The organism is Halopseudomonas sp. L-58 (assembly GCF_056859475.1).
In genome coordinates, this window is record NZ_JBSXON010000033.1 from 1 (window position 1) to 57,003 (window position 57,003).

53 protein-coding genes and 1 pseudogene (1 of these 54 only partly in view) are annotated in these 57,003 nt (G+C 59.3%); 25 read left to right on the forward strand and 29 right to left on the reverse strand.

What is annotated here, in order from left to right; translation table 11 throughout:
* Together AC13EY_RS02450 and AC13EY_RS02455 are read left to right on the forward strand one after the other, a co-directional pair.
* Positions 1–138, forward strand: a pseudogene (locus AC13EY_RS02450) (IS110 family transposase); the annotation flags it as partial.
* A gap of 40 nt (positions 139–178) precedes the next feature.
* Positions 179–1,273 carry a GTP-binding protein gene (locus tag AC13EY_RS02455; protein ID WP_482876171.1) on the forward strand — a complete coding sequence of 365 codons (1,095 nt, stop codon included), beginning with the start codon at positions 179–181 and terminating at the stop codon, positions 1,271–1,273.
* Here AC13EY_RS02455 and AC13EY_RS02460 read toward each other — a convergent pair.
* The gene (locus AC13EY_RS02460) at positions 1,241–1,702 is read right to left on the reverse strand and encodes a multidrug/biocide efflux PACE transporter (RefSeq protein WP_482876173.1); all 462 of its coding nucleotides are present in this window, start codon (positions 1,700–1,702) and stop codon (positions 1,241–1,243) included. The two genes, AC13EY_RS02455 and AC13EY_RS02460, sit on opposite strands and share 33 nt — an antisense overlap.
* Positions 1,703–1,784: 82 nt before the next feature.
* Between AC13EY_RS02460 and AC13EY_RS02465 the strand changes: the two genes are divergently transcribed.
* Both AC13EY_RS02465 and AC13EY_RS02470 read left to right on the forward strand, forming a co-directional pair.
* Positions 1,785–2,663, forward strand: coding sequence for a LysR family transcriptional regulator (locus AC13EY_RS02465; RefSeq protein WP_228244891.1), 879 nt, complete (start codon positions 1,785–1,787; stop codon positions 2,661–2,663).
* Between the two features lie 58 nt (positions 2,664–2,721).
* Entirely contained in the window at positions 2,722–3,480 is a 759-nt protein-coding gene (locus tag AC13EY_RS02470; protein WP_482876150.1) for a hypothetical protein, read from the forward strand.
* A gap of 167 nt (positions 3,481–3,647) precedes the next feature.
* On the opposite strand, the gene AC13EY_RS02475 is transcribed toward AC13EY_RS02470, so the two are convergent.
* A complete protein-coding gene (locus AC13EY_RS02475) occupies positions 3,648–5,552 on the reverse strand; it encodes a putative bifunctional diguanylate cyclase/phosphodiesterase (RefSeq protein WP_228244893.1) in 1,905 nt (634 codons plus the stop codon).
* Between the two features lie 307 nt (positions 5,553–5,859).
* Here AC13EY_RS02475 and AC13EY_RS02480 point away from each other — a divergent pair, with 307 nt between their 5' ends.
* The 6 genes from AC13EY_RS02480 to AC13EY_RS02505 all read left to right on the forward strand — a co-directional run bounded on the left by AC13EY_RS02480 (position 5,860) and on the right by AC13EY_RS02505 (position 10,689).
* A complete protein-coding gene (locus tag AC13EY_RS02480) occupies positions 5,860–8,430 on the forward strand; it encodes a hybrid sensor histidine kinase/response regulator (RefSeq protein WP_228244894.1) in 2,571 nt (856 codons plus the stop codon).
* A gap of 136 nt (positions 8,431–8,566) precedes the next feature.
* Positions 8,567–9,232 carry a Bax inhibitor-1/YccA family protein gene (locus tag AC13EY_RS02485; RefSeq protein WP_228245055.1) on the forward strand — a complete coding sequence of 222 codons (666 nt, stop codon included), beginning with the start codon at positions 8,567–8,569 and terminating at the stop codon, positions 9,230–9,232.
* 69 nt (positions 9,233–9,301) lie between these two features.
* Positions 9,302–9,691: a sulfurtransferase complex subunit TusD gene (gene tusD, locus AC13EY_RS02490; protein WP_228244895.1), complete on the forward strand. Its 390-nt coding sequence runs from the start codon at positions 9,302–9,304 to the stop codon at positions 9,689–9,691.
* On the forward strand, positions 9,681–10,046 hold the full coding sequence (gene tusC / locus AC13EY_RS02495) for a sulfurtransferase complex subunit TusC (protein ID WP_228244896.1): 366 nt from the start codon (positions 9,681–9,683) through the stop codon (positions 10,044–10,046). Before tusD ends, tusC begins: the two co-directional genes overlap by 11 nt.
* Positions 10,043–10,354, forward strand: a complete 312-nt coding sequence (gene tusB / locus AC13EY_RS02500; protein WP_228244897.1) for a sulfurtransferase complex subunit TusB — start codon at positions 10,043–10,045, stop codon at positions 10,352–10,354. Before tusC ends, tusB begins: the two co-directional genes overlap by 4 nt.
* Positions 10,351–10,689, forward strand: a complete 339-nt coding sequence (locus AC13EY_RS02505) for a TusE/DsrC/DsvC family sulfur relay protein (protein WP_228244898.1) — start codon at positions 10,351–10,353, stop codon at positions 10,687–10,689. The genes tusB and AC13EY_RS02505 overlap by 4 nt, the downstream gene beginning before the upstream one ends.
* Before the next feature lie 11 nt (positions 10,690–10,700).
* Here AC13EY_RS02505 and AC13EY_RS02510 read toward each other — a convergent pair whose 3' ends face one another.
* Entirely contained in the window at positions 10,701–12,674 is a 1,974-nt protein-coding gene (locus AC13EY_RS02510) for a CASTOR/POLLUX-related putative ion channel (RefSeq protein ID WP_482876154.1), read from the reverse strand.
* 97 nt (positions 12,675–12,771) lie between these two features.
* Here AC13EY_RS02510 and cls point away from each other — a divergent pair, with 97 nt between their 5' ends.
* Both cls and AC13EY_RS02520 read left to right on the forward strand, forming a co-directional pair.
* Positions 12,772–14,214 carry a cardiolipin synthase gene (gene cls / locus AC13EY_RS02515; RefSeq protein ID WP_228244900.1) on the forward strand — a complete coding sequence of 481 codons (1,443 nt, stop codon included), beginning with the start codon at positions 12,772–12,774 and terminating at the stop codon, positions 14,212–14,214.
* An 87-nt stretch (positions 14,215–14,301) separates the two neighbouring features.
* Positions 14,302–14,664: a DUF6746 family protein gene (locus tag AC13EY_RS02520; RefSeq protein ID WP_228244901.1), complete on the forward strand. Its 363-nt coding sequence runs from the start codon at positions 14,302–14,304 to the stop codon at positions 14,662–14,664.
* A gap of 5 nt (positions 14,665–14,669) precedes the next feature.
* Here the strand turns inward: AC13EY_RS02520 and AC13EY_RS02525 are convergent, their stop codons facing one another.
* From AC13EY_RS02525 to AC13EY_RS02570, 10 genes are all read right to left on the reverse strand, one after another.
* Entirely contained in the window at positions 14,670–16,196 is a 1,527-nt protein-coding gene (locus tag AC13EY_RS02525) for a phospholipase D family protein (protein ID WP_228244902.1), read from the reverse strand.
* A 48-nt stretch (positions 16,197–16,244) separates the two neighbouring features.
* Positions 16,245–18,860 (reverse strand): ankyrin repeat domain-containing protein, encoded by a 2,616-nt coding sequence (locus tag AC13EY_RS02530; protein WP_482876156.1) that lies wholly within the window; start codon positions 18,858–18,860, stop codon positions 16,245–16,247.
* A gap of 15 nt (positions 18,861–18,875) precedes the next feature.
* Positions 18,876–19,598 carry a TonB C-terminal domain-containing protein gene (locus AC13EY_RS02535; RefSeq protein WP_228244904.1) on the reverse strand — a complete coding sequence of 241 codons (723 nt, stop codon included), beginning with the start codon at positions 19,596–19,598 and terminating at the stop codon, positions 18,876–18,878.
* Positions 19,598–20,032, reverse strand: a complete 435-nt coding sequence (exbD, locus tag AC13EY_RS02540; protein WP_088274240.1) for a TonB system transport protein ExbD — start codon at positions 20,030–20,032, stop codon at positions 19,598–19,600. Before exbD ends, AC13EY_RS02535 begins: the two co-directional genes overlap by 1 nt.
* A gap of 1 nt (position 20,033) precedes the next feature.
* Positions 20,034–20,936, reverse strand: a complete 903-nt coding sequence (locus AC13EY_RS02545) for a MotA/TolQ/ExbB proton channel family protein (protein WP_228244905.1) — start codon at positions 20,934–20,936, stop codon at positions 20,034–20,036.
* 49 nt (positions 20,937–20,985) lie between these two features.
* Complete coding sequence (locus AC13EY_RS02550) at positions 20,986–21,291, reverse strand: winged helix-turn-helix domain-containing protein (RefSeq protein WP_088274242.1); 306 nt, start codon at positions 21,289–21,291, stop codon at positions 20,986–20,988.
* The gene (locus tag AC13EY_RS02555; protein ID WP_088274243.1) at positions 21,291–21,839 is read right to left on the reverse strand and encodes a hypothetical protein; all 549 of its coding nucleotides are present in this window, start codon (positions 21,837–21,839) and stop codon (positions 21,291–21,293) included. The genes AC13EY_RS02550 and AC13EY_RS02555 overlap by 1 nt, the downstream gene beginning before the upstream one ends.
* 119 nt (positions 21,840–21,958) lie before the next feature.
* Complete coding sequence (locus AC13EY_RS02560) at positions 21,959–23,176, reverse strand: GGDEF domain-containing protein (RefSeq protein ID WP_140418566.1); 1,218 nt, start codon at positions 23,174–23,176, stop codon at positions 21,959–21,961.
* Between the two features lie 92 nt (positions 23,177–23,268).
* Positions 23,269–23,808, reverse strand: coding sequence for a lipocalin family protein (locus AC13EY_RS02565; RefSeq protein ID WP_228244906.1), 540 nt, complete (start codon positions 23,806–23,808; stop codon positions 23,269–23,271).
* The gene (locus AC13EY_RS02570) at positions 23,805–24,491 is read right to left on the reverse strand and encodes a type 1 glutamine amidotransferase (protein WP_228244907.1); all 687 of its coding nucleotides are present in this window, start codon (positions 24,489–24,491) and stop codon (positions 23,805–23,807) included. Before AC13EY_RS02570 ends, AC13EY_RS02565 begins: the two co-directional genes overlap by 4 nt.
* Positions 24,492–24,698: 207 nt before the next feature.
* Between AC13EY_RS02570 and AC13EY_RS02575 the strand changes: the two genes are divergently transcribed.
* A complete protein-coding gene (locus AC13EY_RS02575) occupies positions 24,699–26,495 on the forward strand; it encodes an arylsulfatase (protein WP_228244908.1) in 1,797 nt (598 codons plus the stop codon).
* Positions 26,496–26,604: 109 nt separating this feature from the next.
* On the forward strand, positions 26,605–27,291 hold the full coding sequence (locus AC13EY_RS02580) for a VOC family protein (RefSeq protein WP_228244909.1): 687 nt from the start codon (positions 26,605–26,607) through the stop codon (positions 27,289–27,291).
* 15 nt (positions 27,292–27,306) lie between these two features.
* On the opposite strand, the gene AC13EY_RS02585 is transcribed toward AC13EY_RS02580, so the two are convergent.
* The 7 genes from AC13EY_RS02585 to AC13EY_RS02615 form a co-directional block, all read right to left on the reverse strand.
* Positions 27,307–27,807: a thioesterase family protein gene (locus AC13EY_RS02585; RefSeq protein WP_228244910.1), complete on the reverse strand. Its 501-nt coding sequence runs from the start codon at positions 27,805–27,807 to the stop codon at positions 27,307–27,309.
* Positions 27,808–27,895: 88 nt separating this feature from the next.
* Positions 27,896–29,323: a siroheme synthase CysG gene (cysG, locus tag AC13EY_RS02590; protein ID WP_228244911.1), complete on the reverse strand. Its 1,428-nt coding sequence runs from the start codon at positions 29,321–29,323 to the stop codon at positions 27,896–27,898.
* Between the two features lie 81 nt (positions 29,324–29,404).
* Positions 29,405–30,688, reverse strand: coding sequence for a serine--tRNA ligase (gene serS, locus AC13EY_RS02595; RefSeq protein ID WP_228244912.1), 1,284 nt, complete (start codon positions 30,686–30,688; stop codon positions 29,405–29,407).
* A 36-nt stretch (positions 30,689–30,724) separates the two neighbouring features.
* Complete coding sequence (crcB, locus tag AC13EY_RS02600; RefSeq protein WP_088274249.1) at positions 30,725–31,096, reverse strand: fluoride efflux transporter CrcB; 372 nt, start codon at positions 31,094–31,096, stop codon at positions 30,725–30,727.
* Positions 31,089–32,372 (reverse strand): replication-associated recombination protein A, encoded by a 1,284-nt coding sequence (locus AC13EY_RS02605; RefSeq protein WP_088274344.1) that lies wholly within the window; start codon positions 32,370–32,372, stop codon positions 31,089–31,091. The genes crcB and AC13EY_RS02605 overlap by 8 nt, the downstream gene beginning before the upstream one ends.
* 49 nt (positions 32,373–32,421) lie before the next feature.
* On the reverse strand, positions 32,422–33,063 hold the full coding sequence (lolA, locus tag AC13EY_RS02610; protein WP_088274250.1) for an outer membrane lipoprotein periplasmic chaperone LolA: 642 nt from the start codon (positions 33,061–33,063) through the stop codon (positions 32,422–32,424).
* A gap of 18 nt (positions 33,064–33,081) precedes the next feature.
* A complete protein-coding gene (locus AC13EY_RS02615) occupies positions 33,082–35,484 on the reverse strand; it encodes a DNA translocase FtsK (protein ID WP_373315066.1) in 2,403 nt (800 codons plus the stop codon).
* A 204-nt stretch (positions 35,485–35,688) separates the two neighbouring features.
* On the opposite strand from AC13EY_RS02615, the gene aat reads away from it, so the two are divergent.
* The 3 genes from aat (at position 35,689) to infA (ending at position 37,496) form a co-directional block, all read left to right on the forward strand.
* The gene (gene aat, locus AC13EY_RS02620; protein ID WP_228244913.1) at positions 35,689–36,384 is read left to right on the forward strand and encodes a leucyl/phenylalanyl-tRNA--protein transferase; all 696 of its coding nucleotides are present in this window, start codon (positions 35,689–35,691) and stop codon (positions 36,382–36,384) included.
* A gap of 52 nt (positions 36,385–36,436) precedes the next feature.
* Positions 36,437–37,147, forward strand: coding sequence for an arginyltransferase (locus AC13EY_RS02625; protein ID WP_228244914.1), 711 nt, complete (start codon positions 36,437–36,439; stop codon positions 37,145–37,147).
* A 130-nt stretch (positions 37,148–37,277) separates the two neighbouring features.
* Complete coding sequence (gene infA / locus AC13EY_RS02630; protein ID WP_080050557.1) at positions 37,278–37,496, forward strand: translation initiation factor IF-1; 219 nt, start codon at positions 37,278–37,280, stop codon at positions 37,494–37,496.
* Between the two features lie 230 nt (positions 37,497–37,726).
* Here infA and AC13EY_RS02635 read toward each other — a convergent pair whose 3' ends face one another.
* Entirely contained in the window at positions 37,727–38,935 is a 1,209-nt protein-coding gene (locus AC13EY_RS02635; protein WP_088274254.1) for an acyl-CoA dehydrogenase, read from the reverse strand.
* Positions 38,936–39,104: 169 nt separating this feature from the next.
* Between AC13EY_RS02635 and AC13EY_RS02640 the strand changes: the two genes are divergently transcribed.
* Entirely contained in the window at positions 39,105–40,055 is a 951-nt protein-coding gene (locus AC13EY_RS02640) for a LysR family transcriptional regulator (RefSeq protein WP_228244915.1), read from the forward strand.
* Between the two features lie 70 nt (positions 40,056–40,125).
* Here the strand turns inward: AC13EY_RS02640 and AC13EY_RS02645 are convergent, their stop codons facing one another.
* The 3 genes from AC13EY_RS02645 to AC13EY_RS02655 all read right to left on the reverse strand — a co-directional run bounded on the left by AC13EY_RS02645 (position 40,126) and on the right by AC13EY_RS02655 (position 43,245).
* The gene (locus tag AC13EY_RS02645; protein ID WP_228244916.1) at positions 40,126–41,589 is read right to left on the reverse strand and encodes an aminotransferase-like domain-containing protein; all 1,464 of its coding nucleotides are present in this window, start codon (positions 41,587–41,589) and stop codon (positions 40,126–40,128) included.
* A gap of 135 nt (positions 41,590–41,724) precedes the next feature.
* Positions 41,725–42,576 (reverse strand): substrate-binding periplasmic protein, encoded by an 852-nt coding sequence (locus AC13EY_RS02650; RefSeq protein WP_228244917.1) that lies wholly within the window; start codon positions 42,574–42,576, stop codon positions 41,725–41,727.
* A 69-nt stretch (positions 42,577–42,645) separates the two neighbouring features.
* Complete coding sequence (locus AC13EY_RS02655) at positions 42,646–43,245, reverse strand: MiaE family protein (RefSeq protein WP_088274345.1); 600 nt, start codon at positions 43,243–43,245, stop codon at positions 42,646–42,648.
* A 160-nt stretch (positions 43,246–43,405) separates the two neighbouring features.
* On the opposite strand from AC13EY_RS02655, the gene AC13EY_RS02660 reads away from it, so the two are divergent.
* The gene (locus tag AC13EY_RS02660) at positions 43,406–44,266 is read left to right on the forward strand and encodes a universal stress protein (protein WP_088274258.1); all 861 of its coding nucleotides are present in this window, start codon (positions 43,406–43,408) and stop codon (positions 44,264–44,266) included.
* A 7-nt stretch (positions 44,267–44,273) separates the two neighbouring features.
* On the opposite strand, the gene AC13EY_RS02665 is transcribed toward AC13EY_RS02660, so the two are convergent.
* A complete protein-coding gene (locus tag AC13EY_RS02665; RefSeq protein ID WP_228244918.1) occupies positions 44,274–44,726 on the reverse strand; it encodes a DUF1289 domain-containing protein in 453 nt (150 codons plus the stop codon).
* Positions 44,727–45,090: 364 nt separating this feature from the next.
* On the opposite strand from AC13EY_RS02665, the gene acnB reads away from it, so the two are divergent.
* Positions 45,091–47,685, forward strand: coding sequence for a bifunctional aconitate hydratase 2/2-methylisocitrate dehydratase (acnB, locus tag AC13EY_RS02670; protein WP_228245057.1), 2,595 nt, complete (start codon positions 45,091–45,093; stop codon positions 47,683–47,685).
* A gap of 329 nt (positions 47,686–48,014) precedes the next feature.
* Here acnB and AC13EY_RS02675 read toward each other — a convergent pair whose 3' ends face one another.
* Complete coding sequence (locus AC13EY_RS02675; protein ID WP_228244919.1) at positions 48,015–48,623, reverse strand: TetR/AcrR family transcriptional regulator; 609 nt, start codon at positions 48,621–48,623, stop codon at positions 48,015–48,017.
* 83 nt (positions 48,624–48,706) lie between these two features.
* On the opposite strand from AC13EY_RS02675, the gene AC13EY_RS02680 reads away from it, so the two are divergent.
* The 5 genes from AC13EY_RS02680 to rimO all read left to right on the forward strand — a co-directional run bounded on the left by AC13EY_RS02680 (position 48,707) and on the right by rimO (position 53,995).
* Positions 48,707–50,179 carry a flavin-containing monooxygenase gene (locus AC13EY_RS02680; RefSeq protein ID WP_228244920.1) on the forward strand — a complete coding sequence of 491 codons (1,473 nt, stop codon included), beginning with the start codon at positions 48,707–48,709 and terminating at the stop codon, positions 50,177–50,179.
* A gap of 17 nt (positions 50,180–50,196) precedes the next feature.
* Positions 50,197–51,012: an SDR family NAD(P)-dependent oxidoreductase gene (locus AC13EY_RS02685; RefSeq protein WP_228244921.1), complete on the forward strand. Its 816-nt coding sequence runs from the start codon at positions 50,197–50,199 to the stop codon at positions 51,010–51,012.
* Positions 51,013–51,034: 22 nt separating this feature from the next.
* Positions 51,035–51,988: an alpha/beta fold hydrolase gene (locus tag AC13EY_RS02690; protein WP_228244922.1), complete on the forward strand. Its 954-nt coding sequence runs from the start codon at positions 51,035–51,037 to the stop codon at positions 51,986–51,988.
* A gap of 122 nt (positions 51,989–52,110) precedes the next feature.
* Positions 52,111–52,329, forward strand: coding sequence for a YgdI/YgdR family lipoprotein (locus tag AC13EY_RS02695; RefSeq protein WP_088274265.1), 219 nt, complete (start codon positions 52,111–52,113; stop codon positions 52,327–52,329).
* Between the two features lie 334 nt (positions 52,330–52,663).
* The gene (rimO, locus tag AC13EY_RS02700) at positions 52,664–53,995 is read left to right on the forward strand and encodes a 30S ribosomal protein S12 methylthiotransferase RimO (protein WP_228244923.1); all 1,332 of its coding nucleotides are present in this window, start codon (positions 52,664–52,666) and stop codon (positions 53,993–53,995) included.
* A 59-nt stretch (positions 53,996–54,054) separates the two neighbouring features.
* Here the strand turns inward: rimO and AC13EY_RS02705 are convergent, their stop codons facing one another.
* The 3 genes in view from AC13EY_RS02705 to merR are tightly spaced (at most 59 nt apart) and all read right to left on the reverse strand, a layout consistent with a single transcriptional unit that may run on beyond the window.
* Positions 54,055–55,143, reverse strand: coding sequence for an ATP-binding protein (locus AC13EY_RS02705; RefSeq protein ID WP_200818413.1), 1,089 nt, complete (start codon positions 55,141–55,143; stop codon positions 54,055–54,057).
* A gap of 11 nt (positions 55,144–55,154) precedes the next feature.
* Positions 55,155–56,759 carry a GspE/PulE family protein gene (locus tag AC13EY_RS02710; RefSeq protein ID WP_482876164.1) on the reverse strand — a complete coding sequence of 535 codons (1,605 nt, stop codon included), beginning with the start codon at positions 56,757–56,759 and terminating at the stop codon, positions 55,155–55,157.
* 59 nt (positions 56,760–56,818) lie between these two features.
* Positions 56,819–57,003: the end of an Hg(II)-responsive transcriptional regulator gene (merR, locus tag AC13EY_RS02715; RefSeq protein WP_003089120.1), read on the reverse strand. Its footprint extends 214 nt past the window's final position; 185 of the gene's 399 nt are visible here — the last part of the coding sequence; its start codon lies beyond the right edge, outside the window; its stop codon occupies positions 56,819–56,821.

Here is a 57,003-nt window from a genome sequence, read left to right on the forward strand (position 1 = left end):
ATGCGCTTCGGCATGGACTACAAGGATCCTGGCGCTGATCACTATGAACAAAAATATCGGGAGCGCGTGGTGAAAGGGCTGCATCGACGTGCAGCAGAGTTTGGATTCACATTGCAGGCTGTCGAAGGTGTTTCTTAGGAACCGTGACGGCCTGCGCGTTGCGGTGATCGTCAACGACATGAGTGAAATCAATATCGATGCCAGCGAGGTCCAGCGGGATGTCACCCTGAATCGGGCGGAGGAACGGCTGGTTGAGATGAGCAACGGCTGTATCTGCTGCACCCTGCGTGAGGACCTGCTGGAGGAAGTCGGCCGGCTGGCGAAAGAGGGGCGATATGACTACCTGCTGATCGAGTCCACCGGCATATCCGAGCCGCTGCCGGTCGCAGAGACCTTTACCTTCAGGGATGGGGAGGGCACCGCTCTGGCTGATATGGCCCGACTCGATACGATGGTTACGGTCGTCGACGGGGTCAACTTCCTGAACGACTATGAACAGTCCGCCAGTCTCGCCAGCCGCGGCGAAACCCTGGGTGAGGACGACGAGCGTTCGATTACCGACCTGCTGGTCGAGCAGGTCGAGTTCGCTGATGTCATCCTGATCAGCAAGAGTGATCTGATCAGCCGAGACGCGCTCGCGGAGCTGACGTCTATCCTGCGTAACCTCAACCGACACGCGAACATCCTGCCAATGGTGATGGGTAACGTCCCGTTGCGCGAGGTACTCAATACCGGCCTGTTCAATTTCGAGCGGGCTGCCGAAGCGCCGGGTTGGCTGCAGGAACTGCGCGGCGAGCACATTCCGGAAACGGAGGAATACGGTATTGGCTCTACCGTGTACCGAGCGAACCGCCCGTTTCATCCGCAACGTTTTTACAGCTTCATAAGCAGTCCGTGGCGCAACGGCAGGCTGCTGCGCTCCAAGGGGCTGTTCTGGCTGGCCAGCAAGTGGACTCTGGCGGGCAGCTGGTCCCAGGCGGGCAGCTTGATGCGGCATGGGCTAGCGGGACGCTGGTGGCGGTTTGTTGATCGCGAGCATTGGCCGACCGATCCAGACTTGCTCAAGGAGATCATGCAGCAATGGCGGCCAGAAAGCGGCGACTGCCGACAGGAGTTGGTGTTCATTGGTCAAGGCCTGGACGCCGACCAGTTGCGGCAGGATCTGGACAGTTGCCTGTTGTCCGATGCTGAAATGCAGCTAGAGCCGGCATATTGGGCGGCCCTTGGCGACCCATTTGGTTCATGGGTTGCTGAGGCGCCCGAGCCGGCCTGACAAAACCCGCGCTCTGGCCCGGTCGTACAGCCAGTTGAACACCAGGGTGTATGGCAGAAATAGCAGAATGAGGCCAATATCCAGCAGCAACGCCTCCATCAGCCTGACCTGCATCCAAAGTGCGATGACCGGGACCATCATCACTACCAGGCCGCATTCAAACAGGCTAGCATGAAGGAGCCGAACCCTCAGGGTTCGGCGCCAGCCGCGCTGGCGCTCGATGTGTTGAAACGCGGCGGTAAATACCATATTCCACAACATCGCGATGCATGAAAGCGTCAGCGTCAACGCGCCGGCCTGGTGCAGCGGCTTGCCCGTTACCCAGGTTATCAGCGGTGCAAACACCATGACTGCAATCAGCTCAAAGAGTCCTGCGTGGAGCATGCGCTCGCGCAGAGACATTCCACCATCGGCAACATTCGCGGTCATGAAAACTCTCCGGTTATTCGACAGATGCATTCTCATAGGTTTAACCTGATGGACGAAGTTAGAATCCATCGGTGAATCCGATATGAAGTTGTCTCCTGAATCACTCGAAGCCTTCGCCCATGCTGCCAGCCTTGGCAGTTTCAGTGCCGCCGCGCGCCAATTGGGCAAAAGCCAGTCAACTGTCAGCGAAGCGATTTCACGGCTGGAGATTGATCTGGGGCTGACCCTGTTTGACAGAACCGGAAAGTCGCCCGTCCTGTCCGCTGCAGGGCAGGCTTTACTGGGCAGGGTAGAGGAGGTGCTGTCGGCGTCTGACCGACTGCAGCGCACTGCCAGTGCGCTGGCCGGCGGGCTGGAGTCACGGCTGACGCTGGTACTGTCCGATGCCTATCAGTCGGAGCATTTCAAGAGTCGGATCATGCAACTGGCCGAACGCTTTCCAGAGCTGGAGTTTGAATGCATATTTGCCGAAAATGCCGACATTATCAGCCTCATAAGCAGTGGCCGTGCCACGTTGGGACTGTTGCCGGTTGAGGGTCAGCTCCTGCCGGAAATAGGCCGCGCGCCGGTCGCCGAACGGGCCGAGTTCGCCGTTTATGCAAGCCCCGGGCACCCGCTGGTGCAGCAGGGGGACATTGAATCGAGCCAGCTCGCGCAGTGGCGACACCTTGGATTGAATACCTTGAGCGGATCTGCCCAGGGGCCGGAGTGGCAGCCAGTCAGCCAGATTCGCAGCTGGTCTGCCCCCAACTATCTTATTTTGCTGGATCTTGCGGTTATGGGTTTTGGCTGGGCGGTACTGCCACGGTGGCTCGTTGATGCCTATGCCGCCGACAAGCTGGTCGAGTTGACGCTGCCAAACTGGCCAAGATTCCAGGCGCTGGAGGTTGTCTGGTCTCGCAAGCGACCCTTGGGTCCTGCCGGGAACTGGTTGCGAGACGCGTTGGCCAGCCATCCTTGATATCGCATCTGCTGCTATGCTGCAGATATTGGTAAGCGGCTGATATTGGAGCTATCGCTTGAACCTGCGCACCTGGCTTTATATTCCGCTGATTCTGGCAGTCACGGCCTCATCACCGGTGCTCGCCGCAGGTGAGCGGGCGGCGGTGCAACGCGCGCTTAAAATCACCGCACTTGATTGGGAGCCTTATACCGGGTCCTCTATGGTCCATGGCGGTAATGCCATCCAGCATCTGCGAACCATTCTCGGCCAGTGCAACATTGACCTGCAGGTCGAGTTTTATCCCTGGCGGCGCGCCCAGCAGATCGCGCACCAGCCCGGCTATCTCGGGTTTTTTCCTGCCTGGCCGATAGAAGTGAGAGAAGGCTTCGTTTCCTCAGGCGAGGTGACGCCATCTCAGCTGGCGCTGATGGCGATGGCCGATAGCGATGTCCAGGTTGCCGAGATTGACGAGGCTTTTGCCAGCCACAGTATCGGTATTGTTAAAAGCTACATCTATCCGGAGCGATTTCAATCATTGCTGCAGCGTTTTCCTGACAGCATTGACCGTGGAGCCAGCAGTGAGCTGTCATTGCTGAAGATGTTGAGCATGGGGCGATTCCATCTGGCTGTGTCGGACCCGACAGTGATGGAGTATCTGGCTATCAGACATGGAATAGACGATGTGCGGGTTGCCAGGATGCTATTCGAAGAGCCGCTGGTCATTGCGATGCGCGATGAGCCCGACAATCAGGAGAATATCGTGCTAGTCAGGAGGCTGCTGCAAGCTCAAACTGCAACGCCGCCAGAGGGCGATCTGTGTTTGGTTGCTCGGTAAGTCGGTCGCGGAACGAGTCGAGCACGGTGGTGCGGGTGGGGGCATTCTGACCAGAGCTTTCATTACGCATTAATCGCAATACGCTATTTAACATAATACATATTATGCGAAGTTATGGGTGCGAGCGCTACCAGTGCTGCCGGCGTCGAATCCTCCAGGCGTCCAACCTAGGCAATGCTGCTGTGAGCCTTGGCAAATTCGAGAAACCGGTCTGCTTCCACGGGTCTTGAAAACAGATAGCCCTGCGCATGATCACAACCCAGCGACGTGAGGATGCGTTGCACCAGTTGATGCTCAATCCCCTCGGCAGTTACTTCCAGCTTGAGGCTGTGCGCCATCTGGATCACTGCTGTAACGATGGCGCGGTTTTGTTCGTTGCTACCAATATGACTGACAAAGGATTTGTCGATCTTGAGCCGGTCGACCTGAAAGCGCTGCAGATACGACAGATTCGAATATCCGGTGCCAAAGTCGTCAATGGCGAGCTTTACGCCCATCTGCTTGAGGCTGCGCAGCAGCTGCAGGAATTGATCCGACTTCTCCAGCAGCATGGATTCAGTCAGCTCCAGTTCCAGCATTGCTGCGCCCAGACCGGTGCTGGCCAGCGCGTCGGCCACAACCGACTCAAGGTTGTTCCGCCGCAGCTGTACCGCCGACAGATTGACTGATACGCCCAGACCTTTAAGCCCCTCGGTCTGCCAGCGTACCGCTTCTCGACAGGCTTGGCCGAGTACCCACTCGCCGATCTCGACAATCAGCCCTGACTGTTCCGCAACGTCCATAAAACGGTCTGGCCCAAGCAGTCCATATTCAGGGTGGCGCCAGCGCAATAATGCCTCTGCACCAATCAGCCGGTCTCCGCGCAAGGCAATGATCGGCTGATAGAAAAGTTCGAGCTCATCCCGAGCGATGGCATGCCGCAGCGCTTGCTCGATATCCAGTCGGTCGTGATTGTCCGACGCCATATCTGCCTGATGCACGATGTGGGTGTTGCGCCCTGCTTTCTTGGCCTGAAACATTGCAACCTCGGACTTCCGTACCAGAGTGTCGACGTCCGTGCCGTCATCAGGAAATACCGCAATACCGACCGACAGCGAGGTAAACAGTTGCTTGGCGTTGACCTCGAAAGGCTGCGATATGACCGTCTGCATGCGCTGAGCTACACGGATTGCCGTTTGCAGGTCTTCGACATCTGCCAGGGCCATGACAAACTCGTCTGCGCCGTGCCGGCTGAGGGCATCGGCATCCCGCACTACCTGCCGGAGGCGCGAGGCTATTGCCTGTATCAGCTCGTCCCCCGCTGAGTGGCCAAGTGAGTCGTTGATGGTCTTGAAGTTGTCGATGTCCAGATAAAGCACCGCAATGCAGCCTTTACGCTGGCCGGCCATTTCGATCATCCGTGCAACGTGACTGTTGAACGATGCCCGGTTGCTCAGTCCGGTCAGGGCGTCGTGGCCTGCCAGATGGGTAAGCTTGGCCTGGGAGCAGCGCAGCCGCTTTACTTCCGATTCCAGCGAGCGCTGCATACAGCGCATCTCTCTCATCAGCCAGACTATGGTGCCGGCGGACAGCAGCAGAATGCTGCTCACCACCATCCAGCGCTGGAGCCCCATCGGCAAGGGGTGAAAAGAGTGATAACCGAGGGCTGCAGCTATGCTGATCCCCGCCACGGTGATCAGCATTAGCGTCAGCAGGCCCCAGAACAGACGTTCTGATGTAATCAGGCCGGCAATGACAAGGATGGTCGGAAAGGCGATGAGCGCGCCGCTGTAGAGGCCCTGGTTGGACCACATCGAGTATCCCAGCAGCGCGGTAAGCGATACCAGTGCGAAGGCTGCAGCGTAATCCGGGCCGGGTTTTGCGTTGAGTCTGAGAGTCAGCAGGATACTGCTCAAGATGATCGCTACCAGGGCTGCTGCGACGTATTCGCCAGTCAACAGCGCGCGAGTTTCGACTGCAAGCAAGATCAGGATGACCAGATGTGATACCAGACGCAGTCGCCGGTGTTGGCGTTCACGCATGCGCAGAGAGAATGCCTCCACTTCACCTTTTTCTATAGCTGCCGTTTCCATGGTCAATGTTTCCCGATCTGCAGCTCCAGGCTGCTGGTTAGCGGGGGCGCGTGAATGCACCCGCGAGCCGATTTTGCGCACATGCCGTCACGCTGAACGCTCTGATGAGGTTCAGGTGATAACCTACTCTTGGAAGTTGTGTGGCGCCAATAAAAAGGCGCCGATTTATCACGCTTTGTGGCGACTATGTTGCCGAAAGGTTTGTCTCAGGCGGTTTGGCTGACCTGACGCTATGCAGGCAGGAATCTAACCCATTATGCTTTGCACAGCCAAATTGGGCGAGTCCCACTCTTCACCGGATACATGGATGACTGAACTCAAGCAACAACAAGCCCGTGTTGGCGTCTCAAATGCTGCTTTCAGCCGTCAAAATGCGCTGTCGTGGCTAGTTCTCGGGATTGGTGTACTTGCGACCCTGTTTATCTGGTCCTATCTGGTCGACCGTGAGGAGCGTGCGGCGCATCGTGAGTTTGTCCTGATTACCGACGACATCACCTCGGCGATACACAAACGCATGATTGACCACGAGCAGATTCTGCTCGGCGGTGCAGGTTTGTTTGATGCTGCCATTGAGGTTGATCGATACAAGTGGCGCATACTGGTCGAGCGCCTCCAGTTGGCGGACAACTATCCCGGCATTCTTGGGGTCGGCTTTGCTCAGGTCATACGTCCCGGCTTTCTTGAGTCATTTGAACAGCAAGTTCGTGCCGAAGGCTTTCCCGACTTCCGCGTTCACCCTCAGGGTGAGCGCTCTCTCTATACCTCTATCGTCTACCTCGAGCCATTTGAAGGCCGGAATCTCGCCGCGTTCGGTTTCGACATGTATTCCGAACCCACCCGCCAGGCTGCCATGCAGGCTGCGGCCGAATCGGGGAAGTCCTGGGTAACTGGGCCGGTCAAACTGTTGCAGGAGACCCACGGCGTTGTTCAGGCCGGGATTCTGATGTACGTGCCGGTCTATTATGGCGGTTTGCCGGTCTCGACTACCGAGGAGCGGCTTGCAGCATTGAGAGGGTTCGTTTACAGCCCGTATCGTATGGGGGATCTGCTTGCCGGTATTCTCGGGTCGTTGACCCCGGGAGTGGGCTACCGGCTGGTCGACACCGCCCCGGGGCTAGACAACCCGACCCTGTTTTCCGACATCGACAATACGGTCACTTCTCCCGCTCTGACGCGTACCGTGCAGCTGAGCCTCTACGGGCGCGACTGGCAATTGGAGTTTGAGAGTACGCCCGAGTTTGATGATCGCTACAACAACAGTGGCTGGGTACCTTTTGCCGGGCTGGGTATCAGTCTGTTGCTGTTTCTGATGGCTACCCTCCTCGTCCTGCGTCGTGATCAGGCAGAACTGTTGGCTCACGCAATGACCCAGCAACTGCGCAGCAGTAATGCCGCGCTGCGTCAAAGCGAGGAGCGCCAGCGCCTTGTGCTCAAGGGTAGTAATGATGGCTGGTGGGATATCTATCTGAATGACATGCGCTTCATTGCGTCGCAGCGTGCCTGGGAAATGCTCGGCTACCCTCCTACCTCCGATTTTCAGTCGCTGCATCGCTGGCAGGCTCTGGTGGCGCCGGAAGAGCGGCACAAACTGATAAAGCTGCTGCGTGAGGCATTGCAGTCGGACCAATCGGCGTTCTCGATTGAAACTTCACTGAGTCATCAGGCTGGTCATCGAGTTCCGGTCCTGCTCCGTGGCGCGATCCAGAGAGATGAAAGCGGCTTGGCTGTACGCGCAAGTGGAACAATGCTGGACATGACCGAGCAGAAGCGGGTCGAGCAGATGAAAAGCCAGTTCGTTTCCACCGTCAGTCACGAACTGCGTACCCCGCTTACCTCCATTTCTGGTGCGCTGGCGATCGTCAACAGCGGCTCGCTCGGTGAGGTGCCTGCGCCCATGCGTAAAATGCTGGAAATTGCAGAGAGCAATAGCCAGCGCCTGAACCACCTGATCAACGACCTGCTGGATATGGAGAAGCTCGCTGCAGGCAAAATGAAGTTCGAGCTTCGCACTTGCAGTTTGAAAGAACTGATAGACGAGGCTCTTGCAGCCAATCAGGCCTATGCCCAAAACCGTGGAGTAAATCTGGTGTCCCATGGCTGCCATGACATTCTGGTTCGGGTCGACAGCATGAGATTGCACCAGGTGCTGAACAACTATCTGTCCAACGCCATCAAGTTCTCTCCGCAGGGTTCGCAGGTCGTGATCGATGTAGTAACCGATCAGGATACCGTGCGGGTAAGCGTTACCGATCAGGGTGAAGGCATTCCTGCCGAGTTCCGGGATCAGGTGTTTGCAAAGTTCGCCCAGGCTGATGGTTCAGACAAGCGCAAACAAGAAGGTACTGGCCTGGGGCTCGCCATCTCGCGAGAGTTGATGGCGCAAATGGATGGCTGCGTCGGTTTTGACTCTGAGCCACCGAACGGCGCCACGTTCTGGTTGAGCTTGCCGATTGAGGCGCAGGCTGAGGCGCAGGCCGAGGCGACTGCGCAGGTGCAGACACCCAGCGTTCTGGTGGTTGATGATGACCCGATGATCGCAGACTTCATTGCACTGGTACTGCGAAAGGCCGGCTATCTGCCAACAACCAGTGTTACGTTGAAAGGCGCTCAACAGCAACTGCAGGAAACGCACTACGACGCAATGGTGACGGATTTACGCTTGCAGGACGGACATGGCCTCAACCTGATTCGTGAGGTTCGGGCGCAGGCAGCGCTGGCACACATGCCGATTCTGGTTGTTTCCGCCTACTGCGACGAGGGACAACGACTGATGCACGGTCAGGTTGACGAGTTCCTGGCCTGGCTCGACAAGCCGGTTGATGAAAAGAAACTGCTGAGCATGCTGGACGCCGTCATGAACCGCGCCCGGGCAAAGTGAGGGATACCGTTTGTGGCGATTTTCACATGAATGGTAATAGTTGGACGCTTTCGGCGGCTTGATTTGCTGTGATCAAGCCGTATGATCAGGGTCTACCAACGGATTTTCGATTCCGATACAGGAGCTGTACATGAACATGCAGGAACACAATACGACCCTTCAACATGCTGGCGTCAGCGAAGCGGAAGTCAGCAAGCTGTTCCGCAACACTTATTCGCTGCTGGCCATGACGCTGGCGTTCAGCGCCGTGGTGGCCTTCGTGTCCATGAGCCTCAATTTGCCGTACCCCGGCATCATTGTGACTCTGGTCGGCTTCTACGGCCTGCTCTTTCTGACTACCAAACTGCGTAACTCCGGCTGGGGACTGGTCAGCACCTTTGCCTTTACCGGTTTTCTTGGCTACACGCTTGGTCCGATTCTGAACGCCTATCTGTCGTTGCCGAATGGCGGCCAGCTGGTATCCATGGCACTGGGCATGACTGCGGTGGTCTTCTTTGGCCTGTCCGCCTACGCGATCCTCAGCCGCAAGGACTTCAGTTTCCTGTCAGGCTTCATCATGGCGGGCTGTATCGTTCTGATGTGCGCAGTGGTTGCCAGTTTCTTTATCCAGATCAGCGGTCTGCAACTGGCGATTTCCGCCGGGTTCGTCCTGTTCTCTTCGGCGGTCATCCTGTATCAGACCAGCTCCATCATTCATGGTGGTGAAGATAATTACATCATGGCGACCATTACCCTGTTCGTCTCGATTTACAACCTGTTCCTCAGTCTGCTGCAGTTGCTGGGTATCTTCAGCGACGACTGAACAAACCCGCTGCGTTATACTCAATGGCCCGCCTTCAAGGCGGGCCATTTTGTTTATGAGCGTGAAACCATGAAGTTTGCGATTGCCTTGCTGGCTGGTCCGCAGGATCCTGCTGCACGCAGTGCTCTGATGTTTGCCGAGGCTGTATTGGCCGGCGGCCACCAGATCAGTCGACTGTTTTTTTACCGTGACGCGGTACACCTTGCTTCCACGCTAGGTGTGCAACCGCAGGACGAGTGCGATCTGGCGCGGCGCTGGAAGGCCTTTATCAACGAGAATGGGCTCGATGCAGTCGTCTGCATCGCCGCCGCCCTGCGTCGAGGGATACTGGATGCCGCCGAAGCAGATCGCTGGGAGCGGCCAACGGCGAATACCGGAGAACCCTGGGTTCTTTCCGGGTTGGGGCAATGGGTCGATGCGCTGCAGACGGCAGACCGGGCGGTGACCTTTGGAACCTGATCTGAAAAGCCTGCTGGTCATCAGTCGCCAGCCGCCGACATCGATCGCCGCCCGGGAAGCATTGGACCTGGCACTTGCTGCTGCGGCTTTCGGCGTGCCGGTGAGCATGTTGTTCATGGACGCCGGCGTTCTGCAGTTGCTGCCGGGGCAAGAGTCCACACTGATTGAGCAAAAGCCGGTTGCATCCAACCTTCAGGCCTTACCGATGTTTGGTGTGGAAGACCTGTTCGTGTGCCAGCATTCGCTTGCCGAGCGCGGCCTGCAGCCGGGGCGATTCATCATCAACTGCAAGGCCGTTGACAGTGCCGAGATCGCGACCTTGCTGGAGCATCACGACCAGGTGGTAGCCTTATGAGGTCAACACTTCTGCACCTGCTGCGCCATGCCCCCCAGGATGACACCCATTTTGCCACCAGCCTGCGGGTTATCGGGCCGGAGCAAGGGTTGCTGCTGATCGAGGATGCTGTCTATGCGCTGCTGCCTCGCACCAGCGCGGTTAACGCCATGCAATTGTTACCGGCCAGCATCAGGTTGTTTGCTCTGGAGTCCGACGTTCTGGCCCGCGGCCTGGCGATAGATGACCTGCCGCAGCGAGTGAGTCTGATCGACTATCCGGGTATGGTCGAGCTATGCACCCGGTATGACAAGGTACTGAGCTGGTGACACAGACTATCCATGCAGATGGCCGCGACATTGCGATCGACAAGGAAGGCTTCCTGGTATCGCTTGGCGATTGGTCCGAAGCCGTCGCACATGAACTGGCCCTGCGCGAAGGTATTGAGCTGACCCCCGCGCATATGGAAGTCATCCTTCTGCTGCGCCGCTTTTACCAGACCTTTCAGCTCTCACCGGCGATGCGTCCGCTGGTCAAGTTTGTTGGCCAGGAACTGGGTAAGGACAAGGGCAACAGTATGTATTTGCTGACGCTGTTTCCAGGCAGCCCGGCAAAGTTGGGCAGCAAGATCGCCGGACTGCCCAAACCGGAAAACTGCCTCTAGCCGTCAGGTGTTCAGCGGCCTGCCAGGTCGCCTGGGGGCAAGGTGGTCAAAACTACCAGCTGGTCGCCTTCGGCCAGCCGCAGAGGCTTGTCACGCTGCGGATTCAGCTGCAGCCGTCTGCCCTGCTCATCGGCCTTGAGGCGAAACACGCCCAGCGCAGTATCCCCGTGCAGTGCGACGATCGCTTCAAGGTCAGCGAAGGTGGTAACACTCTGCATCGGATAATGCCGCGGATCGAGGAACACCAGCTCCGGGCCACCGGTGGTCAGCAACTCCTCGAACATCAGCCCGAGCTCGCGGCGCTGTGCTATCTGTGCCATCAGGTGACTCAGAATCATGGGGCTGACGATAGTCTCGCCGCGCTTGCGCACAACCAGGCTTTCGTTGGCCGGGTCGCTCAACTCGAGCAGAATCTGCGGGCGGATGGCACGCTGGCGCAGCAGCTCGTCGACAATCAGATAGCCGACCATGGCGCGGGCATCCGCTTCCTCTCCACTGTCCAGGCGATCGGACGATACCAGGATGATGCTGTCGAAACGCTGCGTCATCAACTGATCCAGCGCCCCTTCGACCATGTAATCCGCCTCTGTAAACTGGCAGTCGACACGGGCTGTTGCCGGGCTGTAGCTGTTGATCATGGCGGCCCGCTCGTCTGCGTTGACCACGGCAACATTGTGCACATCGAAGTGATACTCCCGATACCCTGCAAGCTCGTGGATCAACGCCGGGACACGTCGGTTCCAGCCGAGCACCAGCAGTCTGCGCATGCCGCCCGTGCTGACTGGGCGTGACGGACCGGATGCCGGACGTTGCAACGGGCGCATGCTGACTTCGACCTGTTCCCCCTGTGGCGCAGCATGCTCGTAGGCGCGAGCCAGCATCACCAGCTTGTCTCCGCTCCTGATCGTTTCTCCGGTCGGTGCGTTCAGCCAGGTTCGCCAGCGATCGCCATCCAGGCGCATGAGGCCGCACACGATGGCATCAGGTGTACGGCTGCCTATGTCGGCCAGGGTCTGTCCGACGCAGTTATCGGTAGACCGGATATAAAACTCGTTACCCTCATGCACCGTCATCACTTCGCCAAACACCTCCGGCAGCCCGGGATGAATGATCGATTGAGCAAACAGGCGACTGACCAGAGCCTCGCTGGCGAGCACCTCCAGCGGGCCGGAGTAGGCGCGCTGCATGACCGCCATCTTGCGACTGTCATCAACCTCGGCAACGACGTAGGGTGGCGTTACTCCGCGCTGGTGGGCCTGCGCCTGCAAGGTAAGCAGTGCCTTGATAGCCTCCACATCGCTGCCGACCAGTGAGCCGGCGGTCTGATTGCGTCCGGGAATAAGGACGACCGCCGCTTGCAGGCAGGCGGCGCGATCCAGGTCTTCAGGCTGCAGGGCGGTGCCCGAGCGCAGAATGATGTTCCCCATGTGCTTGCGAATCAGCGGGACTGCGCGCAGCTCATGGACATACTCTGCCGTAACGTCCTCAGCCAAAATGACCAGACGAAGGCGTTTGGTCAGGCGCGCCTTGAGCAGGCGCTGAATCCCACCATTAACGTCCAGGATCTCCTGTACGAGCGGGATGGTGCGGTTGGTCCAACCGAGGATGACAATATGGCCGCTGACGGTGACAGGCGTGAGTCCCTGTTCAAGCTTCACCATCATCGCAATCAGCCAGCGCGTCATGATCGCCACCAGCGCGCCGAGAAAGACAACATAGCCGCTGAGCGTCAGCACCGTGGAAACGATGCGCCGCCAGGTGCCTTCGTCATCGCCGAGATAACCCGGATCCGTCAGCCGCAGAAATGCCCACCAGACCGAATCAGCGAGACTGGCCTCCCCGCCGGTTGGCCAGACCAGCCAGCCGCCAATCAGGGAGATAAGGGCAATGAAGGCAGCGACCACCAGCAACTGATAGTGCGCGCCCTTGATGAACTGACGTTCGACCAGATAACGCAGGCGGTCAACAAAGGAAAATGGCAACATGCGGTGAAGATCTCGCGGCGGCTTGTTCTTAACGGTGCGGGTAAATCCTGCTAGATTGCTGCATTGGACGTCTGGACAGGTACTCTGTTCAATCCGCATGAGCTACATCGAACATATCATCGGCATCGCCCTGGCGGTACTCTACTGGCTTTTTACCGCCGTGGTCACCTTCCGGGTCATTGGCCGCCGCAATCCGGTCAGCGTGACGCTATCCTGGCTGCTGGTTATCTATATCCTGCCGTTTGTGGGCGCCCTGCTCTATCTGATGCTGGGTGAACTCAACCTTGGCCGTCAACGTGCGCGTCGGGCCGAGGCGATGCTGGAACCCTTTCTCGCCAGCATTGCAGAGGATTTCAAAACCCAAAAGGCCCCCTTGCCCGGCGGGCAGCTGGTGCAGGGGATTCGCCAGCTGATCGAGACTCGCCTCGGCATTGGCGCGCTGGGCTACCAGCAAATGGACCTGCTGGAGACGCCCGAGCAGATCTTCGATCGCCTGTGTCAGGATGTGCGAGAGGCCAAAAGCAGTATTCACCTGGAAACCTATATCTGGTTTCCCGGAGGGCGCATCGACACCTTGAGCGAAGCGCTGATCGACGCCGCCGGACGCGGTGTTCAGGTTTCCCTGCTGATCGATCACGCCGGCAGTCGTCCATTCTTTCGCTCGCGCTGGCGCAAGCGTTTCATCGATGCCGGAATCGAAGTGGTGCCGGCCCTGCCGGTGCGACTCTGGCGGGCACTGGCGCAGCGCGTCGACCTGCGTCTGCACCGCAAGCTGGTTGTCATCGACGGGCATATTGCCTATACCGGCTCGATGAATATGGCTGACCCATCGCACTTTAAGAAGGAGGCCAACGTAGGACAGTGGGTCGATATCATGTTGCGGCTGGATGGCCCTGCAGCACGAGGTCTGGACAAGGTATTTGCCTGGGACTGGGAGGTCGAGACCGGTATCCGTCGTCTGGCCCCTGCGCCGCCCAGCCCGCCAACCTGCTATAAATGGCTGTCCATTCTGCCGTCAGGTCCGGGCATGGGCGAAGATCTGATCACCCAGGCGGTACTGTCCAGCATCTATCGCGCCAATGAAAGTATCACCATCAGTACGCCCTACTTCGTACCATCAGAGGCGATATTTGACGCGCTCTGCCAGGCTGCGCGGCGTGGTGTGCGGGTCAAGGTGCTGGTACCCGAGCGCAATGACTCGCATCTGGTTGGCTGGGCCAGCCGCGCTTACTATGAGCGTTTTCTCGAAGCAGGTGGATCAATTTATCTGTTTCGCGGCGGGCTGCTTCACACCAAGGCAATGCTGATGGATGGCCAGCTTGCGCTGGTTGGCAGCGTGAATCTGGACATCCGCAGCCTCCAACTCAACTTTGAACTCACAGTCCCGCTTTTTTCGCCAGAAGGTTGCGCTGTCATCAAACGCCTGCTGGACGGCTATATATCGGATAGCGTTGAGCTTGAATTGGCGCAATGGCGGCAGCGTTCGCGTGGGGCGCGTGTGCTGGAACGCCTTATGTTCTTCCTCAGCCCCTTGCTCTAAATCAAGGAAACTGCTGCAGCGCTATTGCTTTCATGGCAATTCCGGCTAGAATCCAAATGAGATTGACTATCATTTACGGGATTTGCCATGAAAATGTATCTGGTTCCAGTAAGTCTGACGGTCAGCATGATGGCGCCCGGAGCTCTGGCCGGCGCCGGTGCGATCTCCGGCGCGAGCGGTCACCCTGCTGTCTTGCAGCTCCAGGCGCACACCCTGTCACTACAGCAATTGCTGGAGCAGCCGCTGGACCAGAGCGCGCTCAGCCTCCTGGAGGACCTGAGTTATCAGCTGGAGAGCGATCTGTTGCAACTTGGTTCTCCAGCTGCGCCGGTTGCCGACCCGCTGGAATCCCTGCATCGGGCGGTAGAGCACTGTGATGCCAGCGAGGTAAAGCGCTGTGCAGGTCTGTACCTTGCTGCTGCCCGGCGCTGGCTGTCAGGTCTCGCATGACTTGCTTATAGCTGTCCGGACAAGGGCAGCCAGCCCAGGCTCCAGCTCATGAATCGACGGAATCGGCTGGCATCAGGTTCGGCTTCCCAGGTTCGTCCCTCGGCCCTCCAGCGCAGATCACCCCGGCGATCCAGTTCGACCCTGAAGGCGTAGTCGTCCGAGGTCCAGCGCTCGAACAGCTCGACCATCTCCTGCGCCAACTCGGGATTCTCGATGTAGACGCCTGCCTCGGTATTGATTTTGATGGATCGCGGATCCAGGTTCACCGAGCCAATAAAAGTTGCCTGGCGGTCAAACACAAAGGTTTTCGCGTGCAGGCTGGCAAGTGATTCACCCAGGAATGGGCTGGCCCTTTCCTGCTGTCCGGCAATCGGTCTCAGCTCCCAGAGCCTGACGCCACCTTCGAGCAGCGGACGACGCGATTTGACGTAACCACTGTGTACCGCCAGTACATCTGTGGTTGCCAGCGAGTTGGTCAGTATCGAGACATCAACGCCACGCTCAACCAGCCCCAGAAGCAGCCGTTCTCCGCCTGTGCGTGGCACAAAATAGGCTGACGTCAGCAGCAGCTCCTCTTCGGTTTGCCTGATCGGCTCGATCAGGCTGCGGCCAAGGTAGGCAATCTCCTTGCCGTCGCCGCGGGGATCTGACTTGGACGGGTCATCGTAAAGCCAGCTCGCTTGGCCCCAATGCCATGAGAGGGCGTTGCCACCGAGATCACTGAGGAAACGCGACTCTGCAACCGCCCTTATGTAGGGATTGCGCGCAGCCTGGCGCGTCGCTGATCCGAGCTTTGCGCGCATTCCGGCAAGTTCCTCTGCCGTGCGCTCGCCAGTCATCATTGTGATCGGTATGGCGATACCGCTGTTCCAGTAGTTGTCAAAACTGTCAGCTGCGCTTTCGGCGATCGGGCCGATGGCGATGACATCGACGTCCTGAAAGTCGATATCGGTCAGAGAAAAGTACTCATCACCGATATTGCGCCCGCCGGTGATCAGCGCTGTGCTATCGGCAACCATCAGCTTGTTGTGCATGCGGTAGTTGATGCGGCCGAACTCGATTACCTTGCCCAGCAGCTTCATCCAGTTGCTGCGCAGGCTGACCGGGTTGTACAGGCGCACGTCGATATTGGGATGCAGGCCCACGGTAGCAATACCGACATCATCGACGTTGGCACCGACGTCATCTATCAGCAGACGTACTCGTACACCGCGATCAGCCGCGGCCATCAGCCGCTCAGTGATCAGCCCTCCGGTAATATCGGTGTTATAGATGTAGTACTGGATATCCAGGCTGTGCTCGGCCATGTCAATCAGCCGAATCCGCGCAGCGAGTGCATCTGCACCGTCATGCAGGATGATGAATCCAGACTGCGTCGGGTCCGTAGAGCGTTGCTTTGCCAGATAGCGACCCAGCTTGGTTGATGTGTCCGCGGGCAGATAATAGGTCGGCAGCTCGCTGTGAGACATGCCGGCAGTCGCACAGCCTGTCATCAGACAGGCTGTGATCATCAGGCAGAACAGTCGTAACATGAAGGTATCCCGTTCAATGTAGCCGCCCTGCCCTGTACCGGCCCACGGCTAGGGGTTTTGCTCCTCGTACTGATCGCTTACAACCAGTTGGTAACTGACGCGGCGCACGCCTCGGTTATCGATCACGACATAGCCGGTTTTGGCCGGATTCAGACCCTGAGTATAGGCCGCGCTGTAGAGCGCCCGCCATGCAGCCGCGACCTGATGACGCTGCGGGTCGAAATCCAGGCTCAATACCTGCTGCTCCGGTTGTTGCGAGACACGATATCCCGCTTGAGGTACCGGCGAGCCGCTGACAGGGAAACTGACCTGGAAGCGCAGCAGATCAGGCGAATTGCCGCCAAGATCGTCGAACAGCAGATTCAGGGGTCCAGTCACCCGGACCTTCGCACGCCGGGTTGCAGTCGTGGCAACGTTGATCGCCATAGGGCCGATGTCTTTGGTCAGATCCGCCGGCGGCATTTCAGTCGGTCTACCGAACAATGTCATTGCAGGTCGACGAATCAGCTGGATCGGATAACTCTGACCGTCTTCACGGATAATCAGTTCATCGCCGGCGCGTATATCAATCGGCTTCTGGGCACTGACAGGCAGGGGTGCGTAAGTCGAGGCGCACAGTTCGGAAGCCTTGAAGCTATCGCGCTGATCGGTTGTCAGCGATTCGTTGGTTGATACTGCCCGGCAGATGGCCTGGTCGTAACCACGCCAGGCCTGACGCATGGCACCGGCATCCATCAGCGCTCTGATGGTCGCCTCGTCGCCGCTGGCTGCGGCGAGTAGCAATGCGGTCTGTCGACCGGTGGCCGCTTCTTGTCGATCCGGACCACCAACACCGGCATCTTCTACAGCGCGTGTTTCGGCATACAGGTCGGCCCCGGCTGCCAGCAATCTGCGTACCGATTCACTCTGCCCGTTCTGGGCTGCAGCCATCAGCGCGGTTCGCCCCCACTGGTTGCGTGCATTAACGTCAAATCCGCGCTGCAGCAACAGCGATACAGCATCCGGGGTCGCAACGGCAGCCATCAGTGCGGTGTCACCATCAGGACCGATCCCCCGATTTTCGCCCAGCACCTCGGTTTCATAGGCAATAAAATCGGACACCACATTCAGCGGCGCACCATTGAGTACGACGCTGTGCAGCGTGGCAAACTGCCTGCCTTGCTCAAGCGCGCCGGGTTGAGGGGCGATCGCATAACGCGCCTGATAGCGTGCAAAAGGTTCCGCTGGCAGCGCAGGCACCTGCTCCGGCAGTTCCAGATTCTCCATGCTGCGGGCAAAGGTCTCGTGGAACAGCAGGTCGGCGGCGATGCCGGCCTCTGCTGCCGTCAGTCCCTGACCGACAAACATCGCCTGCAGCTCCTGATGCGCCGGAGCCAGCATCGGCATCAACCGACGGTAGCGTTGCTTGTTGCCGATATTACGCTCGGACCAGAGGAAGAACTGCTCCATTGCGGCATCGTTGCGGGCAGCGATGGCGCCCTGGCGACCACTGCGCTGGTATTCGTCAACACCCAGCAACGGCAGATTGAGAAGGGTCCACTGACGCTCTTTCCAGCGCTGAAACAGGTCGCGGCGTTCGCTCTGGGCATAGCCCGGCAGCGGGTCACCTGCGAGTTGCTCGAGCGCACTGTTGAGCTGTGCGTAGGTGGGTAATCCGCGCAGGTTGTCTGTACGCGGCGGTGTGAGATAGCTCTGGAACAGGCACAGTGGCTTGATATCACTACCCAGTGCGTAAACGCCGGCATAGGCCGACTCACCACGCGCAGCCGGCGAGTAGAAGCCCCAGGTTTCATTGACCAGTGCCAGCGGCTCGCCCTGATAGCTGAACAAGTCGATGCTGCCGTAATCCCCGGTTTGTGACGAGGATGCGTTGGCCCGACCGCCGTAACCCGGTTGCTTGGCAATCCAGGCGGGCATGGTCCGATGATCCATGACGACCCGGTCATCAATCAGCAGCCCCCGTGCCCGTTGCTGGTAGCCGGCGTACAGACCCGGGTTGTAGAGTTCCACCCGGTAACGGTGGCCGCCGACGCTGGCTTCGCGATCCCCATTGCGGCTGCCGGCCAGCAAGGTGGCACCGGACAGTACGGTAATGTCTGCTTCGCCTTTTGCTGCCAACGAGCGGTTAAGGGCCGCACCGATGGCGCTGCAGAACCCGGGCCTGAGTTCTTCAGCCACTCTGAACTCGGCATAGGTGGACCAGGCATGGCGCTGTGATGACGTAACCTTAGGTGGCGCTGGCCAGTTACGCAGCTCATTGATGCGCTGGCGATACAGGGCGTCCAGGCACGCTTGCGCTGTCGTATCTGGTTGCAATGCGGTGCCAGCCTCGGTTCCCAGGCCACAGGCTCCGGCACGCGACAGTTGCCACTGACGCTGATTGGCCTCCAGCAGCAGCGCACCGGGAAGATCCAGTGCGTTTACACGCTGGTGAAGCAACTCGGTCAACTGCCGATCCCGGGCCGCCAGGCTGTCGCTGGCGCAGATCTGCCGATGCACCTCCGGCAAGGCACCGCTGCAGTCAAAGCCTGCCCTTCCGGCATCCGGCAAAGCTGACAGGCGGGGTGTCAGATCCGGTTTGGGTTTCGGCGGCACCGGTGCACTGGTACAGGCCGTCAGCAAGATCACACTTGAGGCCAACACAATACGCGTGGGGGTAAACATGCCAGTACTCCGTATTCAGTCCAAAAAGATGGCTGTGCCGTAAATGGTGTAGCGCCCTTCTCCGCCACCGGGTGGTGGAGGAAACGGACCCGAACGCCTGATGGCCTCACGCGCAGCCTGATCCAGCAATGCATCGCCACAGGGGTCGATCTCGAACCCGACCATCTGGCCTGCACCATCCACCGTGATTTCGTAGGGGATGTAGCATTGCCGCTTGAAGTCGTTGGGGTCGCCCCGATAGCCTGGCGGCGGCTTGTAAACAGCGCCCTCGGGCCGCTGCAGGTTGGCCGTTACTCGCCCCTTAACCGTGTTGGCATAGCCGGACGGTGCCATTCTCCCGCGTGTGCTGGTGGCTGCCGGTGGCGGCGTCGGTGGTGCTGCCCATTGCTGATTGGCACCAAAGCTGTGAACCGGCGGGCCGCGGGGCGTCGGCGGTGTTGCGGGCGCCGGGGGCGGCCTGCGAACGGTCGGTTTTGGCGGCTCGGGTTGCGGCTCCGGCTCGGGGGCTGGTGGCTCGGGCTCGGGTTCCCGCTCGGGTTCAGGTTCAGGTTCTGGCTCCGGCGGCGGTGGCGGCGGCACGTAAAGATCAACAGCCACCACATCCGGGCCGGCCGGCAGTGCCTGGTGGCGGAACTCCGCGCTCTGCAACCACGCCAGCAGTCCGATATGCAGGCCCAGGGCAACGATTGCCACCAGTATCCGGAACGGCCAGCTACTGCGTTCTCGGTAGGCGCTCATCAGGGCTCCAGTTCTTCCGAGGCGACCAGACTGATCTGTCCGTATCCGGCCTTCTGCAATGTATTCATGACCTGCATGAGGGTTCCGTATTCCACCGCCTTGTCACCACGCAGAAACAGGCGCGTTCGCACATCCCCGCCGGTCAGCTGGTTGACACCGGCGGCAAGGTCGGCCAGTACTACCGGCTGCTCTTGCACGAACAGCATGCCGTCGGCCTGCACGCTGACATAAACCGGCTCGTCCGGTGGCGGATTCGGTGTTGCGGCGTTGCTTGGCAAATCAACCGGGACGTCCACCGTCGCCAGAGGCGCTGCGACCATGAAGATAATCAGCAAAACCAGCATCACATCGACAAAGGGTGTGATGTTCATCTCGGCGTTCTGCTGGTAGTTGTGCCGCTTCACCAGCGGCCCGGAGTTCAGCTGGATGCCCATATCAGCGACCTTCATCCAGCTGACGTGAGACGCCGGCGATCATCTCTGCCGAGAAATTGTCCAGCGAACCGACAAAGCCGTTAATGTCACGGGCAAACTTGTTGAAGATCATCACCGCGGGAATTGCTGCAAACAGCCCCAGCGCCGTTGCCAGCAGTGCTTCAGCGATACCGGGCGCAACGACGGCCAGGCTGGCAGATTTAAGGGTGGCGATACTGGCGAAGCTGTTGAGGATCCCCCATACGGTACCGAACAGGCCGATAAAGGGAGCCGTGGCGCCGATGGTCGCCAGTACGCCCATCATGGTTCCCATCCTGGCCAGATCGCGTTCCTGAACAATGCCGGCGGTCAGCGCAATGCGTTGCAGCAGACGGTTGAGCCGGTCGGCATCGTTGCCCTCGGCGGGCAGCGTGCGGTAGTGACTCAGTTCGGCCTGGGCCACCTTCCACATCCGTCCCATGGCGCTGCGCTCAAGCTGCTCTCCGAGCTGATCAGCCTGACCGCCACGATAGGCCTTGAGGAACTGATTATTGCGGCGTTTGGCTGCACTGAAGACGAACAGCTTTTCGAGCAGCACAGCCCAGGTCAGCACGGAACAGAACACCAGCAGGATCATGACCGATTTAACCAGCGGATCGGCTTGCAGGTACATCTCACGCACGCCAAATGAGGTGTGCGCGACTGCCGGCTGGGCTTCTGGTGCTGCTGCCTGAATCGCCGGTACCGTTTCACTGACAGCGGCTGTTGCGGCGCTGGCTGCGGTTGCTTCAGGCGGCTGGTTATCGGCCTGGGCCAGTACCAACCCGGTTGCGCCGCCACCGGCGACAAGCAGCACCAGCAATGACAGGGTACGCAAACGCTGTTGCCAGCGGGCCGAGGTCGAGATAAACGAACGAGTGTGCATGCCAACTCCAGATTGTTGATGTTATGAGTGAGTCAGGTGCGATGCCGTATCAGGTGTCCAGGTTCTGGGGCGCCAGAATGGCGTGCAGTTCGGCGACATACTGACCGAATGCAACACGCCCCTTGGCGCTCAGGCAGACCCGCGTGCGCGGCTTCTTTCCTGCAAAATCCTTCTTGATTCGAACGTATTCGGCAGCTTCAAGGGTATTGAGATGTGCGCCAAGATTGCCATCGGTGGTATCGACGATGGACCTGAGCGAGACAAACTCCAGCCATTGATCGGATGCCAGCGTGTTGAGCGCGGCCATGATCTTGAGCCGCACAGGCTGATGGATGAGGTCGTTTGGCGACTGCATCAGCACCTCCTCAGCCAGAGGCCCGAGACCACAAAGGTGCCGCCCCAGCTGAGTGCAAGCCAGTACCAGTAGCCATCACCTGCAAACAGGAAGCTGAGCATGCTGAGCACCGCCAGCAAGGCGCCAACGGCGATGTAACGGGGCCGTGACTGTGCGCCTCGAACGATGTAAATGGTGGCAACAAACAGGGGGACGATCATGCTGCCCTGGCGCGGAGACACAGGCCAGAAAATGACGTGCAGAATGACGTCAAACAGCAAAATGGAGAGAATAACCAGCAGATAGCGCCAGATTACGCCGGGAACTCGGGGGGCGCTGTGGACCGCCATGAATACACCGAGCAGCAGGCCGACAACCACCACACCCAGCCAGATTGGAAGCAGGTAGCCAGCGAACAGAGCGCTGCCGACGCAGCCGATGATATTAAGCAGCCCCCAGAGAATCAGTTGGCTTGCTTCAAATCGATAGTCCTGAAATCCGGCGACACGCGCCTGCACATTGCTGATCTCGCGCAGGGCCTGCGCCGCTTCCTCGCGTGAAGGCGGCATACATCATATCCAGCTTGTTTTATTCTTGTGCAAAGCACTCTATTGAACAGAGTTCGGAAACGCAATACATGATGAAGAAAAATGGTGCGGGCAGATTGCCCGGGGCAATGCCTGTTGGGTTATTCCGGAGAGCCGAGTTGAACAAAACTCCGTTGTTCGCCTTCTCGGCAGGCAGCGTCGTCAGCGGTGAGTGGCCAGCTGCAGCAGCGGTTGCGCCCGCTCTGCTTGGCCTGGTACAGCGCCTGATCGGCTCGTTCGACCAGCTCGTGCAGGGACAATGTGGAATCCGCCGGAACCGGCGTCAGCCCGATTGATACGGTATTGCTCAGCGTTAGCCTGCCTACCTGAACCTGCTGACGTTGCCAGGTTTCGCGAATCCGTTCGGCAAGCTGTCTTGCCTTGTTCATATCCGTGTTGGCTACCATCAAGAGAAATTCTTCTCCGCCAAAACGGCAGATCAGGTCCCGTGTCTGTGAAGAGTCCTGCAATAACTCTGCAAATCGGGCCAGCACTGCATCGCCTGCGGCATGGCCATGGCGGTCGTTGATTGCCTTGAAACCGTCCAAGTCAAGCAACAGCAGCGCTGCGCTCTCCCCTGTCCTGCGGTTACCTTCCAGATGCCGCAGTGCCGCCTGTTCAAAAGCTCTGCGGTTGAACAGGTTGGTCAGCGGGTCGTGCATGGCCTGAGTCTTGAGTTCGTCCTGAAGGCTGCGCAGCAGGAACATGATGCAAATCATGGTGAAGGCATAGATGAATACGATGCCTTCAAGGTAATTCAGCGCTTCGACCGATTCGCCTTGCTCAAAGGTGGTGACGTTTGCATACGCTGGATCAAGCCCGTACAGCATGAGACGACGCAGATACAGGCCTGCATGAACAAGCCAGATGGCGCACCAGGCGTAGGTCAGGGTACGGGGTCTTGGTCGTACCCGGATAATTTCGTAGACCATGAGACCGGCGACCACGACTACAATCGCGCTGTGGGTCATGATGCTGAAACGAAGGGAATCCCTGAGCAGGAAGAAGGCTGCACCCTGCAGAGCTAGCAGAGTCGCCATGGTTGGCCAGAAATGGGGGGCAGCCCACCCCTGCTGGTGGCAGCGCGCTCCCCACCAAAGTACAAAGTAGCCCTGGGTAATGACGATGGCGCTGAACCAGATCGGTATGTAGGCGCGTGCCGACTGTAAAAGAGCCCCGAAAACGACCATGCTGAGGCCAATCGCCCAGAAGCGAATGGACGGAACCCTGGGATTCAGTGCGGCGGCAACCAGCAGGCAAATCACCGCTGTGGCCGTGGTTAGCGCCAGCACCAGCATCAACGTCGTCAGATCAAGCACGCAACGGCCTCAGCCTGTAATTATTCTTGGAGCCAAAGAGTATCCTGTGCCGCCGCGAAAGGCTACGAGACCGTGCATATTTTCGAACACGTCTAGCTGCAGCGGCTGTCGCCCTGCTTGACCCAGATAAGTTCGTCGACCGCAAAGCCAAGCTCCCCAGCCCGCTTCACGAACTGCTGGCGCAGTGCTGCATCCGGTTCGGGGTCACGCGACAAGAACCAAAGGTAGTCGCGATTGGGGCCGGAAACAAAGGCATATTGATATTCGGGATCCAGTTCGAAGATGGCATAGGTGCCGTAAAACGGCCCAAAGAATGATACTTTCAGGAACCCGGTATTCGGGTCGTCGACAAAGCGGGCACGCCCCTCAGCCTGGTTCCAGGATCCGCTTTGAGCATCACAGCCGCGGTTGATTACCTTGATCTCGTTGCTATCTGCGCGCGAGTACTCGGCACTGACCTGACTCAGCCCGCGTTCAAAACGGTGATCCAGCCGCGCGATTTCATACCACTGTCCGAGGTATCGGTCAGCCTGAAACGGCGTTACCGGCTCAATGCCATCCGGGAGTTGAACACAGCCCCCCAGCAGCGCCAGCCCGGTAAGGGCAAGCAATCCGTAAATACGGTGTTTCATACAGCCTCCGTCAGATAGGTCAGTACGTGATCCAGCAGTGCTGCGCTGCGGGTCAGGGTCATATCATCCACACTGAGAATCTGCCCGGCAGTTTGGACCCAGCGTTCCGGAGAAAGTGCCTGTGCGTCAGCGGTGACAAAGCGTTCAAGCAATGCGCGATCGGCTTCCAGATGAAATTGCAGGCCGATAACCGAACGCCCCAGCTGGAAAGCCTGGTTTTCGCAGGCATCGCTGGACGCAAGCAAAATGGCGCCCGGAGGCAGATCAAAGGTTTCACCATGCCAGTGCAGTGCGTGGAATTGAGCGGGGAAGTGAAAGGCCGCGCCGTTATGATGGGTATTGCCCGTTACCCTGAACCAGCCAATTTCGCGTTCTGCATTGGCATACACCGGCTGGCCCAGCGCTGCGGCAATCAGTTGTGCACCGAGACAAATACCCAGCATCGCCTTGTCGGCGGTCAGCGCACGTCGAATGAACGCCTTTTCTTCCCGCAGCCACGGCAGGGCCTGCTCGTCGTTCACGCTCATGGGGCCTCCCATGATGATCAGCAGGTCAACCGACTCAAGCTCGGGGAGTGCGTCACCGGCATACAGCCTGCTGCCGCTTAGCGTATGACCGTGAGCGGTCAGCCATTGTTCGATCAGGCCCAGCCCTTCGAATTCCACATGTTGCAGATAATGCACATGCACTCGCCCGTCCCCCTTGCTGAAAAGTCCGTCCAAACTTGTCTATAAACAGCCCGGCGGCCAGAAGGTTCCCGATTAACGAGGCGCTGCCCGGCGCCAGGATTGGCTGCCAGGGACAGTCGTTTGGCTACACTCGGCCGCAGCGCCCGCGATAGCGCTCCCTATACTCGGTTGCACATAACCACAAAAAACAGGGACTTTATCATGCACCGCCCGCTCCTTCGCCTGCTTCCTGCCCTTGGCTTGAGTATCCTACTGCCGTTCAATACCGCCAGCGCGGACTCGCGTCCCAACATTCTGCTGATTGTCGCCGATGATCTCGGTTTCAGCGATCTGGGGGCGTACGGCGGTGAAATCCACACGCCCAACATCGACCAGCTGGCTGCCAGCGGGGTCCAGTTCACCAACTTTCACGTGGCCGCAACCTGCTCGCCAACCCGGTCAATGCTGATGACTGGCGTGACCAATCACCTGGTCGGCATGGGTAACATGAAGGAGATCATGGCGGACAACCAGAAAGGTCAGCCGGGCTACGAAACCTGGTTGAACGACAGCGTTGTGACCTTGCCAACCCTGCTGCAAGATGCAGGTTACAACACCTACATGGCCGGCAAGTGGCATTTGGGCGACCGCCCGCAGAGTCAGCCGGTTGCGCGCGGTTTCACGCGCTCCTTTGCACTGATGGAAAGCGGTGCAGACAACTGGGAGGCCAAGCATTATCTACCGGGCGGCAGCGCCACCTGGATTGAGGACGGCAAACCGGTGAACCTTCCCGAGGGCTTTTATTCCTCGTTCACCTATGCCGACAAGCTGATCGACTACATCGACAGCGGTCGCACGGACGGCAAGCCGTTCTTCGGCTATCTGGCGTTTCAGGCCGTGCATGCACCCCACCAGGTTCCTGAAGACTATATTCAGCGCTATGCCGACATCTACGATCAGGGCTGGGATGCAATTCGCCAGCAGCGCTACCAGCGCCAGTTGGCGAGCGGGTTGTTGCCGGATACCGGTGAGAACGCTGTTACCGACGATTGGGGCACCTTCTATGCTCGTCGCCATATTGACTGGGCTAGTCTGAGTGATGAAGAGAAGGCCTATCGGGCACGGCAAATGGCGGTCTTTGCCGGCATGGCTGAAGCGATGGATACCAGCGTCGGCAAGGTGCTCAGCTATCTCAAGGACACCGGTCAGTACGACAATACCCTGATCCTGTTCATGAGCGATAACGGGGGAGAGTCGACCGTATTGCGTGAGGTCGCCCCGCTGTTTTACCGCCTGCGCTATGACACCGATATCGATGCGCTCGGCGCGCCCGGCAGCTACAGCGAATACGGCCCGGGCTGGGCCTATGCGTCCAATACTCCGTTCTACTCTTACAAGGGCTCGCCGTTTAGCGGTGGGATGCGCGTGCCGTTGATCGTCAGTCAGCCGGGTCGAGTCGCCGCCGGCACTCGAACCAACAGCTTTGGCTATGTGACCGACATCACCCCAACGCTGCTCGACATTGCCGGTGTCACGCCGCCCGGCGACCGCTACCGGGGCAGGCCTGTTCATCCGATCATGGGTGAAAGCATGCGCGCCCTGCTCGAAGGTCGGCAGGAACAGGTTCACGACGCCAGCCGCACGACCGTCTACGAACTGGCTGGTGGAATCGCCGTCTGGCGTGGCAATTACAAACTGGTTACCTCAAGCACCAATGCCATCCCGGCGCGTATCGGGCCGCAGTTGTTCGATACCGCCAATGATCCGCTGGAGCGACACAATCTGGCGCAGCAGCACCCAGAGATCGTGTCCGAGCTTTATCAGGCCTATCGCGACTACGTCGAACGCTACCGGGTGATCGAAGTACCGCCCGACTATCGCGCCTGGGAACAGGTCACGCGTAACGGCCGTGAACAGTTTATTGCCAAGAACCGTGTTGCTCTGGCATTGGCCGGTCTGGTTCTGCTGTTGCTGGTGGCAATGGCTGCGCGCTGGCTGCTGAAACGCCGTCGGCGCTGATGCCACCATCACCGGCAGCGATGGTGGCCGATTCCGGGTGTGATTTCATCTCGCTAGCCGGAAGGGATGCGAGCTAGGGTTGGCACCCGTGTCTGCCAAGGAGAATGACGTGAGTCTGGCCAAAGCCTTTTTTGATGTCGGTCTGTTTACCAATCAGCGCGATGCACAGCAGCGCTTCTGGAGCGAGCAGGTTGGCTTGCCCTTTGACCATACGCTGAAACTGGGTGGTGGCATTCTTCAGCACCGCTACTCTGCTGGTGAAGCGGTATTGAAACTTAATGACGCACGAGACCCTCTGCCCTCACCCGCTGCCATGCCCATCATCGAAATACTGGTTGGCATTGACGGGCTGACACAAAAGCGCGCGCTGCAGGACCCGGATGGCAACCGCATCACGTTGCTGCCTGCCGGAACCGACGGCATTACCGGGCTGGCAGTGCGCCTGCGGGTAGCTGAGCTTGATCGCAGTCAACGGTTTTACACCGACGTGCTGGGCTGCGATCTGCTTGCCCCGGGTATGCTTCGCTGCGCAGATGCACGGATTCTGCTTGAACAGGGAGATACGCCCGCGTCGGACGATCAACCGGCGCTTGCCGCGCTTGGACTGCGCTACCTGACCCTGCAGGTGTTTGACTGTGATCTCGCCTACGCGCGGGCTTTGGCTAATGGTGCCAGTGGAGCCCGTGAACCGGTGACCCTTGGCAGCACCGCACGTATTGCCTTTATCCGCGACCCGGACGGGGTCTGGATTGAACTGTCGGAGCGCGCTTCGGTGACCGGCAAGCCGGTCGCCTGAGCCACGTCCTGGCTGTTACCCGCAAAGATAGGTGCCGGTGCCGACGGCAATCAGGGTACCGTCGTCGGCATGCAACTCCGAGCGTACCACCCCGACCTTATTGCCCGAGCGCAACAGGGTTGAGGTACAAACAAACTGTTTTCCGCGCCCCGGACGCAGATAATCGACACGCAAGTCGATAGTGCCCAGCTTCGACAGGCGCACCATTCGTTCCTGGACAGTGAGGTGGGCGTGACGATCAAAGGCTCCGATCAGCGCCATGGCGCCGCCACAGACATCGATCAATGAGGAAATGGCTCCACCGTGGAGGATACCCTGGGTAAAGTTGCCGACCAGATCTGGTCGCATCGCCAGACTCATCGCTACGCAGTCGCGTCGCACTTCGTCAATTTCGATTCCAAGCAGGCGATTGAACGGAATCCGATTGAAGAAGCCGTAAACGGCCTGGGACAGCTCTTCCGGCAGCGCGTCGGCTTCCAGGTCTTCGGACGGGGTAAGGTTGGCAGAATCGGTCATGATGTACTCCTGAAACAGAGGGTAAACCCTGCCCTAATTGCTTACCCGACGCCAGAGCGGCGTCAGCGCCTGTCCGGCATTTGGCGTTTTAGCCTTGTTCCGTACCCAGCACACCCTGCACCGGTGGCAATGCATCGGCCCTGAACCATTTAAGCTTGTCGTGCAGCGATACCACTTCGCCGACTATCAGCAGCGTTGGTGGCTTGATCGTTTCGCCTGCAACCCGTTCAGGCATATCGGCCAGGGTGCCGATCAGGACCTTCTGATTGCTCGTGGTGCCCTGCTGAACCAGTGCGATGGGCGTCTGGGCGCTGCGGCCATGGGCAATCAGCTGGCTGCAGATATCCGGCAGGCCGACCAGCCCCATATAGAACACCAGCGTCTGGCCAGTGGCTACCAGCTCACTCCAGGGCAGATTGGTGGTGCCATCTTTCAGGTGTCCGGTGACGAAGCGCACCGACTGGGCGTAATCGCGATGGGTCAGCGGAATACCGGCATAGGCCGAGCAGCCATTGGCTGCGGTGATGCCCGGCACGACCTGGAATGGCACGCCATGGGCTGCCAGCTCCTCGATCTCCTCGCCGCCGCGGCCGAAGATGAACGGATCACCGCCCTTGAGGCGCAGCACGCGCTTGCCCTCCTTCGCCAGCCGCACCAGCAACTGATTGATCTCTTCCTGCGGCACAGCGTGATCGCTGCGCGCCTTGCCGACATAGATACGGTCGGCATCACGACGACACAGATCAATGATGGCCGGCGCTACCAGGCGATCATGCAGTACCACGTCGGCTTGCTGCATCAGCCGCAGAGCGCGGAACGTCAGCAGGTCCGGGTCGCCCGGGCCGGCGCCGACCAGATATACCTCGCCACGATACACCTGTCCCTGCTGACCGCTCAGCTCGGCCTCCAGCAGTTGCGCGGCCTCGTCGTCCTGCCCGGCAAACACGCGCTCTGCCACCTCGCCCTGGAAGATGTTTTCCCAAAACGCGCGGCGCTGGTTGATGGTCGGCAATGCCTCCTTGACCTGCTGGCGGAAGCGTTTGGCCAACTGGGCCAGTCGACCGTAGGCAGCGGGGAACAGAGTCTCGATTCGGGCGCGGGACAAGCGAGCCAGCACAGGAGCGTGACTGCCGCTGGAGATCGCAATCAGCAGCGGCGAGCGGTCGACGATTGCCGGGAAGATGACGGTGCACAGGTGCGGGGCATCCACTGCGTTGACCGGAATACGCAGCGCCTGAGCATCTGCCGACACCCGCGCGTTGAGTGCTTCGTCATCCGTCGCGGCAATTGCCAGCACGGCTGCGTCCAGATCCGATGGCTGATAGCCACCCTCACGTATCGAGCCATTGCTGCCGGCAACCAGCTCGCGCAGCGCCGGCTCGACCTCGGGCGCCACCACATACAGCGCAGCACCCGCTTCGCTGAGCAAGCGAGCCTTGCGCAGGGCAATTTCGCCACCGCCAACAACCAGCACGCGGCGGCCGGTCAGATTATGAAACAGGGGCAGGAATTCCATGCTCGCTTCCTCGGCATACATCATTAAAAGGCAAAGCGGGAGCCATTGGCTCCCGCTGTTGGTGAGGCTGGAGTCGTCGGCTTAGCCGATGCGCTCCAGTCCGCCCATGTAGCTGCGCAGGGCCTGCGGCACTTCAATGCTGCCATCTGCCTGCTGGTAGTTTTCCAGCACGGCCACCAGGGTGCGGCCCACCGCAAGCCCCGAGCCATTAAGGGTATGCACCAGTTCCGGCTTGCCGGTTTCCGGATTGCGCCAGCGCGCCTGCATGCGACGGGCCTGGAAATCACCACAGTTGGAGCAGGAGGAGATCTCGCGATACTTGCCCTGACTCGGAATCCATACCTCAAGATCGTAAGTCTGCTGGGCGCTGAAGCCCATGTCGCCTGTGCACAGGGCCATGGTGCGGTACGGCAGCTCCAGACGCTTGAGTACGTCTTCAGCGTGACCTGTGAGCTCTTCCAGCGCGGCAGCAGAGTCTTCAGGGCGAACGATCTGCACCATCTCGACCTTGTCGAACTGATGCTGACGAATCATGCCGCGGGTATCGCGACCGGCGGAACCGGCCTCACTGCGGAAACAGGGGGTGTGTGCGGTCAGCCTGATCGGCAGCTCCTCGGCGGCAACGATGCTCTGGCTGACGATATTGGTCAGCGAGACCTCGGCAGTCGGGATCAGGTACAGGTCGCGCTGGTCTTCACCGCGCTTGATCTTGAACAGGTCTTCTTCGAACTTGGGCAGCTGACCGGTGCCTTGCAGGGCTTCGGCCTGCACCAGATACGGCGTGTAGGCCTCTTCGTAACCATGCTCGTTAACATGCAGATCCAGCATGAACTGGGCCAGCGCGCGGTGCAGACGGGCAATCGGGCCGCGCATCAGGGCAAAGCGGGCACCAGACAATTTGGCGGCCGTTTCAAAATCCAGGTAGCCGTGCTGCTCGCCCAGTGCGACGTGGTCCTTGGCCTCGAAGTCGAATGCACGCGGCGTCCCCCAGCGGCGCACTTCGACATTCTCGTTTTCATCCTTGCCTACCGGGACTGTCTCGGCCGGCAGGTTGGGCATGCTCAGCAGCATGGCGTCCAGCTCGACCTGGATTGCCTCGAGCTCCTGTTTGGCTTGAGCCAACTCGTTGCCCATGCGGTCGACGTCAGCCAGCAGCGGCTGAATATCTTCGCCACGCGCCTTGGCCTGCCCGATCGACTTGGAGCGACTGTTGCGTTCGGCCTGCAGACTTTCGGTGCGGGTCTGAACGTCCTTGCGCCGGGACTCCAGCGCCTCGAGCTGAGCGAGGTCCAGCTCATAGCCGCGGGTGGCAAGGCGCTCGGCGAGCAGTTGCGGTTGGGTACGAACGAGTTTTGCGTCAAGCATGGGTCATCATCTTCAACAGTTTCAGGTGGCAGCCGGTCAGCGCGCGAGCGACAGGCCGGCCCAGGTGGCGAACAAACCAACGCACACACTGAGCAGAATGTAAGCCAGAGCCAGCAGACCTTCACCGTTCTCCAGCATCCGGAGGGTATCCAGCGAGAAGGTCGAGAAGGTGGTAAAGGCACCAAGGAACCCCACTACCAGCGTTTGGCGCAGCATGGGGGACAGGTCCGGGCGATCCAGCCAAAGGCCGTATAGTACACCGATCAGCAGGCATCCGAGCAGATTCACGATCAAGGTCGGTAACGGGAACAACTTGGGCCAGTGGGCAGCTGACCACTGCGCCACACCATAACGTGCCGCCGCTCCCAGCGAGCCGCCCAGCATGACAGCCAGATACAGCTTAATCATCCTTCCTCCGTTGCCTGCTGCTCGCCGCATCCAGTGATCGCAAGTGCTGCAGCTTCTGGGCGATTTTCAGTTCAAGTCCGCGCGGGACCGGCTGGTAATAGCGGCGAGGCTCAAGCGCCTCGGGGAAATAGTCTTCACCGGCGGCATAGGCTTCGGGCTCGTCGTGGGCGTAGCGATAGCCCTCGTTGTAACCCAGGTCTTTCATCAGCTTGGTCGGCGCATTACGTAAATGCATCGGCACGTCCAGCGACCCCTGGCCGGCAACATCACGCATGGCGGTGTTGAATGCGTTATACACTGCGTTGCTCTTCGGCGCACAAGCCAGATAGGTGATGGCCTGGGCCACCGCCAGCTCGCCTTCCGGGCTGCCAAGGCGTTCCTGGACATCCCAGGCGTTGAGGCACAGCGTCAATGCGCGGGGGTCGGCGTTGCCAATGTCCTCGCTGGCCATGCGTACGACGCGACGGGCGATATACAGGGGATCACAGCCGCCATCGAGCATACGCGCGAACCAGTACAGAGCGGCATCCGGATTGGAGCCTCGCACCGACTTGTGCAGCGCGGAAATCTGATCATAAAAGGCTTCGCCGCCCTTGTCGAAACGGCGGCGGGTATCACTCAGCAACTCGCCAAGCAGATCGGCTTCAATCACGCCGCCCTGCTCCACCAGATCGGCAGCGATCTCCAGCAGGTTCAGCAATCGGCGGGCGTCTCCATCGGATGCATCGAGCAGCAGCTGCCGGGCCTGCGGCGCCAATTGCAGTTGCAGTGCGCCGAGCCCACGCTCGCTGTCTGTCAGGGCGCGATCAAGCAGACCACCCAGCGCGTCTTCATCAAGCCCCTTGAGCACATACACCCGGGCACGGGACAGCAGCGCGTTGTTCAGTTCAAAGGAGGGGTTTTCCGTGGTGGCGCCAATAAACAACAGCGTACCGTCTTCGACATACGGCAGAAAGGCGTCCTGCTGGGCCTTGTTGAAACGATGGACCTCATCGACAAACAGGATAGTGCGGCGGCCATTGGCGGCGTAGTTCTGGCGGGCAATGTCCACCGCCTGGCGAATGTCCTTTACCCCGGCCAGTACGGCAGACAGGGTTTCAAAGTGGGCGTCACTCACGGTGGCGATCAGCCGCGCCAGGGTCGTTTTGCCGACGCCCGGCGGGCCCCAGAAGATCATCGAGTGCAGAGCGCCCTGCTCAAGCGCGGTGCGCAGCGGTCGACCGGCCCCGAGCAGATGCTCCTGGCCAGCGTATTCATCGAGCGTGCGCGGACGCATTCGCGCTGCCAGCGGCTCGCGCGGCGCCGGCGGCGCAAACAGGCCGCGGTTATTCACTGATGACGTCGACTCCGTCCGGTACCTCGAAGGTGAACTGTGATCCGGCTACCGGTGCATTCAGCACAACGTTCTGGAACAGGATATTGGTGCGCTGGCCGATCGGGTCATTGAGCTGCATGTCGTTGATCAGTCCGTCACGGAAAGACAGCCTCAGAGTCTCGAACATGGTGTCACTGGCCTTGGGCGTCAGCACAAAGTCATCCACGCTGCCACCCTGAGTCCAGCGGATGCTGAAATTGTCCGTGAGGGTGCTGACATCGCCAGACAGCAGCAGTGCCGGCGTGTGGGTCAGGCGCTGATCCAGCTTCTGGATAGTGACCTGCATCAGGTCAGGGTCATACAGCCAAACCTGTTGGCCGTCGGAGACCAGCACCTGCTCCAGCGGCGGATCGGTATGCCAGCGGAACTTGCCGGGACGCTGCAGGGTGACCTGGCCGCTGGTTTCCTGCAAATTGGAGCCGTTGGAGCTGAGCGTCATCTGGGAAAAGTTGGCGGTCAGGGTATTGGCTGCCGAGAGCAGCTCGTTCAGGCGCTGCGCTGCCGCGTCTGCAGCGTCCTGCGCCAGTACCGGCGTACCGAGCAGCGCCGCACACAGCCCCAGCCAACGCCAGCCAGACAGAATATTCAACATGATAATGCGTTTCTCCACTCAGTCGCGGATCGGCGGCGGTGCGATGACCTCGCGCGAGCCATTGGTATTCATTGAGGTAACCACGCCGGCCATTTCCATGGCTTCGATCATGCGCGCGGCGCGGTTATAGCCAATCTTGAGCTTGCGCTGTACTGCCGAGATGGACGCCCGACGGCTTTCGGTGACGAAGCGCACGGCTTCGTCGTACAGCGCGTCCTCCTCGCTGTCGTCGCCGCCGCTGCCGCCATCATAGCTGCCGCTGGTTGCGGAGTCGTCGGCACCGTCCAGAATGTCCTGGATGTAATCCGGCTCGCCGCGCTGCTTCCAGGCGTCGACCAGGCGGTGGACCTCATCATCGGAGACAAAGGCGCCGTGTACCCGCACCGGCAGGCTGGTACCGGGCGGCATGTAAAGCATGTCACCGTGCCCCAGCAGTTGCTCTGCCCCACCCTGATCCAGGATGGTGCGCGAGTCGATCTTGCTGGATACCTGGAAGGCCATACGGGTCGGAATATTTGCCTTGATAAGGCCGGTGATCACGTCCACCGATGGGCGCTGCGTTGCCAGAATCAGGTGAATGCCGGCAGCGCGCGCCTTTTGAGCAATACGCGCAATCAGTTCCTCGACCTTCTTGCCGACGATCATCATCATGTCGGCAAATTCGTCGATTACCACTACGATCACCGGCAGCGCCTCAAGTTCCGGCGGCAGGTCATCCATGCTTTCGCGGCGATACAGCGGATCGGTCAGCGGTGTGCCAGCCTTGGCCGCGTCTTTAACCTTGCGGTTGAACCCGGCCAGGTTGCGCACGCCCATTGCGGCCATCAGCTTGTAGCGACGCTCCATCTCGGCGACACACCAGCGCAGCGCGTTGGAGGCCTCCTTCATATCGGTCACGACCGGTGCCAGCAGGTGCGGAATCCCCTCGTAGATGGACAGCTCGAGCATCTTTGGGTCAACCATGATCAGACGCACTTCCGAGGGCGTGGCCTTGAACAGGATGCTCAGCAGCATGGCGTTAACGCCAACCGATTTACCTGAGCCCGTGGTACCTGCGACCAGCAGGTGGGGCATTTTGGCAAGGTCCGCCATCACCGGATGACCGCCGATATCGTGCCCAAGGGCCAGGGTGACCGGGGACTGGGCTTCGTCGAACTCGCGGGTTTCCAGCACTTCGGACAAGCGAACGATCTCGCGATCCTCGTTGGGAATCTCGATACCCACCGTGGTCTTGCCCGGAATGACCTCAACCACACGCACACTGATGACGGCAAGCGAGCGAGCCAGATCCTTGGCCAGGTTGGAAATCTTGCTGACCTTCACGCCCGGGGCAGGCTGAATTTCAAACCGGGTAATGACCGGTCCGGGTTGTACCTTCTCAACCTGCGCGTCGACGCCAAAGTCCTTGAGCTTGATCTCAAGCAGGCGAGACATCCCTTCCAGCGACTCTGCAGAGAAGCCCTTGGTTTTCTTGCTGGCCGGGTCCAGCAGCGAAATGGGCGGCAATGAGTCCGGGGCGGCTGTGTCGGTAAACAGGCGGACCTGTTTTTCCTTCTGGGTGCGAACGCTGGCCTCCACCGGCTTGGTATCCAGCGGGACAATTTCCGGCGGAGTGCGGTTTTCCTGCGCCGCCACATGCCTGGCCAGCGCTTCCTGGCGCTGAGCACGTGATGCGTCCGCCCGTTTCTGTTCCTCCGCGCTGAATGAGGGCTCCTTGCGCGGTCCGGGTGCCGGGCGCGGCTCGCGCGCCGGAGCAACCGCAACAGACGATACCGCGCGTCGGCCCCGCCACCCGGCCCAGGCGCGCTTGAGCAGATCAAACAGGTCCAGCGTAAGCCGCCCGGTAATATCCATCACCCGCAGCCACGACAGGTTGGTGAAAACGGTCAGCCCGAACAGAAACAGGGTCAGATACAGCAAGGTGCTGCCCTGCATGTTGAGCGCAGGGTAAGTCAGGTCGCGCAACAGTTGGCCCAACACACCTCCCGCGCCTGCGCCTTCGGGGAAGTGGGCACCCGGAGAGCCATGCAGCGCTGCCAGCGCCGTACCGGCAAACAGCGTCAGCACAAAGCCGATCAGCCGCCAGGAAAACAGCCAGCCGTTCCAGATCATGGGCTCATGGCGCCGACGGAACATCTGGTACACCTTTACTGCGACGATGAGCGGGAACAGAAATGCCAGGTAGCCGAGCGACAGCAACAGCACGTCGGCGATCCAGGCCCCCATGGCGCCCCCTGCATTCTGTACGTCGGCACTGCCGCTGCTGCGGGTCCAGCCCGGATCGCTGGGCTCGAAGGTAAACAACGCCATGCACAGGTAGAGGCACAGGGCTATCATGGCCAGCAAGGCGCCCTCACGCAGGCGCAACGCCAGCTGCTCACGCCACGGCATCGACATTTTCTGGGCTGCAGTTTCCTTCAAAACAACGCTTCCATTTGGATTCAGGCGGATATTGTAAGGCTTGATCAGGCCGATTTCATAACCGCGTGGCACATTGATCGGACAGCAGACAGTCAGGCGCTCTGAATGTTCCGCCCCGGCGTACTGCTTTATTCATTCAGGACAATAGCTTATAACCCGAATCTGATAAACCATTTGAATTACTGAAGCGGACCTGGAGCACGTATGGCGCACCTGACCTGGTTAACTGCAAAGGACCTTGCCTTTCCGTCTGCCGATCATGCGATGGAAGAACCAAACGGGTTGCTGGCTGCCGGCGGCGATTTATCGGTTCCACGCCTGATCACCGCCTACCGGCATGGAATCTTCCCGTGGTACGCCCCTGGCCAGCCGATCCTGTGGTGGTGCCCTGATCCCAGAACGGTTCTGTGGCCGAACGGCCTGCATGTCTCGCGCAGCATGCGCAAGCTGATCCGCCAGCAGCGTATGCGGGTCACCCTCGACCAGGACTTCTCCTCCGTCATTCGCGCCTGCGCGGAGCCCCGGCACTACGCCGACGGCACCTGGATCACCCCGCAGATGCAGCAGGCCTACATCGATCTGCATCGTGCGGGCATCGCCCACTCGGTAGAAGTCTGGCAGGACGGCCTTTTGGTTGGTGGCCTGTATGGCGTTGCGCTGGGCAAGGTGTTTTTTGGTGAATCCATGTTCAGCCGAGCGAGCAATGCGTCCAAGCTGGGGTTCATAACGCTGGTTGAACAACTCGGGCAATGGGGCTTTGAGTTGATCGACTGTCAGATGCCAACGGACCACCTGTTCAGTCTGGGGGCCGAAAGCATGCCGCGAGCAGCCTTTTTGCATGAGCTGGCAAGGCTGTGCCCTCCAGATGCAGCAGACGCATGGCGACAGCACGCGCTTTGAACCCGCGCAAGGCTCGCCGTATACTCGGGCCAGTGCTGTCCGGGAAGACCCCATGACCGACCTGTCGCAACTCAAGTTTTACGCCACGCACCCTCATCCTTGCAGCTATCTGCCGGATCAGCGGGCGACGACCTTGTTCCTTGATCCGCAGCAGCCGATCAACCTGGAAACCTACAGCCAGCTCTCTGATCTCGGGTTTCGGCGCAGCGGCGATCATCTCTATCGTCCGCATTGCAAGGACTGCAACGCCTGCATTCCTGCGCGTATTCCTGTCGATACCTTCACTCCCACCTCGGCCCAGAAGCGAATACTCAAGCGAAATCGTGACTTGCAGGTATTCGAGCTCAAGCCTGAGCTGACCGACGAGATCTACGCGCTATACGAGCGCTACATTTGCGCGCGTCATGCAGATGGCGACATGTATCCCCCCAGTAAGGATCAGTTCGCCTCCTTTCTTGCCAAGAATTGGGAGTTCTGCCGCTTCTATGCGTTCCGGGATCAAGAGGATCGCTTGCTGGCCGTAGCGGTTACCGATCAACTGAATAACGGATTATCGGCCGTCTACACCTTCTTTGAGCCGGATGAAACCCGTCGCAGTCTCGGCCGTTATGCCATCCTCTGGCAGGTCGAGGAGACTCGCCGACAAGGGCTCGCAGCGGTTTATCTCGGCTACTGGATCCGAAATTGCCGAAAGATGAACTATAAAACCGAGTACCGACCACTCGAGATGCTGGTGAATCAGCAATGGGTTCGCCTGACCTGAAACGACATAAACAGTAAAAATATCCAGCCAAACTTGGCTCAAGTGCGGTTTTCAGGCACAATTGGCCACCTTTTTTGTGGGTAACCAACCAATAGCCCACCCAGAATCCACCCCGAGAGGTCGTTGCTTAATGGCAAAAGAAGACAGCATTGAAATGGAAGGCACCATCATCGACACCCTGCCGAACACCATGTTCCGCGTTGAACTGGAAAACGGCCATGTCGTGACTGCCCACATTTCAGGCAAGATGCGCAAGAACTATATTCGCATCCTGACTGGCGACAAGGTACGCGTTGAACTGACCCCCTACGACCTGACCAAAGGTCGCATTACCTACCGCGCCCGCTGATAGTCGCAGTCCCCTGCCGGGCCTCCCTGCCCTCGCCCGGCTGATCGCAACGCCACCCAGACTCTGTCTCATCCGAGCAAATCGGGTGTGCGTTGTTGCGCCCGCCAAATCAGACCCCGATGCCCGACCGGCTTCCGACTCAAGCAGGTCAATTCGCCATAGTGCCCCGTGAGGCATCAGCCGACATTAAAAAACCCGCTGCGAGAGCGGGTTTTTTAACAGCCGGAAGCTTAGCGCGGCATGTACTTGCCGACTTCCAGTTTGCCGATCGCTGCACGGTGAACTTCGTCCGGACCGTCTGCCAGGCGCAGCGTGCGCTGCATGGCATACATGTGAGCCAGCGGGAAGTCGTCTGAAACACCCGCACCGCCATGCATCTGAATGGCGCGATCAATGACGTTCAGCGCAACGTTCGGTGCTACCACCTTGATCTGAGCGATTTCGCTCTTGGCGACCTTGTTGCCTACGGTATCCATCATGTAAGCGGCGTTCAGGGTCAGCAGGCGAGCCTGATTGATCTCGATGCGCGATTGGGCGATCAGGTCGATGTTGCCACCCAGTTGAGCCAGGCGCTTGCCAAAGGCTTCACGCTCGACGGAACGCTTGCACATCAGCTCGAGCGCACGCTCTGCCGCACCAATGGAACGCATGCAGTGGTGGATGCGGCCCGGGCCGAGGCGACCTTGAGCGATCTCGAAACCGCGACCCTCGCCCAGCAGTACGTTGGAGTATGGTACGCGGACGTTTTCCAGCACTACTTCGGCATGACCGTGCGGCGCATCGTCGTAACCAAACACTGGCAATGGGCGGATTACTTTCAGGCCGGGGGAGTCCATCGGCACCAGAATCATGGAGTGCTGCTGGTGACGCGGCGCATCAGGGTTGGTCAGACCCATGAAGATCATGATCTTGCAGCGCGGGTCGCAAGCACCGGAAGTCCACCATTTGCGGCCGTTGATGACCCACTCGTCACCTTCGCGGCGCGCATTGGCTTGCATGTTGGTGGCATCAGAGGAAGCAACGCCCGGCTCGGTCATACCGAAGCAGGAGCGGATCTCACCGGCCAGCAGGGGCTTGAGCCACTTTTCCTTGTGCTCTTCGGAACCGTAGCGAACGATGGTTTCCATGTTGCCGGTATCGGGAGCGCTGCAGTTAAAGGCTTCAGACGCCAGGCCGGAACGGCCCATCAGTTCGGCCAGCGGTGCGTATTCCAGGTTGGTGAGGCCTGCCCCAAGGTCGGACTCCGGCAGGAACAGGTTCCACAGTCCGGCTGCGCGCGCCTTGACTTTCAGCTCCTCAACGATGGCAGTGGGCTGCCAGCGGTCGCCTTCCGCTACCTGCTGGTGAAAGATGGGTTCAGCCGGGAACACATGCTCCTGCATGAAGCTGTCTACGCGCTCGCGCAGCTCTTTAACCTTGGGGGAGTATCCGAAATCCATAGTGGTTGCCTTTGGTTGGTTTGGTATCGACGATCAAAATGCTAGATGACGCTAATGGATTTATCTAACCTATTTTTGCCGTGTATTAACATTCATAAGCGATATATACTTGGCCCTTGTGCTGAACTGCCTTGTCTCGACGTGAGTCATTTAACTAAAGGAAGTTGCGATGAACCTCAGTAAGGTCGACCTGAATCTGTTCATTGTCTTTGACGCGATCTACACCGAAGCCAATCTGACAAGGGCTGGCCAGATCGTCGGCATCACTCAACCTGCGGTCAGTAACGCGCTGGCTCGATTGCGCGAGACCTTCAACGATCCGCTGTTCGTGCGCACGGCCCAGGGCATGGTGCCGACGCCAATGGCGCAAAATATCATCACGCCTGTTCGCAACGCCCTTCAGCTGCTGCGGGTGTCGGTGCAGGAAAGTCGCAGTTTCGTTCCCGAGCAGGCAACCAAAACCTATCGCATCAGCATGACGGACCTCACCGAGGCGGTCATTCTGCCGCATCTGGCCTCTCGCATTCGCCGGTCTGCGCCCAACATCAACATTGACAGTTTCCTGATCAAGCGCCGCGAAACCACCAAGGAGCTGGCCGCCGGGCGACTGGATTTTGCCATTGATGCGCCGCTGAATACCGATACTCAGGTTCGTCACGTCAAGTTGTTCGAAGATCGCCATGTCTGCGTGATGCGCAAGGGGCATCCGCTGGCCAAGAAAGACAAGATCACTCTGGACGATTATCTTGCCCAGTCACACATACATATCTCCAGCCGTCGCAACGGCCTGGGTCATGTGGATCTTGCCCTGGGCAAAATGGGTATTCAGCGCCGCGTTGTCATGCGTTCGCAGCATTATCAGATGGCGCCACTGGTCCTTGAGTCAACCGACCTGATCATGACGGTGCATGAGCGGTTCGCGCAGCGACATAACCTTCACTGGACGACGCTGCCAATCGATGATGTGCCTGCCATCGAAACCCACCTGTTCTGGCACGAGAGCACTGATCAGGATCCCGCCAACCGCTGGATGCGCGAGCAGATCATCGAACTGTCGCAGAAGCTGACCCGGGAACACCAAAAGCTGCGTGAAAGTGCCAGCGCTGCCACTGCCCAATAGCGTCAGACAGAACCAAAAAAGCCTGCGCATGCAGGCTTTTTACTTTAAATACATGCATTAACTGTTTGATTTAAATTGCTATTTTTCTTGGACTCTCTGCTCTGGACTGTTCTGTTTCAAGAATCAACTGACGTGCCAGTACGCCAAGCGTCATGACCGCCTGCTCTGTCGCCCGATTCCATGGGATGCCGCAGTTCAGGCGCAGGCAGTGGTTGAACTGGTCGGAGTTGCTAAAGACCACTCCCGGGGCGATGCTGATGTTGTGGGCCATTGCACGGTTAAACAGCGTCAGCGTGTCTACGCCGCCCGGCAGGCTGACCCAGAGAATGAAGCCACCCTTTGGCCTGGTGATCTGAGTACCCTCGGGGAAATATTGCTGGACCGCAAGCTGGAACTGGCTAAGGTTTTTGCAATATTCCTGACGAATATGCCTCAGGTGCCGGTCGTAACCGCCGTTCTCAAGATAGGCCGCAACCGCCATCTGGCTGACACTGCAAGCCGACAGCGTAGTAAAAGTCTGCAGCTGCTCAATGGCCTCCTGATAGCGCCGCGTAACCAGCCAGCCGGTGCGCACTCCGGGTGAAATGGTCTTGGAGAAACTGGAGCAGTAAATCACGGTGTCCGAGCAGTCATAAGCCTTGAGTGCCTTGGACTGGCCATGATCAAACATCAGCTCGCCATAGATGTCATCTTCAATAATAGTGAGCTGACGCTGCGCCATCATTGCCACCAGCTTGCGCTGGCGCGCCTCCGGCATGGTAGCCCCCATCGGATTGCCCGCTCTTGCGGTCATCACCAGCGCCTTGATCGGCCACTTGTCCAGAGCACGTTGCAGCGCTTCCAGACTTAGTCCGCTGTCGGGGTCGGTAGGGATCTCGACGACCTTAAGGTCCAGTAGCTGGCACAGCTGCACCAGACCGTAATAACTGGGGGACTCGGTTGCAATCAGATCGCCTGGCCGAGTGACTGCACGCAAAGACAGTTGCAGCGCCTCCACACAACCATTGGTAATGACGACGTTGGCCGGATCTACCATCGCTCCGGCATCGCGCATGCGTATGGCCACCTGGCGCCGCAGCGGCTCAAATCCGGGACTGAAGGTGTAGCTGAAGGCCTTCTGGCTGTGGAAGCGCGTCACCTTGCTCATTTGCTGGTGCAGCGCCCGCAGTGGCAGGTATTCACTCGACGGTACTGCCGCTCCAAGCGGAATGGCGCCTTCACGACGCGCCTGCGACAGAATCTCGGTAATGATGCTGCTGCGCGTCACCGCATAGGGCGCTTCAACCCTGGCAATCTGAGGGGTTGGTGCGGTCAGTGCCGGAGTCTGATGAACGTAGTATCCGGATTGTGGGCGAGCATGGATCAGCCCCTGATCCTCAAGGGTTGCATAGGCCTGCAGCACCGTGGCGTGGCTGACACCCTTCTGGGTGCTCAGCTTGCGTACCGAGGGGACTCGCTCGCCGGGACGGTATACGCCCTTCTGGATGTCTTCTGCCAGCTGCCGCGCAATTTTTTGATAGAGCAGACTGGTCATACTGGCTTCCTCCGACAGAGTGGTGATTGAGCGCGAAGACTAACTCGCAGCACTGCCGCTGCAAAAGCTACAGATACAATACAGTTGACCAGTACAGATCAGCCGTCAAGCATCTGTGTGCAGGCGGCCCGGAGGTTATTCGGCGACAGGTATGTCCGCAGCTTCGGTCGCCGGCCGAAACGGGGCCGCCCAGAGCTGACGATACTTGTCGAGCAGCCTGCCCGCCTCGTTTCGCTGAGCCAGCTCCTGCATGCCCAGGGCCAGTGCAGAGCGCAGAGCCGGTGAATTGCATACCGAGTTGTGGGAGACCGCGAGGTAAAGCGGCGCGTTGATAAAGGAGCCCTCAAGGGTATCGAGCTGCGCATCAACGCCCATCTGCTGGGCCAGAGCCAGCCCCTGATAACGCTCAAGCACTACATAGTCGAGCTTGCCGTCCAGCAGCTTGCGCAACGCCGCCTCACCGGTACTCAACCGCTCCAGCGCGAGATTGTCTGCTGCATAGGTGTCGAAGGACAGGCCGAAACGGCTGCCCTGCTGCGCAGCCCCGCGGCGGCCCTGAAGGTCTTGCCAGCCGCTGTAGGGGAACGCCGCGCCGCGCCGGACGAAGATGACGCTTGGCACATCGATGATCGCCGGGTAGACGAAATCCAGGGTCTGCAATCGCTCGCGCGACAGGTACAGACCAGCCATCACGTCAACCTGCCCTGCCTCGACCGCCTCCAGCGCCTTGGCTCGTGACCCCAGGTCCAGTACTTCGATACGGATCCCCGAGTCTTTGAGCGCCAGTTGCAACATTTCAATGGCGACACCGGTCAGCGCCTTTTCACCTTCGGGCGCCCAAACCAGTGGGGGGTAGTCGGGATTGCCAGTAGCGACGATGCGCTCGCAGCTGTTCTCGACTGCTGCCAGCGTATCACCGCCAATCAGCAATCCGGCGCCAAGCGCACATAGACGGGTAAATTGCTGCAGGCTCGACAACCTCGACATGCTCATTCCCTTGCTCCGAAATGGATGTGGTACCACGACAGACTCTTCGTCGCAGTCTGAGTTCGGTGATCAGGCTGCAACACCACTGTGGAACCGAAAGTCGGCATCATCAGCGAAAATGGCGTCACGCTCAACCGCGGCAAAGCGGGCAATATGTTCGTCAATAGGTTCGCCGGCGTAGTTTTTCGCCAGGCGCAGGTAGTCCTGATAGTGGCGGGCCTCCGACTTGAGCAGCGAACGATAGAAATCACCCAGCTCCTCATCCAGATGCGGTGCCAGCTTGGCAAAGCGTTCACAGGACCGCGCCTCGATAAACGCACCGACAATCAGGGTATCGACCAGCCTGCCTGGCTCGGTAGTGCGCACGTGCTGGCGCAGACGCTGGGCATATTGGCTGGCAGACAGCCCTCGATAGCTGATGCCGCGCTTGTTCATGATGCTGGTAACCTGCTCGAAATGGCGCAACTCCTCACGCGCAAGTCGGGACATTTTTTGCAGCAGATCCGGTTTGTCGACGTAGCGAAACATCAGCATCAACGCAGTTGAGGCGGCCTTCTTCTCACAGTTGGCGTGGTCGATCAGCAGCTCTTCGGGATGGTTAAGTGCCTGTTCGATCCAGGCATCCGGGGTTCGGCAAGGCAGAAACGCGAGCAATTCTTCGGGCAGCATGGTGTCCGTCACAGGTCAGTTCTTAACGCCCGGCAGTATACCTGCTGAGAGACTCTATCAGCAGCCCGAATAGACTTGGATCAACACAAGCCAGGTGAAAAGCGGCTACATTTAAGTCAACGTTCAAACGCGTTAAAAAAATCAAGACAGGGAGAACCGCATGCAAGCCGTCAAACGCATTCTAGTAGTTATCGACCCATCCCAGCAGGAGCAGGTTGCGCTGACCCGTGCCAGCCTCATCGCTGGTTTTATTGAATGCGAACTGCATCTTTTGGTCTGTGAGGACCGCCAGGACTACAGCGATCTGCTGGCACGCCTGCGAGTGGAACAGGATGCCAAGGGCATTCGCTGCAGTGTTACCCAGGACTGGCACAACAACCTCACCGACACCATTTGTCGCGCGGTTACCCGTGAGGGCTGCGATCTGGTGGTCAAGCAGCACCGCCCCGACAATCCGCTGCGCAAGGCGCTGCTGACCCCGGATGACTGGAAGCTTCTGCGCTACTGCCCTGCCCCCGTTCTGATGGTCAAGAATGGTGACAGCTGGATGAAGGGCAACGTGCTGGCGGCGGTCGATGTCGGTAATCACGACGACCAGCACCACGTGCTGCACGACACCATCGTCAGTCACGCAGCGGACATTGCCGAGATGGTCGGCGGCCAACTGCATCTGGTCAGCGCTCACCCTGCCCCGATGTTGTCGTCTGCAGATCCGGATTACCAGTTGAAGGAGCGTATCGCCGCCGACTACCTGGAAAAGGCCGGCCAATACACAACGCAGTACGGCATCGATTCGGCGCACCTGCATATTGCAGAAGGTCCGGCCGACTTCCTCATCCCCCAGGTTGCTGGCCAGCTGGGTGCCAGCGTTACGGTGATTGGCACCATCGCCCGCAAGGGGCTGGCTGGTGCGCTCATCGGCAACACTGCCGAAGTGGTGCTGGATCAGCTCGACAGCGATATTCTGGTGCTCAAGCCGGAAGACACTCTGGCGCACCTGGAAGCGTTGCTGGAAAAGTAGTCCTGCATCATGCGACCGGCGGCACACGCCGGTCGTAATAGGCCTGCGACAAGACGAGAAACGTTTGATCTATCTCATCCCGGAGCTGCCGGGTTGAGAGCCCTTCCCATCGGTCCCGCAGTCTCAGCCCAGCCGCTTGAAGCGGTAGATCTCCCGCCCGTGCCAGCCAACGCTGCACCTTGACGCCGAGCGGCATCGCCGCATCCACTGCCACTCTGGAACGTTCCAGCGCCTGACTCAACTCAAGCGCCGAGACCAGCTCGAGGCGCGCCCAGACAATCTGTTCAAGCAGGTGTTCCAGTCGCAGCCAGACCGCCTTGCGCGCCGCCACATCGTATCGATTCCAGGCCACGATCTCATGGCTGAATCGCTTGCAGCCCCGGCACACCTGATCGCCGTATACCGTCGAACACAGACCGATACAGGGTGTTTTCTCGTAGTAAAGAGGTTGATCCGCCATAGACTCGAGTTGCCAACGCTTAAAATGCGCATGATAAAGGACCGGCCCTACCCGGAACAGCTGATTGACTCAGTGGGGATACAGCTGCGCTGCAACTTAACTTTACGTTCGGCATCCTGTAGAATCGGCCCGCCGTTAGGGCTGTGTTTCAGGCGTCAGCCCGCAACCCGTTACGTATCTGCCACCAGTTACCCCAGGTTGCCCCCCACCAGAACGGGTAGACGTCTGTCACAGTCTTATAGTCGCCACACTTTAGGGAAGCACTGAATAACTCCCTTGTCCAAGATGCTTATTCAGTGCTTCCCGGAGTCCGAGAGGATGACCGTTCCGACACGATCGGAACAGACTGATGAGGGTAATAACTGTGCTTGAAGCCTATCGCAAACACGTTGAAGAGCGCGCTGCTCAGGGCGTCGTTCCTCAGCCGCTGAACGCCGAACAAACTGCAGGTCTGGTTGATCTGCTGAAAAACCCGCCGGCAGGTGAAGAAGAGTTTCTGCTCGACCTGCTCACCAATCGCGTCCCGCCGGGCGTAGACGAAGCCGCCTACGTCAAGGCCGGTTTCCTCTCCGCTATCGCCAAGGGCGAAGCCACCTCGCCGCTGCTGACCAAAGAGCGCGCAGTTGAGCTGCTGGGTACCATGCAGGGCGGTTACAACATCGCCACTCTGGTGGAGCTGCTGGACGACGCAGCACTGGCCGCCACTGCTGCCGAACAACTCAAGCACACCCTGCTGATGTTTGACGCCTTCCACGACGTTGCCGAAAAAGCCAAGGCTGGTAACGTTCACGCCAAGGCGGTACTGCAGTCCTGGGCTGACGGCGAATGGTTTGTCAACAAGCCTGCTGTGGCCGAAAAGATTTCCCTCACCGTATTCAAGGTGCCGGGCGAAACCAACACCGACGACCTGTCTCCGGCTCCGGATGCCTGGTCCCGCCCCGACATCCCGCTGCACGCTCTGGCCATGCTGAAAATGGCCCGTGACGGTATCGAGCCGACCGAGCCGGGCGTTGTTGGCCCGCTGAAGCAGATCGAAGCAGCCAAGGCCAAGGGCTTCCCGGTTGCCTATGTAGGCGACGTTGTTGGTACCGGCTCTTCCCGCAAGTCTGCAACCAACTCGGTTCTGTGGTTCTTCGGCGACGACATTCCTTACGTTCCGAACAAACGTGCTGGCGGCTTCTGCTTCGGCACCAAGATCGCTCCGATCTTCTACAACACTATGGAAGACGCCGGCGCGCTGCCGATCGAGTTCGACTGCACCGACCTGAACATGGGCGACGTCATTGACGTGTACCCCTACGAAGGCAAGGTCTGCAAGCACGGTACCGACGACGTCATCACCACCTTCGAACTGAAGACTCAGGTGCTGCTGGACGAAGTACGCGCTGGCGGCCGTATCCCGCTGATCATCGGTCGCGGCCTGACCGAAAAGGCCCGTGCTGAACTGGGCCTGGGTGCTTCCGACCTGTTCCGCAAGCCCGATCAGCCGGCTGACACTGGCAAGGGTTACACCCTGGCACAGAAGATGGTCGGTAAGGCCTGTGGCGTTGAAGGCGTTCGCCCCGGCACCTACTGCGAGCCGAAGATGACTACCGTCGGTTCCCAGGACACCACTGGCCCGATGACCCGTGACGAACTGAAGGACCTGGCGTGCCTGGGCTTCTCTGCCGACCTGGTCATGCAGTCGTTCTGTCATACCGCGGCATATCCCAAGCCGATCGACGTAACCACTCACCACACCCTGCCCGACTTCATTCACAACCGTGGCGGTGTTGCACTGCGTCCGGGTGACGGCATCATCCACAGCTGGCTGAACCGCATGCTGCTGCCTGATACCGTTGGTACCGGTGGTGACTCTCACACCCGTTTCCCGATGGGCATCTCCTTCCCGGCCGGTTCCGGTCTGGTTGCCTTCGCAGCAGCCACCGGCGTTATGCCGCTGGACATGCCGGAATCCGTTCTGGTTCGCTTCAAGGGCAAGATGCAGCCTGGTATCACCCTGCGTGATCTGGTCCATGCGATTCCCTACTACGCCATTCAGCAAGGCCTGCTGACTGTCGAGAAGAAAGGCAAGAAGAACATCTTCTCCGGCCGTATTCTCGAGATCGAAGGTCTGGATCACCTGACCGCCGAGCAAGCGTTCGAGTTGTCTGATGCGTCTGCCGAGCGCTCTGCTGCCGGCTGTACCATCAAGCTGAGCGAAGAGTCGGTTGCCGAGTACCTGAAGTCCAACATCGTCCTGCTGCGCTGGATGATTGCCAACGGCTATCAGGATCCGCGTACCCTGGAGCGTCGCGCCAAGGCCATGGAAGAGTGGCTGGCCAACCCGAGCCTGATGGCTGCCGATGCTGACGCCGAGTATGCCGCCGTGATCGAAATCGATCTGGCCGACATCAAGGAGCCGGTACTGTGTGCACCGAACGATCCGGATGATGCCCGTCTGCTGTCTGAGGTTGCCGGCCAGAAAATCGACGAAGTCTTCATCGGTTCCTGCATGACCAACATCGGCCACTTCCGCGCTGCCGGTAAGCTGCTCGAGAAGAACAAGGGTGCTATCCCGACCCGTCTGTGGCTGGCTCCGCCGACCAAGATGGACCAGTACCAGCTGACCGAAGAAGGCTATTACGGCATCTACGGCAAGGCCGGTGCGCGCATGGAAATGCCGGGCTGCTCGCTGTGCATGGGTAACCAGGCACGTGTTGCTGCCAAGTCGACCGTTGTCTCCACCTCCACACGGAACTTCCCGAACCGTCTGGGTGATGGTGCAGATGTGTTCCTGGCGTCTGCCGAGCTGGCCTCGGTTGCATCGATCCTGGGCAAACTGCCGACTGTTGAAGAGTACATGGAATACGCCGCGCAGATCGACAGCATGGCTGCCGACGTATACCGCTACATGAACTTCAACGAAATCGAGTCCTACCAGAAAGCCGCTGCGTCCATCCCGGTCGCTCAGCTCTGATAGCTGCCTCGTAAAAAACCCCGCCTCGTGCGGGGTTTTTTTTACTTTGCAGAATCTCAGGGCATACGGAAGAATATCTGTCCGAACTCCGATACTGCCCTGGCGGAGAAATCGTTGGCTTACCGGCCTACGACAACTCTGCGTCAGCCTGTGGGACGGAGTAAGAGCAGCGTCTCCGCGGTGTCCCAGCAAGTACCGATACTTTCGGCAGATGGCTGCATGAGAAGATAGAGTCAGATGCTTCGCTTGCCCTGGCCGGAATGCTGTCGGCGCATTGCGGAGCTTTTCAGGTTGACGCCCCCGCCTCGGGTGCGCAAAACCGGCGAACCCTACTCCAGCAGCGATGCTCCCAGCTTGAGTGCTGTCTCGGTGACCGCTTCCAGCGAATGCCGGTAGCCGCTTTCCATCCAGTACAGAGCAATATGAATCACCCCGCCAAGAATACCGGCCTGCAGCATCTCGTCGAAGTGCTGACCGGGCTGTGCCAGTGCGCGGGTCATATCCTGGCTACTGGCTCTGAGGGAGCGGTCTATGGCTTCGTCAACTGAAGGGCTAATGCCCCGAATGTCGACCAGTAACAGGCGTGCCTCCTGGGGATGATCCCTCAGATAGGTGAAGTACGCCTGCAGCATTGCCCGGCTGCGGGCCGAACGGTCATCTCCGGCAGCTTCGGCTGCAGCCATATTCAGCTCGCGGACCTTGCGTGCGGTCTGTTCATAGCAGGCAATCAGCAACTCGTCACTATGCCCGAAGGACTCGTAAAAATAGCGCTGGGTCAGTCCGGCGGCGTCACAAACCTGCTTGACGCCGGAGTGCCGGTATCCGTGTTCGCCGTAAATACGTGTTGCGGCGTCGATCAATTGCTGCCGGCGCTGCGCCCTGCGCTCTTCGGTTGAGGAGCCACGATAGCGGCGTTTGACTGAGGTAGCTGTATTCATTCGGTGAATTCTGACAACGGGGATTGCCAAAGAGTATATGACAATCTAGATTGTCACCACTACCCACGTGACGGGATACCACAATGACACAAGAACAATATGCATTTGAACCTGTACCACTGGATGTTCTTATCATCGGCGCGGGCCTGTCGGGCATCGGCGCCGCACATGCACTGAGCAGTCAATGCCCCGACAAGCGCTATCTGATACTGGAGCGCCGCGCGGCGATCGGCGGAACCTGGGATCTGTTCCGCTACCCTGGCATCCGCTCCGATTCGGACATGTATACCCTCAGCTACAGTTACAAGCCCTGGGCCAACCGCAAGTCCATCGCCGACGGCGCGGACATCAAGCGCTATATCGAGGAAATTGCCGAAGACTCGGGCGCCATTCATAACATTCGCTTCCAGCGTCGCGTGGTATCCGCCAACTGGTCCAGCGAACATGGGCGGTGGGATGTCGTCGCGTTGCTTACCGACGCAGAGGGTAATGAGCAAGAGGAGCATTACCAGGCTCGTTTCCTGTTCTCTTGCTCCGGCTATTACAGCTACGACGAAGGCTACCGCCCCGCATTTCCAAACGAAGAGGCATTCAAGGGGCAGATCATTCATCCGCAGTTCTGGCCTGAAGACCTTGATTACACTGGCAAGCGCGTCGTTGTCATCGGCAGCGGTGCAACGGCAGTTACTCTGGTTCCCTCGATGACGGCGAAGGCTGCCCACGTAACCATGCTGCAGCGCACCCCCAGCTATGTTGTCACCCGTCCGCAACGAGATGGTATCGCCCAGACGCTGCAGAAATGGCTGCCACTGCAGGCTGCGCACTCATTGACGCGATGGAAGAACGTGTTCCTCACCCAGTTCTTCTATCGTATCGCCCGCAGCCGACCGGAGCAGTTCAAGGAACGTGTACTGCACATGGTCAAGACGCAGGTCGGCGATGTTGACATGAAGCACTTCACCCCGGATTACAAACCATGGGACCAGCGCCTCTGCGCAGTACCCGATGGCGACCTGTTCCGCGACGTGCGCGCCGGTCGCGCCAGCGTCGTGACCGATACCATCGACAGCTTCACCGAGAATGGCATCCGCCTGAGTTCTGGTGAAGAGCTGGAGGCCGACATCATCGTGACTGCGACCGGGCTCAAGGTGAACGCCCTTGGCGATGTGACTGTGTGTGTTGACGGGCAGCCGATGCGCTTCAATGAACGCATGTCCTACAAGGGCATGATGCTCAGTGACGTACCTAATATGATAGTGACCTTTGGCTACACCAATGCTTCCTGGACGCTGAAAGCCGAGCTGACTGCCAACTACGCCTGCCGCCTGCTGCGCTATATGGACAAGCACCACTACCGTACCGCCGTTGTCCGCCGCGACCCGTCGGTGCAGGAGCAACCCTTCCTGGACTTCACTTCCGGTTACGTTCAGCGCGCTGCCAATGTGCTGCCCAAACAGGGGGATCGTGCGCCCTGGCAGGTGCATCAGAGCTACCTGAAAGACAAGCTGACCATTCAGTACGGCCGTATCGACGACGGCGTGATGCAGTTTCAATAACAAGGAAAACAGACAACATGCAGATCAAGGATAGTGTAGCAGTGCTGACAGGCGCCGGCAGCGGCATCGGCCGGGCTCTGGCAGTGGCGCTGGCCCGTAGTGGTTGCCATCTGGCACTCGTGGACCTCAACCCCGATTCTCTGGCGGAAACCGCGACACAGGCTCGGGCACTTGGTGCCAGGGTCAGCGAGCATCCGACAGATGTATCGGACCGGTCAGCCGTTGCCGCATTACCGTCAGCGGTCGTTGCAGAGCATGGCAGTGTTGATCTGCTGATCAATAACGCCGGCGTCGCCCTGGGCGGTACCTTCGATCAGGTCAGCGAGGAGAACTTCGACTGGCTGATGTCGATCAATTTTGACGCGGTAGTAACCCTGTGCCGGGCATTTCTGCCGCTGCTCCGACAGCGGCCTGAGGCACGTATCGTGAATATCTCCAGCCTGTTCGGGCTCATTACCCCCGCCGGCCAGACCGCGTACTGTGCGAGCAAGTTTGCGGTACGCGGATTCTCCAACGCCTTGAGACTGGAGCTGACCAACACCAATGTTGGCGTCACCGTGGTGCACCCGGGAGGCGTCGCCACTGCTATCGCGACCAGTGCCCGCTCTCCTGACAGTGAAAGTGACGCAGAGAAGCAGAGGAAACTGGCGCGTGCCAACCGACTGCTGCGCATGCCACCGCCCAAGGCGGCACAAATCATTCTCAGGGGCATTGAGCGCAACAGGCCACGGGTTATTGTTGGCAACGACGCCCGCATCCTGTCATGGCTGGAGCGTCTGATGCCGGTCAACTACTGGCGCCTGCTGCCAGGGCTGGCCGACAGCGACGCGTGACGGATCATACGAGGAGATCAACGTGAATTATCTGTTCAGTATTGTGCTGGTCGTGCTGTTGCTGGGGATTGCCGGGTTGTACCTCTATACTCTGTTCATTGCCAAGCGCGTAGAGCTGGGGATGCCGCCAGAAGGCAGTTTCATTACCGTGATGGGAAATCGGATCCATTACATCGAGCAAGGCAGCGGGCCCGATTCCATTTTGCTGATCCACGGGCTCAGCGGCGTGGCACAAAACTTCGGTTATGGGGTCATCAGCGAGCTGGCCAAAACGCACCGGGTGATCGCCATTGACCGTCCGGGTAGTGGCTATTCGATCCGCCCTGCCCGCTCGTCCGCCTCGCTTGCGGTGCAGGCCGATGTGGTAGCCGGGGTTATCGATGCGCTGCATCTGGGCAAGCCCTTGCTGGTCGGTCACTCGCTGGGAGGTGCTGTTTCGCTGGCAACGGCGCTGCGTCATCCCGACAAGGTAAGTGGTCTGGCGCTGGTCGCACCGCTGACCCACATGCCAAGCAAGGTTTCGGCTGCCTTTGCGGCGTTTTCGATACGCCAGCCCTGGCTGCGCGCGCTGGTCGGCTGGACGCTTGCCGTGCCCTTGTCCATCCGCAAACGCGAGCAGGTTATGGATATTGTGTTCGGTCCCGAAGCCGTTCCTGCGGACTTCCCGATCCGCGGTGGCGGCCTGCTCGGCCTGCGTCCCAGCCACTTCATCGCAGCCTCGAGCGATATGAACGCGCTGGAAAGTGTGATGCCGCTGATGCAGATGCGCTATGACGATCTACATCTTCCCATCGGGGTGCTGTACGGCCGTCACGACCGCATTCTTGATCCGCAGGAACAGGGGCAGGCTCTGGCCGACCGGTTGTCGATCGTGGAGCTGGAGCTAATCGACGGTGGGCACATGCTGCCAATCACCCAGCCCGACACGACGATCGATTTCATTCGTCGCCAACTTCAGCGTCAGCAGGCCGCCTGACGTTTTCCAGCAAGCGGCGCCGTTCTGGCGCCGTGATCCAGGTCACAGCCTCCAGGTTCATTCTGAACCCCTCGCACCTCCCCCGGTCACAGCCAATGTGTTTACTGAAGGAGGAACCACCGATGAAACACTGGAAAGTGCTTACCCTTGGCCTGCTGGGCCTGTTCATTCTTGCCGGTTGCGGTAATGACTATCTGGTTCGCACTACTGATGGCCAGATCATGGAAGCTGAAGACAAGCCGGAGATTGACGACGAAACCGGCATGATCGAATTTGAAGATGCGACCGATCGCGATCGGCAGATGCAGCAGCAGGATGTCGAGGAGATCATCGAGCGCTGAGTCACGATGGTGATCGCGCTAAATAGCTCCACCAGGCCCTCCAGCAAAATCGCCCCAGGCTGGAGGGTCGACGCGGCATGCTCATGCTATGCCCCTGACCAAGGACTCCCGGCACCCTGCCAAGCTGCTCCAGCACCGGCCCTTTGATCCACGGGAACAGGCCACAGCACATTGCCCGGCCAACTCTGTCGCGGTAGTGAAGCTGCCGCCAAGCAGCCCGTCGGCTATAGCAGGTTGAGATCAACGCAAGGCTGGCAGCCTAACTTTCGGGCGGATAAACTACGCGGTTTCCAACGACAGGCAGTTACTGCCAACGTTTTCCGTGAGGTCCCTGATGTCCACCCCGTCCAACGCCCCAAAAGTTGGCTTTGTTTCACTCGGCTGCCCGAAGGCATTGGTCGATTCCGAGCGCATTCTGACCCAGCTGCGCACCGAAGGTTATCAGGTGGTCCCCACCTACGAAGACGCTGATGTGGTGGTGGTCAACACCTGCGGTTTTATCGATACCGCCAAGGCCGAATCGCTGGATGCTATTGGCGAGGCCATCGCCGAGAACGGTCGCGTTATCGTCACCGGTTGCATGGGCGTCGAAGAAAGCGCGATCCGTGACGTGCACCCGAGTGTGCTCGCCGTCACCGGTCCTCAGCAGTATGAGCAGGTAGTCAATGCGGTGCATGAAGTCGTGCCACCGAAGCAGGACCACAACCCGCTGATCGATCTGGTTCCGCCGCAGGGCGTCAAACTGACCCCGCGCCATTACGCCTATCTGAAGATTTCCGAAGGCTGCAACCACAGCTGCAGCTTCTGCATCATCCCATCCATGCGCGGCAAGCTGGTCAGCCGTCCGGTGGGTGAAGTGCTGAGCGAAGCCGAGCGTCTGGCCAAAGCCGGTGTCAAGGAGGTGCTGGTCATCTCCCAGGACACCAGCGCCTATGGTGTCGACATCAAGTACCGCACCGGCTTCTGGAACGGTCGCCCGGTCAAGTCGCGCATGACCGAAATGTGCGAAGCGCTCAGTGAACTGGGTATCTGGGTGCGTCTGCACTACGTCTACCCGTACCCGCACGTGGATGAGCTGATCCCGCTGATGGCCGAGGGCAAAATCCTGCCGTATCTGGACATCCCGTTCCAGCACGCCAGCCCGACCGTGCTCAAGGCCATGAAGCGCCCGGCATTTGAAGACAAGACCCTCGCGCGGATCAAGAAATGGCGCGAGATCTGCCCCGAGCTCACTATCCGCTCAACCTTTATCGTTGGCTTCCCGGGCGAAACCGAGGAAGACTTCCAGTACCTGCTGGACTGGCTGACCGAAGCGCAGCTCGATCGCGTTGGCTGCTTCAAGTACTCCCCGGTCGAAGGCGCGCCGGCAAATGATCTGGGGCTGGAAGCGATTCCGGAGGATGTGCAGCAGGATCGCTGGGAGCGTTTCATGGCGCACCAGCAGGCGATCTCCTCTGCACGCTTGCAGCTGAAGATCGGCAAGACCATACAGGTCATCATCGATCAAGTTGACGACGAAGGCCCTATCGGCCGCTCGATGGCCGATGCGCCGGAGATCGACGGTAACGTGTACCTGGACACCGACGAAGACCTCAAGCCGGGCGATATCGTCAGCGTTGTAGTCACCGACGCCGACGAGTATGACCTCTGGGCGAAGCTGGCCTGAAGGATCACTTACGCCGCAGGCCTGCTTTGCACCTGCCTGCGGCGTAGTGGCCCAAGATATTACGCTAGCAGCTGGCGGTGCCGGTACAGTTGCTGCCAATGTTCGCCGGGTTTGCTGCTCACCTCGGTATCGAAGTAGTGGCCGACCCGGCGCCGATCCTGCGGGTTGTCTTTCAGCGCCGCACCGATCATGAAGTGCAACAGGTCTTCCGGCGCCATCTTGCCGTCCCGGTAGTACCAGGCGTAGACCATCAGCGCATGCGCTACCGCTACCGCTTCTGCCGTTGACATGACCGCCGCCGCAAGCCGGTCGGTACTGCGCCCGCTCAGCGTCTGACCACTGCGCAGTTCATGAAAGATGGTAACCAGCATCTCCACAATGGAATGGTCAGGTGCCATATCTACACCCGACTGGCGCGCCAGCATGGTTGCCTCGCGCAGCACGATATCCATTTCTGCGTCGATATCGTCAATCGGCTCAATGGTTTCAAAGTTCAGCCGGCGCTTGAGCGCCGCACTCATATCAAACAGGCCACGGTCCAGCGAGTTTGAAGTTGCAATGACGTTAAACCCTTCCCGGGCATAGAGCACGCCATCCTCGCCCTGCAGTTCAGGAATCTGCAGCTGACGCTCGGACAGAATCGACAGCAGTGCATCCTGAACCAGCTGCGGGCAGCGGGCCAGCTCCTCGAAGCGAACCAGCTTGCCCTGCTCCATACCGATAAACAGCGGGCCGGGAATCAGCGCCTCGCGACACGGCCCGAGCTTGTCCAGCAAGCTGGTATTCCAGTCGTAGATCAGTTGTCGATAGTGGGAAATGGTGCCGCCCTGAATGGTCAGCCGTGATTGGCCAGAGACACCGCAGGCGATCAGCTCCGACAGCCAGGACTTGGCGGTACCCGGCTCACCGATCAGCATGGCGCCCCGGTTGGTGGCCAGTGACACGATTACCCGACTGACCATCTCGCGCGGCGCAACAAACTTGCGCTCGATACCCAGTGCCTCGTTGCCGAGCACAAAGTGCTCGATGGCGGTTGGCGACAGCAGCCAGCCCGGTGGGACCGGCCCGTGATCCTCCTGCTGCAGCATGACCAATTGATCGTGAAAGCGGTCTTCGGCGGCCGGCCGCTGGATAGCCTTGTCTTTCATGTCCATTCTCCTCAGGCCTTCCATTGACCGCGTTTTTCCGGTGCCATGCGTTCCTGTGGCAGGATACGCGGCAACTCGCTGAGCGGAATATTGCCCTGGATAACGTGATCCAGGGCGCTGTCACGCATCGTGTACAGGCCCGAATCGAGGGCCAGCGCACGCAATTCGCCGACCGGCGTATGGCGAGATACCGCATTGCGCAACTCACCGTTGAACTGCAAATACTCGATAACCCCGACCCGGCCACGGGTGCCGGTGCCATTGCACTGTGGACATCCCTTGCCGCGATAGCAGCGAAAACTCCGGGGGATTGCCTTCGGAAACAGCTCCTTGAGAATCTCCGGGTCAGGGTCATCCTCGATCTTGCAGTGCTCGCAAACCCGTTTGGCCAGTCGTTGGGCAATAACCGCCAGCAGCTCACTGGCCAGCGAGTTCGGATGGACGTTGAGATCGAACAGGCGCTGCACCGCATCTACCGCGTCGTTACAGTGAAGGGTCGACAGCACCACGTGGCCAGTCTGGGATGCACGAATAGCTTCAAGCGCGGTTTCATGGTCGCGAATCTCGCCGACCAGAATGACGTCCGGGTCCTGGCGTACGAACGAGCGCATGGCGTCAGCGAAATTGAAGCCGATGTCAGGGCGTACCCGGGTTTGCTGAATGCGGTCGATGGAGTACTCGATCGGATCCTCAACCGTGATTACCTTGCGCGTCGTATCCTCAGCCAGCAACTGCAGGCCGGCATTGAGCGTCGTGGTCTTGCCCGAACCGGTCGGGCCGACTACCAGCACCAGGCCGGCAGGGTTACGCAGCAGGCGGCGATACGCGTTGGCGATATGCTCCTGCATCCCCAGTTTCTCGATGCTGATCAGCGAGGAGTTCTGTGGCAGCAGACGGATTACAACGTGCTCGCCATGCAGCGACGGCTGAACCTGAACGCGCAGATCGAAGCGCGCGTCACCTACCCGCGCCTGGGAACGCCCGCCCTGCGGCAGTCGCCGCTCGGCGATGTTCAGCTCGGAGCGCAGTTTGATCACGTTGATCAGCCCTGCATACTCGGTCGGCGTGATGTAGTAGTGATTAAGGTCGCGCAACTCGCCGTCGACACGCAGCCGCACACGAATATCAGCGCCATATCGCTCCAGATGGATATCACTGGCCCGGTCTGCAACGGCGTCCAGCAGTAATGCCTCATACAGATTGACCAGTTTGGCTTCGCTGTTCTCACCTTGGGAGACGAGCAGGTCGCTGTCGCCGCCCTTTACTGTCGTTTCGTCGATACGGTCGAGGGTCTTGCCACCGCGCTCAAGCGCTCCCCAGATGCGCCGGTAATCAACCGGCGTGACCAGAACCCGGTCAATCTTCAGCCCCGGGAACAGTTGCTGGACTTCATCCATCGAGGCGTTGGGATCGCGGCAAGCCACTATTACCGTCTTGCCATCGGACTTGATTGGAATGATGTGCTCGTGACTCAGGTAGGCGCGTGAGATGTTGGCATGCAGTTGCGGATCAATCCGGGCCATGACCTCACTGGCACTGAGCAGTGGCAGGCCATAGCGTTCCGACAGCGCTCTATACAGTTTTGGGGTTTGGGGAGCAATGGAACCAAAAACCAACGTAAGCTCTGAATCCCACCGTAAAGGGGCTTTCCGATCTCCAGCTCACCCGCCAGGCATTACTCTCTGATCAGTGCCTCGATGATCGGGCAGATCGTTCCGCCGTCTCCCGCATCACATTGCTGCACCAGTTCGCCTAACAGTTGCTGCATGACGACCAAGTCGGCCATCTTCTGCTCGATCAACGCGAGCTTGCGTGCAGCCCGTGCTCGCGTTTCGGCACAGGCGCACGACTCATCCAGCG

What these genes read in the sequence shown, in the direction of transcription:
- AC13EY_RS02455 (WP_482876171.1), top strand. Translation starts at nt 179, where the DNA reads ATGAGTGAAATCAATATCGATGCCAGCGAGGTCCAGCGGGATGTCACC.
- AC13EY_RS02460 (WP_482876173.1), bottom strand. Translation starts at nt 1,702, where the DNA reads ATGACCGCGAATGTTGCCGATGGTGGAATGTCTCTGCGCGAGCGCATG.
- AC13EY_RS02465 (WP_228244891.1), top strand. Translation starts at nt 1,785, where the DNA reads ATGAAGTTGTCTCCTGAATCACTCGAAGCCTTCGCCCATGCTGCCAGC.
- AC13EY_RS02475 (WP_228244893.1), bottom strand. Translation starts at nt 5,552, where the DNA reads ATGGAAACGGCAGCTATAGAAAAAGGTGAAGTGGAGGCATTCTCTCTG.
- AC13EY_RS02480 (WP_228244894.1), top strand. Translation starts at nt 5,860, where the DNA reads ATGACTGAACTCAAGCAACAACAAGCCCGTGTTGGCGTCTCAAATGCT.
- AC13EY_RS02485 (WP_228245055.1), top strand. Translation starts at nt 8,567, where the DNA reads ATGCAGGAACACAATACGACCCTTCAACATGCTGGCGTCAGCGAAGCG.
- tusD (WP_228244895.1), top strand. Translation starts at nt 9,302, where the DNA reads ATGAAGTTTGCGATTGCCTTGCTGGCTGGTCCGCAGGATCCTGCTGCA.
- tusB (WP_228244897.1), top strand. Translation starts at nt 10,043, where the DNA reads ATGAGGTCAACACTTCTGCACCTGCTGCGCCATGCCCCCCAGGATGAC.
- AC13EY_RS02510 (WP_482876154.1), bottom strand. Translation starts at nt 12,674, where the DNA reads ATGTTGCCATTTTCCTTTGTTGACCGCCTGCGTTATCTGGTCGAACGT.
- cls (WP_228244900.1), top strand. Translation starts at nt 12,772, where the DNA reads ATGAGCTACATCGAACATATCATCGGCATCGCCCTGGCGGTACTCTAC.
- AC13EY_RS02520 (WP_228244901.1), top strand. Translation starts at nt 14,302, where the DNA reads ATGAAAATGTATCTGGTTCCAGTAAGTCTGACGGTCAGCATGATGGCG.
- AC13EY_RS02525 (WP_228244902.1), bottom strand. Translation starts at nt 16,196, where the DNA reads ATGTTACGACTGTTCTGCCTGATGATCACAGCCTGTCTGATGACAGGC.
- AC13EY_RS02530 (WP_482876156.1), bottom strand. Translation starts at nt 18,860, where the DNA reads ATGTTTACCCCCACGCGTATTGTGTTGGCCTCAAGTGTGATCTTGCTG.
- AC13EY_RS02535 (WP_228244904.1), bottom strand. Translation starts at nt 19,598, where the DNA reads ATGAGCGCCTACCGAGAACGCAGTAGCTGGCCGTTCCGGATACTGGTG.
- exbD (WP_088274240.1), bottom strand. Translation starts at nt 20,032, where the DNA reads ATGGGCATCCAGCTGAACTCCGGGCCGCTGGTGAAGCGGCACAACTAC.
- AC13EY_RS02545 (WP_228244905.1), bottom strand. Translation starts at nt 20,936, where the DNA reads ATGCACACTCGTTCGTTTATCTCGACCTCGGCCCGCTGGCAACAGCGT.
- AC13EY_RS02550 (WP_088274242.1), bottom strand. Translation starts at nt 21,291, where the DNA reads ATGCAGTCGCCAAACGACCTCATCCATCAGCCTGTGCGGCTCAAGATC.
- AC13EY_RS02555 (WP_088274243.1), bottom strand. Translation starts at nt 21,839, where the DNA reads ATGCCGCCTTCACGCGAGGAAGCGGCGCAGGCCCTGCGCGAGATCAGC.
- AC13EY_RS02565 (WP_228244906.1), bottom strand. Translation starts at nt 23,808, where the DNA reads ATGAAACACCGTATTTACGGATTGCTTGCCCTTACCGGGCTGGCGCTG.
- AC13EY_RS02575 (WP_228244908.1), top strand. Translation starts at nt 24,699, where the DNA reads ATGCACCGCCCGCTCCTTCGCCTGCTTCCTGCCCTTGGCTTGAGTATC.
- AC13EY_RS02585 (WP_228244910.1), bottom strand. Translation starts at nt 27,807, where the DNA reads ATGACCGATTCTGCCAACCTTACCCCGTCCGAAGACCTGGAAGCCGAC.
- cysG (WP_228244911.1), bottom strand. Translation starts at nt 29,323, where the DNA reads ATGGAATTCCTGCCCCTGTTTCATAATCTGACCGGCCGCCGCGTGCTG.
- serS (WP_228244912.1), bottom strand. Translation starts at nt 30,688, where the DNA reads ATGCTTGACGCAAAACTCGTTCGTACCCAACCGCAACTGCTCGCCGAG.
- crcB (WP_088274249.1), bottom strand. Translation starts at nt 31,096, where the DNA reads ATGATTAAGCTGTATCTGGCTGTCATGCTGGGCGGCTCGCTGGGAGCG.
- AC13EY_RS02605 (WP_088274344.1), bottom strand. Translation starts at nt 32,372, where the DNA reads ATGCGTCCGCGCACGCTCGATGAATACGCTGGCCAGGAGCATCTGCTC.
- lolA (WP_088274250.1), bottom strand. Translation starts at nt 33,063, where the DNA reads ATGTTGAATATTCTGTCTGGCTGGCGTTGGCTGGGGCTGTGTGCGGCG.
- aat (WP_228244913.1), top strand. Translation starts at nt 35,689, where the DNA reads ATGGCGCACCTGACCTGGTTAACTGCAAAGGACCTTGCCTTTCCGTCT.
- AC13EY_RS02625 (WP_228244914.1), top strand. Translation starts at nt 36,437, where the DNA reads ATGACCGACCTGTCGCAACTCAAGTTTTACGCCACGCACCCTCATCCT.
- infA (WP_080050557.1), top strand. Translation starts at nt 37,278, where the DNA reads ATGGCAAAAGAAGACAGCATTGAAATGGAAGGCACCATCATCGACACC.
- AC13EY_RS02635 (WP_088274254.1), bottom strand. Translation starts at nt 38,935, where the DNA reads ATGGATTTCGGATACTCCCCCAAGGTTAAAGAGCTGCGCGAGCGCGTA.
- AC13EY_RS02640 (WP_228244915.1), top strand. Translation starts at nt 39,105, where the DNA reads ATGAACCTCAGTAAGGTCGACCTGAATCTGTTCATTGTCTTTGACGCG.
- AC13EY_RS02645 (WP_228244916.1), bottom strand. Translation starts at nt 41,589, where the DNA reads ATGACCAGTCTGCTCTATCAAAAAATTGCGCGGCAGCTGGCAGAAGAC.
- AC13EY_RS02650 (WP_228244917.1), bottom strand. Translation starts at nt 42,576, where the DNA reads ATGTCGAGGTTGTCGAGCCTGCAGCAATTTACCCGTCTATGTGCGCTT.
- AC13EY_RS02655 (WP_088274345.1), bottom strand. Translation starts at nt 43,245, where the DNA reads ATGCTGCCCGAAGAATTGCTCGCGTTTCTGCCTTGCCGAACCCCGGAT.
- AC13EY_RS02660 (WP_088274258.1), top strand. Translation starts at nt 43,406, where the DNA reads ATGCAAGCCGTCAAACGCATTCTAGTAGTTATCGACCCATCCCAGCAG.
- AC13EY_RS02665 (WP_228244918.1), bottom strand. Translation starts at nt 44,726, where the DNA reads ATGGCGGATCAACCTCTTTACTACGAGAAAACACCCTGTATCGGTCTG.
- AC13EY_RS02675 (WP_228244919.1), bottom strand. Translation starts at nt 48,623, where the DNA reads ATGAATACAGCTACCTCAGTCAAACGCCGCTATCGTGGCTCCTCAACC.
- AC13EY_RS02680 (WP_228244920.1), top strand. Translation starts at nt 48,707, where the DNA reads ATGACACAAGAACAATATGCATTTGAACCTGTACCACTGGATGTTCTT.
- AC13EY_RS02685 (WP_228244921.1), top strand. Translation starts at nt 50,197, where the DNA reads ATGCAGATCAAGGATAGTGTAGCAGTGCTGACAGGCGCCGGCAGCGGC.
- AC13EY_RS02695 (WP_088274265.1), top strand. Translation starts at nt 52,111, where the DNA reads ATGAAACACTGGAAAGTGCTTACCCTTGGCCTGCTGGGCCTGTTCATT.
- rimO (WP_228244923.1), top strand. Translation starts at nt 52,664, where the DNA reads ATGTCCACCCCGTCCAACGCCCCAAAAGTTGGCTTTGTTTCACTCGGC.
- AC13EY_RS02705 (WP_200818413.1), bottom strand. Translation starts at nt 55,143, where the DNA reads ATGAAAGACAAGGCTATCCAGCGGCCGGCCGCCGAAGACCGCTTTCAC.